Origin of the sequence: Arcicella rosea (assembly GCF_040543805.1) — a bacterium.
In the GTDB taxonomy this organism is placed as follows: domain Bacteria; phylum Bacteroidota; class Bacteroidia; order Cytophagales; family Spirosomataceae; genus Arcicella; species Arcicella rosea.
The window spans coordinates 57,672-110,900 of sequence record NZ_JBEUMS010000020.1 but is presented as its reverse complement, the minus strand read 5'-3'; the positions used below and the strand labels follow the sequence as shown (position 1 = coordinate 110,900).

The 53,229-nt window shown below is 35.0% G+C and carries 40 protein-coding genes and 1 other RNA gene (1 of these 41 cut by a window edge); 19 read left to right on the top strand and 22 right to left on the bottom strand.

All coding sequences use genetic code 11. The features are described from left to right. Nucleotides 1–935: 935 nt before the first annotated feature. The 8 genes from ABID42_RS21800 to ABID42_RS21765 all read right to left on the bottom strand — a co-directional run bounded on the left by ABID42_RS21800 (nucleotide 936) and on the right by ABID42_RS21765 (nucleotide 11,969). Nucleotides 936–3,209, bottom strand: a complete 2,274-nt coding sequence (locus ABID42_RS21800; protein WP_367285463.1) for an NADP-dependent malic enzyme — start codon at nucleotides 3,207–3,209, stop codon at nucleotides 936–938. 164 nt (nucleotides 3,210–3,373) lie between these two features. Beyond that, a complete protein-coding gene (locus ABID42_RS21795; RefSeq protein WP_367285462.1) occupies nucleotides 3,374–4,240 on the bottom strand; it encodes an aldose 1-epimerase family protein in 867 nt (288 codons plus the stop codon). A 179-nt stretch (nucleotides 4,241–4,419) separates the two neighbouring features. Continuing rightward, nucleotides 4,420–5,682 (bottom strand): cation:dicarboxylate symporter family transporter, encoded by a 1,263-nt coding sequence (locus ABID42_RS21790; RefSeq protein WP_367285461.1) that lies wholly within the window; start codon nucleotides 5,680–5,682, stop codon nucleotides 4,420–4,422. A gap of 163 nt (nucleotides 5,683–5,845) precedes the next feature. After that, the gene (locus ABID42_RS21785; RefSeq protein ID WP_367285460.1) at nucleotides 5,846–6,757 is read right to left on the bottom strand and encodes an AEC family transporter; all 912 of its coding nucleotides are present in this window, start codon (nucleotides 6,755–6,757) and stop codon (nucleotides 5,846–5,848) included. A 90-nt stretch (nucleotides 6,758–6,847) separates the two neighbouring features. Then, nucleotides 6,848–9,886 carry a TonB-dependent receptor gene (locus ABID42_RS21780; RefSeq protein WP_367285459.1) on the bottom strand — a complete coding sequence of 1,013 codons (3,039 nt, stop codon included), beginning with the start codon at nucleotides 9,884–9,886 and terminating at the stop codon, nucleotides 6,848–6,850. 108 nt (nucleotides 9,887–9,994) lie between these two features. Next, the gene (locus ABID42_RS21775) at nucleotides 9,995–10,972 is read right to left on the bottom strand and encodes a FecR family protein (RefSeq protein WP_367285458.1); all 978 of its coding nucleotides are present in this window, start codon (nucleotides 10,970–10,972) and stop codon (nucleotides 9,995–9,997) included. A gap of 12 nt (nucleotides 10,973–10,984) precedes the next feature. Beyond that, nucleotides 10,985–11,308: a hypothetical protein gene (locus tag ABID42_RS21770; RefSeq protein WP_367285457.1), complete on the bottom strand. Its 324-nt coding sequence runs from the start codon at nucleotides 11,306–11,308 to the stop codon at nucleotides 10,985–10,987. 82 nt (nucleotides 11,309–11,390) lie between these two features. After that, a complete protein-coding gene (locus tag ABID42_RS21765) occupies nucleotides 11,391–11,969 on the bottom strand; it encodes an RNA polymerase sigma-70 factor (RefSeq protein ID WP_367285456.1) in 579 nt (192 codons plus the stop codon). A 196-nt stretch (nucleotides 11,970–12,165) separates the two neighbouring features. Here ABID42_RS21765 and ABID42_RS21760 point away from each other — a divergent pair, with 196 nt between their 5' ends. From ABID42_RS21760 to bshB1, 4 genes are all read left to right on the top strand, one after another. Further along, nucleotides 12,166–13,125, top strand: a complete 960-nt coding sequence (locus ABID42_RS21760; protein WP_367285455.1) for a purple acid phosphatase family protein — start codon at nucleotides 12,166–12,168, stop codon at nucleotides 13,123–13,125. A 296-nt stretch (nucleotides 13,126–13,421) separates the two neighbouring features. Then, nucleotides 13,422–14,360: a thioredoxin-disulfide reductase gene (gene trxB / locus ABID42_RS21755; protein WP_323689573.1), complete on the top strand. Its 939-nt coding sequence runs from the start codon at nucleotides 13,422–13,424 to the stop codon at nucleotides 14,358–14,360. A 46-nt stretch (nucleotides 14,361–14,406) separates the two neighbouring features. After that, nucleotides 14,407–15,525 (top strand): peptidoglycan DD-metalloendopeptidase family protein, encoded by a 1,119-nt coding sequence (locus ABID42_RS21750; RefSeq protein ID WP_367285454.1) that lies wholly within the window; start codon nucleotides 14,407–14,409, stop codon nucleotides 15,523–15,525. 124 nt (nucleotides 15,526–15,649) lie between these two features. Beyond that, the gene (bshB1, locus tag ABID42_RS21745; protein WP_323689575.1) at nucleotides 15,650–16,369 is read left to right on the top strand and encodes a bacillithiol biosynthesis deacetylase BshB1; all 720 of its coding nucleotides are present in this window, start codon (nucleotides 15,650–15,652) and stop codon (nucleotides 16,367–16,369) included. A 47-nt stretch (nucleotides 16,370–16,416) separates the two neighbouring features. Here the strand turns inward: bshB1 and pdxH are convergent, their stop codons facing one another. The 4 genes from pdxH to ABID42_RS21725 all read right to left on the bottom strand — a co-directional run bounded on the left by pdxH (nucleotide 16,417) and on the right by ABID42_RS21725 (nucleotide 19,466). Beyond that, the gene (gene pdxH / locus ABID42_RS21740; protein ID WP_323689576.1) at nucleotides 16,417–17,061 is read right to left on the bottom strand and encodes a pyridoxamine 5'-phosphate oxidase; all 645 of its coding nucleotides are present in this window, start codon (nucleotides 17,059–17,061) and stop codon (nucleotides 16,417–16,419) included. Nucleotides 17,062–17,280: 219 nt separating this feature from the next. Next, nucleotides 17,281–17,592 (bottom strand): LytR/AlgR family response regulator transcription factor, encoded by a 312-nt coding sequence (locus ABID42_RS21735; protein ID WP_323689577.1) that lies wholly within the window; start codon nucleotides 17,590–17,592, stop codon nucleotides 17,281–17,283. A gap of 699 nt (nucleotides 17,593–18,291) precedes the next feature. Continuing rightward, nucleotides 18,292–18,756, bottom strand: coding sequence for a hypothetical protein (locus ABID42_RS21730; RefSeq protein WP_367285453.1), 465 nt, complete (start codon nucleotides 18,754–18,756; stop codon nucleotides 18,292–18,294). Nucleotides 18,757–18,959: 203 nt separating this feature from the next. Beyond that, on the bottom strand, nucleotides 18,960–19,466 hold the full coding sequence (locus tag ABID42_RS21725; protein ID WP_367285452.1) for a metallophosphoesterase family protein: 507 nt from the start codon (nucleotides 19,464–19,466) through the stop codon (nucleotides 18,960–18,962). Between the two features lie 358 nt (nucleotides 19,467–19,824). Here ABID42_RS21725 and ABID42_RS21720 point away from each other — a divergent pair, with 358 nt between their 5' ends. From ABID42_RS21720 to ABID42_RS21705, 4 genes are all read left to right on the top strand, one after another. Beyond that, nucleotides 19,825–20,466 carry a hypothetical protein gene (locus ABID42_RS21720; RefSeq protein ID WP_367285451.1) on the top strand — a complete coding sequence of 214 codons (642 nt, stop codon included), beginning with the start codon at nucleotides 19,825–19,827 and terminating at the stop codon, nucleotides 20,464–20,466. Between the two features lie 53 nt (nucleotides 20,467–20,519). Further along, on the top strand, nucleotides 20,520–24,599 hold the full coding sequence (locus ABID42_RS21715; RefSeq protein ID WP_323689581.1) for a two-component regulator propeller domain-containing protein: 4,080 nt from the start codon (nucleotides 20,520–20,522) through the stop codon (nucleotides 24,597–24,599). Between the two features lie 101 nt (nucleotides 24,600–24,700). Continuing rightward, nucleotides 24,701–25,444, top strand: a complete 744-nt coding sequence (locus tag ABID42_RS21710; protein WP_367285450.1) for a phosphatase PAP2 family protein — start codon at nucleotides 24,701–24,703, stop codon at nucleotides 25,442–25,444. Between the two features lie 55 nt (nucleotides 25,445–25,499). Further along, nucleotides 25,500–26,372, top strand: coding sequence for a glycosyl hydrolase (locus tag ABID42_RS21705; RefSeq protein WP_367285449.1), 873 nt, complete (start codon nucleotides 25,500–25,502; stop codon nucleotides 26,370–26,372). A gap of 61 nt (nucleotides 26,373–26,433) precedes the next feature. On the opposite strand, the gene ABID42_RS21700 is transcribed toward ABID42_RS21705, so the two are convergent. Together ABID42_RS21700 and ABID42_RS21695 are read right to left on the bottom strand one after the other, a co-directional pair. Continuing rightward, complete coding sequence (locus ABID42_RS21700) at nucleotides 26,434–27,432, bottom strand: zinc dependent phospholipase C family protein (RefSeq protein ID WP_367285448.1); 999 nt, start codon at nucleotides 27,430–27,432, stop codon at nucleotides 26,434–26,436. Nucleotides 27,433–27,618: 186 nt separating this feature from the next. Further along, nucleotides 27,619–28,083 (bottom strand): GNAT family N-acetyltransferase, encoded by a 465-nt coding sequence (locus ABID42_RS21695; RefSeq protein ID WP_367285447.1) that lies wholly within the window; start codon nucleotides 28,081–28,083, stop codon nucleotides 27,619–27,621. 70 nt (nucleotides 28,084–28,153) lie between these two features. Between ABID42_RS21695 and ABID42_RS21690 the strand changes: the two genes are divergently transcribed. Next, complete coding sequence (locus ABID42_RS21690) at nucleotides 28,154–28,771, top strand: hypothetical protein (protein ID WP_367285446.1); 618 nt, start codon at nucleotides 28,154–28,156, stop codon at nucleotides 28,769–28,771. Between the two features lie 78 nt (nucleotides 28,772–28,849). On the opposite strand, the gene ABID42_RS21685 is transcribed toward ABID42_RS21690, so the two are convergent. After that, on the bottom strand, nucleotides 28,850–29,665 hold the full coding sequence (locus ABID42_RS21685; protein ID WP_323689586.1) for a substrate-binding domain-containing protein: 816 nt from the start codon (nucleotides 29,663–29,665) through the stop codon (nucleotides 28,850–28,852). Nucleotides 29,666–30,033: 368 nt separating this feature from the next. On the opposite strand from ABID42_RS21685, the gene ABID42_RS21680 reads away from it, so the two are divergent. From ABID42_RS21680 to ABID42_RS21670, 3 genes are all read left to right on the top strand, one after another. Further along, entirely contained in the window at nucleotides 30,034–31,062 is a 1,029-nt protein-coding gene (locus tag ABID42_RS21680; RefSeq protein ID WP_323689587.1) for a GntR family transcriptional regulator, read from the top strand. 198 nt (nucleotides 31,063–31,260) lie between these two features. Next, nucleotides 31,261–34,068, top strand: coding sequence for a leucine--tRNA ligase (gene leuS / locus ABID42_RS21675; RefSeq protein ID WP_367285445.1), 2,808 nt, complete (start codon nucleotides 31,261–31,263; stop codon nucleotides 34,066–34,068). A gap of 163 nt (nucleotides 34,069–34,231) precedes the next feature. Next, complete coding sequence (locus tag ABID42_RS21670; RefSeq protein WP_367285444.1) at nucleotides 34,232–34,765, top strand: YfiT family bacillithiol transferase; 534 nt, start codon at nucleotides 34,232–34,234, stop codon at nucleotides 34,763–34,765. 338 nt (nucleotides 34,766–35,103) lie between these two features. Here the strand turns inward: ABID42_RS21670 and ABID42_RS21665 are convergent, their stop codons facing one another. After that, nucleotides 35,104–36,456: an MATE family efflux transporter gene (locus tag ABID42_RS21665; protein WP_367285443.1), complete on the bottom strand. Its 1,353-nt coding sequence runs from the start codon at nucleotides 36,454–36,456 to the stop codon at nucleotides 35,104–35,106. A gap of 225 nt (nucleotides 36,457–36,681) precedes the next feature. On the opposite strand from ABID42_RS21665, the gene ABID42_RS21660 reads away from it, so the two are divergent. Then, entirely contained in the window at nucleotides 36,682–37,134 is a 453-nt protein-coding gene (locus ABID42_RS21660) for a methylglyoxal synthase (RefSeq protein ID WP_323689593.1), read from the top strand. A 96-nt stretch (nucleotides 37,135–37,230) separates the two neighbouring features. Here the strand turns inward: ABID42_RS21660 and ABID42_RS21655 are convergent, their stop codons facing one another. From ABID42_RS21655 to ABID42_RS21640, 4 genes are all read right to left on the bottom strand, one after another. After that, nucleotides 37,231–38,169 (bottom strand): NAD(P)-dependent oxidoreductase, encoded by a 939-nt coding sequence (locus ABID42_RS21655; RefSeq protein WP_367285442.1) that lies wholly within the window; start codon nucleotides 38,167–38,169, stop codon nucleotides 37,231–37,233. A gap of 133 nt (nucleotides 38,170–38,302) precedes the next feature. Then, nucleotides 38,303–39,181, bottom strand: coding sequence for a sugar phosphate isomerase/epimerase family protein (locus tag ABID42_RS21650; protein ID WP_367285441.1), 879 nt, complete (start codon nucleotides 39,179–39,181; stop codon nucleotides 38,303–38,305). An 83-nt stretch (nucleotides 39,182–39,264) separates the two neighbouring features. After that, a complete protein-coding gene (pdxA, locus tag ABID42_RS21645; protein WP_367285440.1) occupies nucleotides 39,265–40,284 on the bottom strand; it encodes a 4-hydroxythreonine-4-phosphate dehydrogenase PdxA in 1,020 nt (339 codons plus the stop codon). A gap of 150 nt (nucleotides 40,285–40,434) precedes the next feature. Next, nucleotides 40,435–41,640 carry a DUF418 domain-containing protein gene (locus ABID42_RS21640; protein WP_367285439.1) on the bottom strand — a complete coding sequence of 402 codons (1,206 nt, stop codon included), beginning with the start codon at nucleotides 41,638–41,640 and terminating at the stop codon, nucleotides 40,435–40,437. 381 nt (nucleotides 41,641–42,021) lie between these two features. Here ABID42_RS21640 and ABID42_RS21635 point away from each other — a divergent pair, with 381 nt between their 5' ends. The 6 genes from ABID42_RS21635 to ssrA all read left to right on the top strand — a co-directional run bounded on the left by ABID42_RS21635 (nucleotide 42,022) and on the right by ssrA (nucleotide 50,965). Beyond that, on the top strand, nucleotides 42,022–45,879 hold the full coding sequence (locus ABID42_RS21635; RefSeq protein WP_367285438.1) for a pyruvate carboxylase: 3,858 nt from the start codon (nucleotides 42,022–42,024) through the stop codon (nucleotides 45,877–45,879). Between the two features lie 152 nt (nucleotides 45,880–46,031). Next, nucleotides 46,032–47,042, top strand: a complete 1,011-nt coding sequence (locus ABID42_RS21630; RefSeq protein ID WP_367285437.1) for a threonine aldolase family protein — start codon at nucleotides 46,032–46,034, stop codon at nucleotides 47,040–47,042. A gap of 89 nt (nucleotides 47,043–47,131) precedes the next feature. Further along, complete coding sequence (locus ABID42_RS21625; protein ID WP_367285436.1) at nucleotides 47,132–47,587, top strand: DUF1801 domain-containing protein; 456 nt, start codon at nucleotides 47,132–47,134, stop codon at nucleotides 47,585–47,587. A gap of 144 nt (nucleotides 47,588–47,731) precedes the next feature. Then, entirely contained in the window at nucleotides 47,732–49,696 is a 1,965-nt protein-coding gene (locus ABID42_RS21620; RefSeq protein WP_367285435.1) for a TonB-dependent receptor family protein, read from the top strand. Nucleotides 49,697–49,830: 134 nt separating this feature from the next. Then, the gene (locus tag ABID42_RS21615; protein ID WP_367285434.1) at nucleotides 49,831–50,412 is read left to right on the top strand and encodes a hypothetical protein; all 582 of its coding nucleotides are present in this window, start codon (nucleotides 49,831–49,833) and stop codon (nucleotides 50,410–50,412) included. Between the two features lie 155 nt (nucleotides 50,413–50,567). Then, nucleotides 50,568–50,965: a transfer-messenger RNA gene (gene ssrA / locus ABID42_RS21610) on the top strand. 512 nt (nucleotides 50,966–51,477) lie between these two features. Here the strand turns inward: ssrA and ABID42_RS21605 are convergent. Together ABID42_RS21605 and ABID42_RS21600 are read right to left on the bottom strand one after the other, a co-directional pair. After that, nucleotides 51,478–53,157 (bottom strand): PHP domain-containing protein, encoded by a 1,680-nt coding sequence (locus tag ABID42_RS21605; protein WP_367285433.1) that lies wholly within the window; start codon nucleotides 53,155–53,157, stop codon nucleotides 51,478–51,480. Between the two features lie 12 nt (nucleotides 53,158–53,169). Then, a protein-coding gene (locus tag ABID42_RS21600; protein WP_323689674.1) for a DUF4494 domain-containing protein crosses the window boundary here: on the bottom strand, nucleotides 53,170–53,229 show its end. Its footprint extends 456 nt past the window's final position; only the last 60 of its 516 coding nucleotides appear in the window; its start codon lies beyond the right edge, outside the window; its stop codon occupies nucleotides 53,170–53,172.

The window sequence follows — 53,229 nt, the reverse complement described above, 5'->3', positions numbered from 1 at the left end:
ACTGAGGGATTTTGCTTCCCGACTGAGGGATTTTGCTTCCCGACTGAGGGATTTTGCTTCCCGACTGAGGGATTTTGCTTCCCGACTGAGGGATTAAGTAACCAATCAGAGAAGTGTTACTCATGGCATGACTTAGAGTCATGCCATGAGTTGTTTTTTATCATAAACTCTTTTAATACAAAGACATGAATTTAAAGTAGCTAAGAGATAAACAGATAAATACTATTATCAAACTAAAAGCTGTGTCATAACTAAAATATAAGCGTATGGATAGAAAATTAGTGGGCTTTTTGTCTGAGAAAGAATAATTTCAAAGGCAATCTTTTATATTTGAAAGAGTTACGAAAATCAAGATATTTGACTCTTCACACAAGAAAATAACACTAAACTAATTACCTATGAAAAGAGACTATAAAATTCCGACAATCATTTTTTCGCTACTGTTAATAATTCCTGGAGATAAATTATCATTCCCTGTTTTTTTGATAATTCTATTAAGTTTTACAGATGGTCTTTTGCAAATACTATTTAGTCTCTTTTCAATTACTTCAATAATTTATTTATTAAACTCTAAATATTCAAAATTTAACAATAAAGCAGATGATATTGTTACAATTACAATTATTGTTATCTCCTTTTTATTGCTACTCACACAATATAATACTATTTATTATAATGGGGATATAGTGGTTTTCATTTCAATATTTTTGTTTCTAGCCTTCTCCATTTTAACGCTTTATTATTCAATTAACAAGCTAATTAATCGAGGGAAATAGCCATTCATAAATTTAGATATATCCCTTTGTTGTTTTACTCATGGCATGACTCTAAGTCCTGCCATGAGTTGAATTTTGAGTTGGCTCTTTATAGAAAAAGGTCGGAATTAATCCCGACCTTTTTCTATTTTAATGATTATTTTCCTTGAAAACTGATACTTATTTCCCTTGTGCTTCTACCACGGCAATGGCTACCATGTTTACAATCTCACGAACTGATGAACCTAATTGTAATACGTGTACAGGTTTACGTAATCCTAAAAGGATTGGTCCGATGTACTCAATATCACTGGTTTCTTTCAATAAGTTATAAGCAATGTTAGCCGCAGAAAGGTTAGGGAAAATTAAAGTGTTTGCTCCTTCTTCGGCTAATTTAGAGAAAGGATAATTCTCTTTAATCAACTCATTATCAAAAGCCAAATGTGCTTGCATTTCACCTTCTACAATCATTTCTGGATGCTTTTTCTGTAAAATAGCCGTTGCTTCACGCATTTTTACGGCATCTTCTCCGTTGGCAGTACCAAAGTTGGAATAGGTCAACAAAGCAATTCTTGGTTTCAAGTTGAAACGTTCTACGGCTTTAGCAGTGAGTTCTGTAATTTCAACAATATCTTCAACGCTTGGGTTGAAATTCACGGTTGTATCTGAGAAAAATACAGGACCTTTTTTCGTCAATAAAATGTACATACCCGCTACTTTCTTCACGCCATCTTCACGACCAATAATCTGCAAAGCTGGACGAATAGCATCTGGATAATTACGAGTAAGACCTGAAATCACACAGTCAGCATCACCCGTTTCTACCATCATCGAAGCGAAGTAACTTCTTACTTGCATCTGTTTATGGGCTTCGTATTGATTGTAACCTTTACGTTTTCTTTTATTGAAGAAAATATCACCGTATTCTCTCAATCGTTCAAGGGTTTCTGGCGCACGAGTATCAATGATTTGTACTTCATTCAAATCCAGATTATTCTCTTGAATAATTCGCTTGATTTTATTTTTATCTCCCAACAAAATCGGAATACAAATTCCTTCATCTTTCGATTGCTGAACAGATTTTAATACTTTCAGATTTTCAGCGTCAGCAAATACCACACGCTTAGGCGAACGTTTTGCACGGTTGAAAATATACTTCATCAATTGGTTATCCAAGCCCAAACGTTTGCTTAATTCTTGTTCGTAGGCATCCCAATCTAAAATCGGTTGTCGAGCCAAACCAGCTTCCATTGCCGCACGAGCAACCGCTGGCGAAACTGTAGTAATTAAACGTGGGTCAACGGGTTTTGGAATAATATAATTTCTTCCGAAAGAAAGATTCTTTTCGTTATAAGCCAAGTTTACAATGTCTGGCACTGGTTTCTTCGCTAATTCAGCTAAAGCTTTTGCTGCCGCCAATTTCATGGTTTCATCAATTTCAGTAGCACGAACATCCAATGCTCCTCTGAAAATGTATGGGAAACCCAATACATTGTTTACTTGGTTAGGATAATCCGAACGACCAGTCGCCATGATAATATCTTCACGAGCGGCTACGGCATCTTCATACGAAATCTCAGGCGTTGGGTTTGCCATTGCAAAAACAATAGCATCTTTCGCCATCGATTTTATCATTTGTTGAGAAACAATATTACCGACAGATAAACCTAGAAATACATCTGCCCCAACCATTGCTTCGGTTAGGTTATGAATATCAGTACGTTCTGTAGCAAATGGCTGAACATATTTATTAAGGTCTGTGCGTTGTTTAGAAACCAGACCGTCTTTATCGAACATCAAAATATTCTCTACTTTCGCCCCTAATCCTAAGTACAATTTTGCACAAGAAAGAGCAGCAGCACCAGCACCCGAAATGGTAAATTTACATTCTTCAATACGTTTGCCTACAATTTCCAAAGCATTCAACAAAGCCGCTGCCGAAATGATGGCAGTACCATGTTGGTCATCGTGCATGATAGGAATATTAAGGTCTTTTCTTAATCTTTCCTCAATTTCAAAACACTCTGGCGATTTAATATCTTCAAGATTTACGCCCCCAAAAGTTGGTTCTAAAATCTTAACAGTACGAATAATTTCTTCGGGGTCTTCGGTATTTAATTCAATATCAAAAACATCAATATCAGCGAATATTTTAAACAAAACGCCTTTCCCTTCCATTACTGGTTTTGAGGCTTCTGCACCGATATTCCCAAGTCCTAAAACAGCAGTTCCATTTGAAATTACAGCTACTAAATTACCTTTTGCAGTATATTTATAAACGTCTTCACGGTTGGCAGCAATTGCCAAACATGGCTCTGCTACGCCTGGAGAATAAGCTAAAGAAAGGTCTCTCTGAGTTTCGGTTTCTTTGGTTGGGATTACTGCAATTTTGCCTGGGCGACCTTTAGAGTGGTAGTCTAACGCATCTTGTTTCCTAATTGAGATTTGGCTCATAATGAAGTGTCACTAAAGTGAATTTGTTTAAAAAACTGTCGCAAAAGTACGCTAAGGGTTTTTGATAAACTAAGAAAATCGTGTTGTATTAAAACAGCAGGAAAAACGACGAAGGTTTTTAGTTGAGGAAAAACATCGTCTAAATATTTCAACATAAAATTTTATTAAAGCGATACCGACCAAGTACGCAAGAATATTTGGTCTGAAGCTAAAACTTCAATACCTTCTTTTTCTGTTAATTCTTGTTCATGGTTTTCACTATCTGCAATGCCACACCAAGGCTCTATGCAAACGAAATTGGCATCTTTTGCTGCCCAAATTCCTAAAAATGGAAAATTTTCAAAAGTAAATTTCAATTGCTTTGATACATTGTCACTTTTTAAAATTACTTCGGTTGATTTTTGATGTTTGAAGACAAGCGCATCTTGATAAAACAATTCTTTCGTTAATGCTAAACGATTGGTGTTTTCTAAAAACCTTGTGGCTTCTTTTTTTATTAAGCCGCCATCTGCCAATTCCCATCTTGGAAAATCTTCGGTTTGATTAAATTCCAAGTAATAATCTTCATAAACTGTATCCTCCGAAAGTGGTACAGCAAAAGCTGGATGCCCGCCTACTGAAAAATACATTTCTTCGTTTCCTGTGTTTGTCACAGAATAAGTCACAGAAAGTGTTTTCTCCACTAAAGTATAAATCAAACGAAATTCGAAAGGAAAAGGAAATACTTTCAAACTTTCTTCATCTTCTTTCAATAAAAAAGTAATGCTGTCTTCTTTTTGTACTTCTACTGAAAATACTCTTTCACGAGCAAAACCATGTCGAGGAAGCGTGTAGGTTTTTCCTTGGTAGAAATACTGATTATTCTTTAAAGCACCCACAATCGGAAAAAGTACAGGCGAACTCTTTCCCCAAAAAGTTGGGTCGGCATTCCACATATATTCTGTATCGTTTTCTTTGTTGAAAAGACTAACTAACTCTGCCCCAAGCGGATTAATATTTACTTTTAATAATTGATTTTCAATAGTTTGCATAATTTAAAAATATATTTTGTGTCAGTTTATAGTTTTATTTTCTTGAAATAAATATTGCGTAGCGGCAATCCTTTACGGTTGCCGTTCTGTAATTTGATTGTTCTCTGAATCGGCAACCGCAAGGGATTGCCACTACGTTTTTTCAAAAGACTCTTCATTCTAAACTCCAAACTCTTCACTCAAAGCACTCTTTCCATTTGTTCACGGTCAAACTCGCCTTCATTGTTCGCTAACCAAATTGTTGCCACGCCATTTCCGATAAAATTGGTAATTGCTCTTGCTTCCGACATAAATCTATCAACACCCAACAACAAAGCCAAACCCTCTACTGGAATTACTTTAATCGCCGTCAGTGTAGAAGCCAATACAATAAAACCACTTCCTGTTACGCCTGCTGCACCTTTTGAAGTAACCATTAAAATACCAATTATCGTCAAGATTTGTTGCAAATCTAAATGAACATTAAATACTTGTGCCAAGAAAAGTACTGCCATCGACAAGTAAATCGTAGTGCCATCTAAATTAAAAGAATAGCCAGCAGGAACAACCAAACCAACTACCGATTTGGAACAACCCATTTTCTCTAGTTTTTCCATCAATGATGGTAAAGCAGCTTCTGAAGAAGATGTTCCTAAAACAATCAGTAACTCTTCACGAATGTACTTTAAAAATTTCCAAAGATTGATTTTATACATTCTTAGAATAAAATATAACACGACAAAAATAAAAATTGCCATCGTACAATACACTGTTGCCATTAGTTTCCCCAAAGGCAAAAGCGTGTGAACACCGTATTTGGCAATCGTAAAAGCCATTCCGCCAAAAGCACCTACAGGCGCAAAAAGCATTACTTTGTGCAAGGCCCAAAATATTTTTTTGGAAACAGGTTGAAGGAAAGCTACGATTTCGTTTCGTCTAGCGTAATTACTCAATGCTACTCCTAAAATAATCGCCAAAATAAGTACTTGAAGTGTGGCATTATCCATTAAAAACTTCAACCAACTAAAAGCCTCCGCCGATTTGGTATATTTAGAAATATCACCTCCTTTTATTTCAGAAGTAACCACACCATCGCCCGGACGGATGATATTTGCCATGATGACTCCAATAAAAAGTGCGAGCGTAGTAACGATTTCAAAATATACTAAAGCCTTTGCGCCAACTTTACCTACTTTTTTCAAATCTCCCATCGAAATAATGCCCAACATAATCGTAATAAAAATGATTGGACAAATAAATATTTTTACGATACTGATAAAAATACTGCTCAGGAATTCGCTAAAACTAGTTTTAATCTCAAACTCAGAAAGGTATAAACTGAATTTTATAGGTTTTTCTAAAATTGGTTGTAAAGCAATCTCTGGTGCGAAGTGACCTAACAATACACCCGCAGTAATGGCAGTAAGCACCCAGAAAGTTAAATTTTTAAATAGTTTTTTCATGGAAATTATCAATTGTTTAGCAATGATTCTTAAAGTAAGTAATTGAGCGATTTATTTAATGAATGAGGGCGTCGAAATTTCCCTCATTAGTTAAAACATTTTTCAAACCACAAGAAGCATTTTTGTATTTTTCAAAATGAAAATCTGTTAATGAATTTAATGGTTAAAAATAGAGCATTAATCCATACCAAATAGCAACATTCAATAAAGATAAAGGAATGCTAATGCTGACCATTTGGGTCGCTAAGTTTGGATTAAGCTTATAAGTAATAGCAATAATTGTGGCGGTATTCATCGAACCCAATGTTGCCCCGATTACGCAAAGTTTTCCTAAAGGCGAATATTCGCCTAAAATGAGTATATAAATGGTGAAAATTAAAAGTGGCGCAAGCAATAATTTGTAAAATAAGCCATAAAAAAGTGCTTTTAAATCTAATTGACTTCTCTGAAAATTAATTTGTAAGCCAATAGAAAGTAAAGCTAAAAAACTAAAAGGACTACCGATTTTATCTAAAACTTGCTGACTCCATAAAGGGAAATGCCAATTTGAAATATTTAGGCTTAATGCTACACAAAAAGCTAAAAAGGGAGGAAACTTAAAAATATTCAAGGCTACGTTTTTCATTGAAAAATCAGCCGAAGAGTAATAAGATGCCGTAAAAATTCCCAGTGTTCCGCATACTACAAACGAACCTGCTTGGCTCATTAATATTCCATTTTGTAGCCCTTCTTTACCAAAAATTACTTCAAAAATTGGGAATCCTACAAACGAAACGCTACTAATACCTGCCGTTAATATCAAAGCTCCTTTGGTATTCGAATCAATGTTTATCAATGGAGCTACCAAATTGAAAAATATAAAAGAACCTACATAAATGATATAAGGCATTAAAATGGGCAACAATAAATTACTACTAAAATGTATTTCGGTAGTATTTAGCAATGTGATGGCAGGCAAACAAACATAAATAATAATAGTGTTTAATACTGTTGAAGCATCCTCAGAAAAACCTTTCAGTCTTCTGAGGAATACACCAATGGCTAGGCAGATAAAAAGTAATAATAGATTAATCAAATTTTAAAAATTTATTAGTTGTACTCAGTAATTAAATAATGGCTGTGAGTTATGAGCTGTGAGCCTTGAGCTTAAAATATTGATAAACTTTTACAGTCTAATTGTTAGACTGCCATAATAATATGCGCCATTGAAACCGAATTGATTCGCATTACGGGTATAAGGCACTTGTCCATTTGAATAGGAAGCATAATTACTAAATACTTTATCTGGGTACACATTAGTAAAATTATTTCCACCAACTGTAATACTCAACGATTTATTGATGCTATAAACTACTGAAGCATCAAATAGATTTTTTCCTCCAAATGTTTGACTACGATGATTTTGTCCTGATGGTTTCTCCCAAGCCGTAACTTCACCAAAATAAGAACTTCTAAAATTGACACTAAACTTACCTACTTGATACCCTAAAGATACCAAAACTTTAGTATGTGGCTGACTGGTTTCAATCAGGGCTCTACTTACTGTATCAATCAAAACAACTGGTGCTTTGGTATCTTGTTGTAAAGCAGTAGGCGTTGCTTTAATCTTAGTAATTTCTGTTTTATTAATCGTCAGAGCGATACTAGCTGTAAATTTACTTTTAGGACTAATTGAATTTTTATAAGATGCCACTATGTCTATCCCTTTTGTACCTGTATTAATAGCATTGGTAAAAAAGGTAATTTCTTGAAAATTAGGAAACAAGTTTTTTAAAGCGGCTATGTTATTAACATTCAGGTTTTCAGTAATAATAATTCTATCGGTAATGTCAATCTGATAAGCATCAACTGTTAGTAAAAGGTTGTTTCCTACTTTTGCGGTCACGCCTAAATTATAATTCCAAGAGGTTTCTGGTTTTGGGTCTTCTATACCGATTTGTTTCAACCTTGGTTCGTCAGAAGGTAATTGTTTGGTACTTCTGATAATACCATTTTGTACTGTGGAGGTAGTTGCGGCATTGGCAATTTGTTGAAGTAATGGCGCTCTAAAACCTTTATTGATTGAACCTCTGATAGAGAAATCTTCTGTGATTTTTATTCTAGAAGCCAATTTCCCAGAGATATTGCTACCAAAATCACTATAGTTTTCATAACGTAAGGCTGCTGCTACCAATAATCTATTTGTAATATCGCTTTCTACATCTGCATAAACACCAATGTTAGAGCGATTAACACTTTTCGCATCGGCTTTATCAATACCAACCCTTCCTTGCGAACCAGGCGTTTTGTTTCTTGAAGCGGCCAAAGGACCAACAAGATACGAAGCTTCGTCACCAGCACTTAGTGCAAAATTATCTACACGATATTGTGTTCCAAAAGCAAAGTTTACCGACTTTGTATTCCATAAACCGAGAACTGTTTTAGAAGCATTGATTTCAGTTAAACTCTGTCCAAATGAAATTCTACCAATGTAAAAATCTTTTGGAGACGATGCCCCCATCGAAGCATTAGAAGAGTTTTTAGCAGATTGGTCAAGGTAATTTCTACCATAGCCAGTACTAAAATCCCAGTTCCAACCTGTAAAAGTTTTACGTTTAATACCAACAAACGATGAATAATCGACTGAAGTACCTGGTAATTCTGGCACATAGCCATCTGGATATAAATCTACATTTGACGTAGCACTTGTTGGTAAAGCTGTACGAAGGAAAGCACGTGCAAACACATCTTTTTGAGAAAAGCCTCCGAAAGAATATAAAGTCCAGTCAATTTTTAGTGGAACATCAAGGTTATAAAATACTTGTCCTGATTTCATAGCATTACTTCCATAAGCCGTAGGGCGGAATGAACCATAAGTACCATTTCCCCAATATCCTCGTGATTTTAAAGCTGCTTCATCAGTTGCTTTTACGTTGGTATAAATTCCCGTATAAGCTCCGCCAGCTACTGGTTGTGGATTATAAGGATCTGAACGGTCTGTACCTTTTACATCTTGATAACTTCCTGTAATATTCAATGAAGCCTTTTTACCTAATGAAAATCCGTAATTAACCGCCGCAGTATAACCTCCACCATCTCCTTCGGAAGTAACACCATATTGAATTTGAGCAGTGCCGCTATTGACAGATTTTTTCAACACCAAATTGGCAATCCCTGCAATAGCATCAGAGCCATATTGCGCTGCCGCTCCATCTCGTAAAATCTCCATTCTTTCTAAAGCGATTGAAGGTACAGCATTTAAATCTGTAACTACAGTTCCCTTTCCAACAGTTACATTGTTGTTCAAAGCTGCAAACTGATGATGCCTTTTTCCATCAATAAGTACTAACATTTGGTCGGGCGATAGCCCTTTTAATGAAGCTGGGTCAGCATAATTGGCGACACCGTTGATACCATTTTTGGCAGAATTGAACGAAGGCGACATAAATTGTACTTGTTGCGATAATTCCGTTTGTCCTGTCGATTGCAGTTCTTTTGCACTGATTACATCTACAGGTACTGGTCTTTCTACATTGGTACGAGCCACCGTCGAACGTGAACCAATTACTACTACTTCACCCAATTGTTCATTATCTTCTTTTAAAGTAACCTGTATTGTTTCCTTAGATATCACATTGACTTCTTGTTTCTTGAAACCAATAAATGAAAACACCAGTACTTCACCTTCTTTAGCAGCAATACTAAATTTCCCTTCTGCATCGCTGACAGTTCCTCTTGAAGTTCCTTTTACCAGAATACTTACGCCAATTAATGATTCACCTTTTTCACTACTGACTTTTCCCGATACTTTCTCTTCTTCAATAGCACCTTCTTTTTCACTGGGAAAAGCGATTGTTTGCTCCTTATTTTTTTTCAGAATAATTTGTTCCTCCACTACTTCATAACGAATTTGATAAGGGAAAAGCAACTTGGGTAACACAACACTAAGAGCTTCCCTATTTACTTCGAGACTTACTTCTTTATCAAGATGAATTGAGTTGTTACTGTACACAAAACGCACTCCCGACTGTTTTTCAATTTCTAATAAAATCACTTTTAAACTCACATTATTGAGTTTCATAGATACTTCTCTATTCAGAATTTGTTGTGCTTTACTCGGAGAGCCTAAAGCCATCACCGAAAAAATAGCAAATAAAAGACATTGATTAATCGTAATTTTCATAATGGTAAGCATTAGATGCTTTGAAGCTAGAAGTTTTTTCATCGGTTAATTAAATTTAGTATTGTTTTTAATTTATTTGAGACATATTTTTCCATCTCTCTCAAATTGACTTGAGAGCAGTAGGAGTTTTACAGAAATGTTTTTGCTAGATTAAGGACATCCGTTTCCTTTCAATGAAATATTTTGCCCATCAATTACGTACTCGGCTTCGATGGATCGACAAATTATTTCGAGGATTGTGGAGAGGTGTACATTTTCAAAATTACCGCTCAAACGGCAGTTTCGTAATTTTGGAGATAAATCGATACTTACATTAAATTTTTGTTCAATTCTTTGAATAACATCTTCCATATTATTATCATCAAATTGTAGAGATGATAATTCCCAATAAAATGTTTTGTCGACTGGCAGGGCATTTACTTGCATTTCATCGGTTTTTGTTTCTAATATCACTTGTTGTTTAGGGAGTAGAATTACTTCTTTTTCGGTTTCATTTTTTACCGATACCTTACCAGTAACAACCGAAACCTCAAAAGTTTCCATGGCTGGATATGCTTTTACATTGAAGCTTGTTCCTAAAACGGTGGTTGTCATTTTGCCAGAGTAAATCAGAAATGGGCGACTTTCATCTCTTTTTACATCAAAAAAAGCTTCTCCTTTTAGGTTTACTTGTCTATAAATTCGGTCAGATTGATTATAACTCAATTGAGTTTTAGGTTGCAATAAAACTACACTTCCATCTGGTAAAACAACTTTTAGAATTTTGGCAGATGAGTTTTCATATTTTGCCCAATCTGAAATTGGAATATCAGATTTGATTTTACTTATTTTCTCATTATTGTTCGGAAGGAAATAAAATGAAAGTCCAGCAACAATTACTAGCATAGCCGCCATACTAGCCACTGCCCAAACCCAGCGAGGAGGAGTATATCTTTCCTGACGCTTGATTTCTTCACGAACAGATTTTTTAATTTTATTTTCAAGTTCAATACGTTCCAGTTGGGTTAATTCACTTAGTCCGTCTGGATTATTTTCAAATGAAGCGTACCATCTTTCAACAAAGAATATCTCCCCTTCCGAGGCTTCATTGTTTAGATAACGTTCAATAATTTCTTGATTTATTCTCATTTTATTTCGCTTTCAAATACTAAGTGAAACAAGTAGTATTTTTCCCCTATGCTGATATAAATTATTTTTTAAAAATAATTTATATCCCACGAACGAAATAGAAAGTATGCTTTCCCCGAAAAACAAAAAACAAGCCTTTTGAGCTTGTTTGGGTATATTTTGAAAAGGAATATTTTTTATTTTAAAGTGTTTTCTATTTTCCTGACAATTTCTTCTACTATTTTGAATAGAGATGCCAAAGGATTTTGAAATAATCTCTGGAGTAATACCATTTTGAAGCAAGCCTTTTATATGATTGAAAGTAATTTCTTCTCTAATTTCATCTGCAATAGTCATGGCAATATTGTTTACATTTTGTGAAACCTGTGTAAATATAGGCGATAATTTGCTCTTTATCAAGCCAATACCTTCTTCGATATTAATGCAGTACAGGTATTAATATAATAGATAAAGCTGTATAATCACTCAATACTTCTCTTAAAATTTTTAACGCTTTGGTCATCTGGTTTTCAACCGTTTTTTCTGAAATGTCTAGGCGTTCAGAAATTTCTCTTTGTGATAAACCAGTTCTTTTCAGTAAAAATACTTCTCTACATCTTTCTGGTAAAGATTGTAATGCCTTTTGATAAGCTTCATTTAACTCATCAAACGCAACCTTTTGTTCTGTAAAATTATAGTCTTCGGCTGGGGATAAACTATTTGAGTATTTTTCAAACAAATTGTTTTTCTTGTATTGAGCAATCACTAAATACTTCACAGAAGTAAATAAATATGCTTCAATCGTAGTGTTAATGACTAATTGTTTACGCCGCTCCCACAAGGAAATAAATAATTCTTGTATTACTTCTTCAGTCAATTCTCTATTTTGAAGGCGTTTATAAGCAGCAGCATACAATTTTGGAAAAAACTTTTGATACAAAAAATCAAAAGCCCTTGCATCACTTTCAGCAAGCGATGTAAGTATTTCCTGATCAGTATCAAAAGTTTTTGTTTGCATAGTTTAGCACAAAGTAAATATATATTTGGACGAAACACCCAAAGTAAAAATATTTTTAATCTAATTCCCATGAATTAACATTTGTATAATAGAGATTACTGACAAAGACCATTAGTTTTGACGGTTCAATGTCTTTATATTCCAAAATATCAATTCATAAATTGTCAAACAAAATCATAAGTTTAATTTTTACGTAATGAAATCAACGAACATCTTCAAGAATTTTTGTTTTATATGCTTGCTCTTTATCTGTAGCTTGGCTGATGCTCAAACCTCTGAGCTAGACAGTCATCCAAATGCCTTAAACTTTTTGGTCATGGGCGATTGGGGTAGAAACGGTGCCGACCACCAAAAACCTGTAGCCGCACAAATGGGAAAAGTAGCGACAAAAATCAAATCAGAATTTGTAATTGCTACGGGCGATAATTTTTATCCAAGTGGCGTTATCAGCGAATTTGACCCACTTTTTAAATACTCTTTTGAAGATATTTATACTGATTTCTCTTTGCAGTGGGACTGGTATCCAGTACTTGGAAACCATGACTATAAATCAAATCCAGATGCACAAGTAGCTTATTCAAAAATTAGCCGTCGTTGGAAAATGCCAGCTCGCTATTATTCTAAAACATTTTCTATCAATGGTGATGCTAATCAGCAAGTATTAATTGCTTTCATAGATACCAATCCTTTGATTCCTGAATTTTATAAAGGCGAGTATAGTAAAGCAGTAATTGGTCAAGATAGTACTGCGCAAAAAGAATGGTTGAATAAAACGCTTTCCAATAATTCGCCTTCTATTAAATGGAAAATTGTTGTGGGGCATCATCCATTATACACAGCTACTGAAAAGCGAAGAGAAAGTTACGATACTCGTGCTACTAGAAATTCATTAAAATCAGTTCTGGATAAACACCAAGTAGATGCTTACTTGTGCGGACACGACCACGATTTACAACATTTAAAACCAGAAGGCAAAACGCATTATTTTGTTTCTGGTTCAGCTTCTGAAAAAACACCCATTGGTACTTTACCAATCAGCAAATTAGCCCTTTCAGACTATGGGTTTATGGTTTTTTCGGCAACTGCCAACAAATTATATGTACAAGTAGTAACAGAAGATGGCAAAGTAGTTTACAATACTGAACTAAGTAAATAAGCGAAAGTTTATCGTATAAAATCATTCTTGCGAATTTGGTATTAGTCATTTGATAAAGATGCCCAGCACTAAATTCGCTTTTTTATGAATGATTTTAAAAGACAAGAAACTACTTGATTTTCGCATACATTTCTGTAATTCAACTGGTTAACTATTAACTAATTATTAGTCCTAGAATAAATTCTTGTCATTCTGGATTTAATCTGCAATTTTTACGTATAAATTTTTGTTCTGGTCATACTAACAAACAAGAAAAGACATTACAAAAATTAAGTAAAAAAGTATTAAATTTAACAATGGCAGAGCATACCAAATGCCTTATTATAGGCTCAGGACCAGCGGGTTACACCGCAGCAATTTACGCTTCACGTGCAGGATTGACACCAATAATGTATCAAGGCCCACAACCGGGAGGGCAATTAACAATAACCAATGATGTAGAGAACTTCCCTGGTTACCCAGACGGCATCCAAGGACCAGAAATGATGCAAGACCTTGAAAAACAGGCTCGCAGATTTGGGGCAGATGTTCGTTATGGAATGGTAACTTCGGTTGACTTTTCTGTAAGTCCTAAAAAAGTTTTAGTTGACGATACACACGAAATTTTGGCTGATGCCGTTATCATTTCTACAGGTGCTTCAGCAAAATGGTTAGGATTACCTTCAGAACAAGCTTTCAATGGTCGTGGAGTATCGGCTTGTGCAGTTTGTGATGGTTTCTTTTTCCGTAATCAAGAAGTAGCAATCGTTGGTGGTGGCGATACAGCAGCCGAAGAAGCTACTTATTTAGCCAATCTTTGTTCAAAAGTACACATGATTGTACGCCGTGATGAATTACGTGCTTCGCAAATCATGCAAAAAAGAGTTACTTCAAATCCAAAAATTCAAATGCACTGGAATTCATCAACTGATGAAGTTTTAGGCGATGATGGCGGAGTAACGGGTGTAAGAATTAAAAACAATGTTTCTGGTGAAACTACGGAATTGCCAGTAACAGGTTTCTTTGTAGCGATTGGTCATAAACCAAATACAGACATTTTCAAGGGTTTCTTGGATATGGATGAGGCAGGATATATCTTAACAGAAAAAGGCTCAAGTCGTACTAATATTGCTGGAGTATTTGCTTCTGGTGATGCGCAAGACAATATTTATCGTCAAGCTATCACTGCTGCAGGAACTGGTTGTATGGCAGCTTTAGATGCAGAAAGATGGTTAGCAGAAAATGAATTGCACTAACAGAATTTTGTGATTGCCCTTCTATCTTTCATTAATTTTTTTACAGATGAATACAGTTAAAAATTTATTAGTCTTAGTATTTTGTTCGGTATCATTTATTTCTTTTTCACAAGAATCTGGAAGTTTTAAGAAAAACCCAAAGATGAATGTGAAATCAAATTCAAAAGATAAAAGCAATAAAAGTTTAGACGAAGCATTAGATGAATTGCCAAAACTGCAATTCAGGACTGATTATGTTCCTGAACCTGTTTCTACTTCATCGGCTATTACAGCTTCATCGAAATTTGAACCTGCTAAAGAACTCAATGGCTCGATAAGTATTTTTGATACCACTTCTGTAGATGAAAGAGAACCATTAATTGTAGAAATTGAAGAGGAAAATAGAACAGAAGGAAGTGATGATTTTGTATCAGTAGCAACCTATTTTTCTATTTGGGATGCTACTAATATCGATCCTTACGGCATCAATCCAAAAGATTTTGATGATGTAGTGGATATTGAATTATACAATAAAGAACAAGGGAAATACTGGTCTGTGCCAAATAATGCGCCAAAATTGACTTCAGTTTTTGGGCCTCGTTGGGGCAGAATGCACTCAGGTGTTGATTTAGATTTAGAAACTGGCGACCCTGTTTATGCTGCTTTTGATGGTATTGTCAGAGTATCAGGCTATGATGGTGGCGGATACGGAAAGTTTTTAGTCGTTCGTCATTACAATGGCTTAGAAACACTTTATGGTCACCTTTCGGCTAAAAACTTTGAGTCTGGTGCTTATGTAAAAGCTGGAGACCAAATAGGTTTAGGCGGAAGTACTGGTAGAAGTACTGGTTCACATTTGCACTTTGAAACTCGTTATGAAGGAAATCCATTCAATCCGGCAATTTATGTGTTTAATTTTGCAGGAGAAAGAACTGAACCTGTTTCAGACCACGTGTTGATTTCAGCAAGAGTATTTGATACTTATGGACTTACTTTAGATAACGAATATGGTTCAAGTGCTAGAAAAGTTCAGACTCGTCGTACCGCTTGGACAACCGTTCGTTCTGGCGATTCATTATATTCAATTGCAAACAGAGCAGGAATTTCTGTAGAAAGATTAGCCAGAATGAATGGAATGAGAATTTCAGCTAATTTAAGAATCGGTAGAAGATTAAGAATTCATTAATATTTTTTTAGATAGATAAAAGCGCCAATAGAACCAAAATCTGTTGGCGCTTTTGTTTTTTAGCTCAAATTCCTTCTTAAATTGCAAAGGTTTTCAACTCAGTAATAAGAATTTAGATTTTACGATGAAGTTAGATATTTTGGTAATGGCGGCACATCCTGACGATGCCGAACTAGGTTGCGCTGGAACAATTTGCATGCAAATAGCTCAAGGGAAAAAAGTTGGTATTGTAGATTTTACCCGTGGTGAATTAGGAACCAGAGGTACTCCTGAAATTCGTTTGGCAGAATCTGCCGAAGCTACAAGAATTTTAGGCGTTCATGCCCGTGAAAATCTAGGTTTCAGAGATGGATTCTTTGTCAATGATGAAGAACATTTGATGAAACTAATCAGAGTAATCAGACGCTACCAACCTGAAATTGTATTAGCCAATGCTATCAACGACCGTCACCCAGACCACATCAAAGGTTGTGAATTAGCTGTAGATTCATGTTTTAAATCAGGTTTGAGAATGGTTGAAACATTTGAAGACGACGGAACTGTACAACAAGCTTGGCGACCAAAAAATGTTTACCATTATATTCAAGACCGTTATATAAATCCAGATTTTGTCGTTGATATTTCTGCTTACTGGCAACAAAAAGAAGATTCTATCAGGGCTTTTAGAAGTCAGTTCTATGACCCAAATTCAAAAGACCCAGATTCTTATCTTAGTTCGCCTGCTTTTTTAAAGTTCGTCGAAGCACGTAATCGTGAAATGGGACATAGTATCGGTGCAGAATTTGGAGAAGGTTATACTTCTTACAAAAAAATTGGCGTAACGGATTTATTCCATTTGAAATAAAAAATCAAGAGGGTGATTTTGGCTAAAATCACCCTCTTAAATCAAAACTATGGAGATAGTCTTTCTATCTTCCAAGTATGTTCTTCTAGTTTGGTATAAGCAATTCTATCGTGTAATCTCGACGGGCGACCTTGCCAAAATTCTACATAATTAGGAATCAACCGATAACCTCCCCAATGTGGCGGACGAGGAATTGGATTATCTCCAAATTTATCTTTTAAATGCTGCTCTCTTTCTTCTAGTACTTCACGGTTATCAATTACCATACTTTGGTTTGAAACCCACGCACCAATCTGACTTCCAATTGGTCGGCTTTGGAAATAAGCATCAGATTCCTCCGCCGTTACTTTTTCAATAATGCCTTCAATTCTTACTTGTCGCTCTAATTCCACCCAAAAAAAAGTAATACAAGCATTAGGATTTTCAGCCAATTCCGTTCCTTTTCGACTTAAATAATTCGTAAAGAAAGTAAAACCAGTATCAAAACCTTTCAGCAATACGACTCTTGCCGAGGGTTTACCATCATTCGAAACCGTTGAAATCACCATAGCATTTGGCTCTGGCAATTTACTTTCGATGGCTTCATGAAACCATTTGTGAAATTGTTCTATCGGAGAAACATGTACGTCTTGAACGTCTAAACTGCCTTTACTATAATTTTCTCGAAGTGCAGCAATATCGATTTGTGCCATGGTTGGGTCGGCTAAGTACTTGCTAGCCAAATTTTAGTTTATGCTCTTGATATTTTCGGGATACTTCATTCCTTTTGTTCACAATGATATTTTCAAATCATCATTTTAGCAAAACGAATAAAAGTAAGCGAATTCCTAAGGCACAATTTCGGGAAAATAAACCAAAGCCACAATGAGGAAAGTTATTGTGATAAAGCAAATTTGTTTAAATATTATCAATTAGGCCAAAACAAAGCGTTTTCTTCTTGAAATAGGAAGAATTCTTCCATCCAAAAGCACAATAGATTTCCTTCCGATTTTACTGATAAATTTTTGATTGACTAAATACTTTCGATTGATTCTAAGGAAGCAATTCGCATTTACTCTTTCTTCAACATTCGACAACGTTTTGGAGATAAGCCTTGTTTTACCCATCGCAAAATGGATGCGAGTATAATTAATCTCACCTTCAAAAAAGATAATATCATTGGCAAAAAAGGTAGCCCTTTTACCCAATTTGAATTGGACTTGGAAGATGTGTTGCGGTATCATGGCATTGTTCTATTAGGAGGATTTCACGCAACAATATTCCTACTAAATAACAATTTGAACAATGTGCTAAATACGGTAAAAGGCACCGTATTTAACCCGTATTTAACACAAAATCTAATACATACTCCTTCCTTGACGACAAGAGATTTACCGAAAAAAACGCCTCTTATATCTTGATTAATAATGGTTTCACAATTAAATGAGTTTATTGTAAGCATAAAACCATGACTAATCTGCCCACAAAAAATCACTACTTTTTTACGAAACATAAGCACAAAAAAGATAAAATTTTCCTCTTTTCACCCCAATTTTCCATATAAAAGAGGAAAATTTGTGTCTTTTTAATGGAAAATTGCTTCTTCAAGTACCAAAATTCTATCTTTTTTACGGATAATTGCGGTTTTAGGTAGAAACTTTGCTATTTCAAGTACCAAAATTCTATCTCAGAGAAGGAGCACTCCTTCTTTTTTGCGGGAAATTGCGGTTTTTACTTCGATTGGTCTTTTGCTGTTAATAAACAGTCTAAAACAGAAAATCGCCATCCTTTTTTTGAGAATGGCGATTGACTGTTTGCTAATAGAGAATTGGTTTTATACGAAATGTTTTAAGTAGTGATTAATACCTCCTTAAATGCAGGAAACAAAAAAGCTTTGGCAAGCCATCATTGCTCACCAAAGCTTAACTATGCTACCGACATGTTTATTTAGCTTTTTTCTTTGATTTTCGTTCAAAGCGTTTGGCTAAATCGTCATAGATTTCCTTCGCTCTGGGTTGCTTTGCATCTGCATGAAACTTTACACTGCGATAATAAACCAGTGCAGCAGTATAAGCTTCAGAGCCTGAAAGGATAGAAACGTCATCAATCATTCTAAAGATTTGCTCTGCGTTTGTAACATACTTTCGGGTTTCTTTGTAAGCATCCAAATCGATTTCTGCATCGGCAGTAAGCAAGAAATCTGGTTTGAATTGTGGGTCTGATGCCATATAACCGATAGCTTTTTCGGCAAATGGCAAACCACCATCGCCTAGTTTAGCCAAATTTTTTCGGTCTTTGGCACTCAAAACAACTGATTTTGGAGTAAGGATTTCTAAAATCCCATTTAGATAAAGGTTTAGCTGGTTTTCTTCAGCTTCGGTCAAGGAGAAAGCAATACGATTTTCCATGAGAGTCTTTTGTTTTTTTTGTGAGAATACTATTACGATGTTAATAGCACTACTCATCATCAATATCGTAAACAGTGGTAGATTGATTACGATTTGACTTTGTGTAGAAACTATTTAACGTCTTAAAAATAATAGTGTTAGCTCATAAAGGCAAAAATATTTTTGAAAACTTATTAAACGGTAAATACTCCTGCTAATACTTCCTAGCCCTTCACCCTTCTATTCATTTCAATTACTGCTACTTCAAAAATTCTTTTCCCATCAATTTTTAATTTAATAGCTGTTTGAACACCATGAAAACCATGTGTTCCTGCCGCTCCAGGATTGATAAATAGCATGCCATTTCTGGATAAATCTCTTTTTACTTGTAAAATATGCGAATGTCCGCAGACAAAAACATCAGGCGTTTTAATGGCAAAACACTCAAGGGCATCGGGTTTGTATTTGGATGGAGCGCCCGCAATGTGGGTCATTCCGATACTGAGTTCTTCGCAAGTAAAATGATTAATTTTTGGGTAAATTTGTCTGAGTGTAGCATTATCAATATTGCCATAAACACCCTGAATGGGCTTCATGGCTTCTAAAGTATCCGAAAGTTCAACCGAACCCCAGTCGCCTGCATGCCAAATGTGGTCGCACCAATCAAGATGAGGTAAAAGACGTTCATCAAGAAAACTATGAGTATCTGAAATAATTAAAATTTTTTGCATAATTTTCACTAAGTCAAGTAAAACTTCCGTTTTGAATATAATAGAGCGATTTAATCGCCTGCTAATAGAAAAAATGATTTTAAACGCTTATTCAGACGAATAAACTTGATAATTGAAATAGATTTGAACACTTTCAACAGGAACATTCCTTGCTAAATAATGTTAATTATAAAATTTATTGAGACTTTTTATTTATCTCTTATTTTTACAGGGATATCATTCACAAATAAATGAACAAAAATAGTTGAATAAACATCAAACATATTGTACAAAGAGTTTTAAAAAATAAGAACTCAAACTCAATACTTCAACATTTACTTGATTACAATTCAATACAAAATCACAAAATTGTTGCTTTATGCCAGTGAAACCATTTGAAACCACTCTTTATGAAAAACTAGAACCGTTTTTCAGTAGTCATAATTTTGTGTTATTGGCAGATAAAAAACAATTTCGCAAAGTGACTCCAACGGGCTTTCAGAACGTAATTTTTACGGCAACGCCCTTTCAGAATGAAACTTGGTTAGAAGTAAATATTGGTTGTAGAAACAACCAAGTAGAACAAATTGCCCAACAGTTTATCGGAAACACTCGTGATTATTGGCCAGACTCAAATACTTTGGTGATTTCAATCGGGAAATTCAATGATGCTAAATACTTTAAGTATAAAATTTTCAACGAAAACGATTTGGATGATACTTGTGAAATCGTAAAAGAGTTTTTGGAACAAAGAGGTTTTCCGTTCATGAATGATTCGGATAGTTTGGTAGCATTGAATAATATTTTCAATCTACATCTTTCAAAACCTTGTAAGTATTTATACAATCAATTACATCGCAGTTATAAAGGAATCATCACGGCGAGACTAACGCATGATAAACATTTTTTAGATTTATCGAACAAGCACAGAGATACGCTAAGAAACATCGGTGCTAGTCCCGACGAACTACTTACTTACGAACGTTTGCTGAGTTTTCTGTTGTACCATTCTGTTAATTAAAAACAAGCTTTTATTGAAATTTTCCTAAATTGCATGAGGAAGATTATTTTTTGATGAAATTACGCATTGTACTCATATTGTTAATCTGTTGCAGTTGGTTCACTCCTTTGGTGGCACAACTGAAATTTAGCCGTATTAGTACACAAAGAGGTTTATCACAAAGTACAGTTGGTAAAATCTTTCAAGACAAACGGGGCTTCATTTGGTTTGCGACCAAAGATGGGTTAAACAAGTACGACGGCTACCAATTTACTGTTTACAGACATATCTCAAACGACCCAAACTCCATCAGTAGCAGTACGATTTCATGTATTACAGAAGACCAAGAGGGAAATCTTTGGGTAGGTACTTTTGATGGAGGTATCAATAAGCTAGACAAAACCACAGGAAATTTTATACATTTTAAACAAGCCGATGATAAAACCAGTATCGGCGGACTGAGTATTTCTTCTATCATCGCCACGCCCGATAACAAAATTTGGGTTTCTACTTATGGCTATGGTTTGCTTTGTTTTGATAATCAACAGAAAACCATCAAATGGCGTTTGGTAGAATCTGAATTACTGACGACCAACGATATTTCTTTGGTTTATCAAGACAAGAAAAATACCCTTTGGCTAGGCGGACATTATGGTGTAATTACTCATATTGATAAAAACAATCACGCCAATACGGTTAGACTCCAAAGTAATTTACCTCCTCGCAAAAATCAAATTACTTGTTTTGTAGAAGACCCACAAGGAAATATTTTGGTAGGTACTCGTGGTAATGGTTTGTATCGTTTAGACCCACGCACCAATCAGTTTACGCAAATCATGTACAGTCCCAATCAAATTAATAGAGCCAATTTGATTACGGATTTGGTTTATGATAAAGACGGTGTGCTATGGGTTGGAACAGACAATGGCGTATTTTTAGTGAGAAATAATAACTTCTCGCAACTTACTTATATAGAATCAAATCCTGATTCTGAAACAGGTTTGAGTTCTCATGCTATCCAAAGTATTTTCGTAGATCGTGACAACAATGTGTGGATAAGTACTTGGGAAGCAGGATTGAATGTACATTACAGACATCGTAATAACTTCAAATTATATCGTCATAAAGTAAATTCTACCCAAAATTTATTAAGAGATAAAGTAACGGCAATTGCTTGTGAAAGCGACCCGAATCGTGTGTGGATTGGTAGCAATAATGGACTAACACTTTTTGATAGAGCTAAAAATACTTTCTCGCATTATTTTATTAATCCTTCTTTCTTGACAACCAGTACCAACGACATCAATAATTTATATTATGACCGTGATGGCGACCTTTTGGTACTTACTTGGGAAATTGGATTGAGAATCATGAAAAAAGGAAGTAATTCCTTTGCCCTTTATCCTTACGACGACGGTAGTAATACTACTCACCTTACTTGTTTGAGTCCTTCTATCAAACCAAAAAAAGTTTGGGTTGGTACACAGGAAGAAGGCATTTTACTCTTCGATAAACAAACTGGAGAATTTAATCCCGTGCCAGATCTAAATCGTAAAGGAATTCTATTGGGAATGCACATCAATTCTATTTTAGAAGAAGAAAATGGAACACTTTGGATTGGTACTTATAACAATGGAATTTTCTGTTATGACCCTATCAAAAGAAGAATTGTACACATCAAAAAGTCTAATCGTTCGGATGGATTAAGTGCGAACCAAATCAATAAAATATTCCAAGATTCTCGCAAACAAATCTGGATTGGCACAAATGGTGGGGGCTTAAATTTGTATCAACCTGCCACAAGAACTTTTAAAGTGTGGAGAACAGAAGATGGTTTACCCAATAATACCATCAAAGGCATTGTAGAAGACAGCCATCATCACTTATGGTTATCAACCAATCAAGGCATTTCTCAGTTTATTAATTATAGCAATTCCTTCAAGAATTATACAAAAGCAGATGGACTTCAAGGTTCTGAGTTTTTACTGAATGCTTATGCACAAAATAACCGTGGAGAAATATTTTTTGGTGGTACAGAAGGACTTAATATTTTCCATCCAGATAGTCTTGTAGAAAGTAACAAAGTACCGAATGTATATCTTACTGGGTTAAAACTATTTAATAAACCAGTTGTAGTTGGTCAGAAAAACTCTCCATTACAACAAGATATTTCACAAACTGAAGAATTGATTTTGGAGTCTGACCAAAATGTATTTTCGATAGATTTTACTGCTTTGGATTTCCAACAATTCAAGAACAACCAATACGCTTATGTACTTCAAGGTTTCGATAAAGAATGGAATTATATAGGCACACAAAGAACAGCCAATTATACCAACTTAAATCCGGGCGATTATTTGTTTAGGGTAAAAGCAACCAATAATGATGGCGTTTGGACACAAAGAGAAGCCCTTTTACGCATAACCATTTTGCCACCTTGGTATAATACTTGGTGGGCTTATTTCTTTTATGTTGTTATTATTGGTGTTGGACTTTACTCTTTAAGAAGAACCGTGCTGGTTCGTGAACGTTTGAAATTAGACATAGAATTACAAGAAAGAGAAAAAGAACAAATTCAGGAATTAGATACGCTCAAAACAAATTTCTTTACTAATATTTCTCATGAATTTAGAACACCGTTGACATTAATTATCAGTCCTTTAGAGAAGTATTTATCCGAAAACAAAGATATTCCTGATGCGCAACGCAAAAGAACAGAATCTATTTACAGAAATGCCAAGCAATTACAAAAGCTGATTAATCAATTATTAGATTTATCGAAATTAGAAGCAGGGAAACTTTCGCCAGAGATTACTCAAAGCGATGTGGTTGATTTTGTGCAACAAATCACAGAATCTTTTAGAGGTTTGGCGGAACAGAAAAATATCAAACTAAACTTTCAACCTTCAAGTCCTTATATTTTAGCTTATTTTGATACTGATATTTTAGAGAAAATCGTCACCAATTTATTGTCAAATGCTTTTAAATTTTCGGATAGTCATGGCGAAATCACGGTAAAAGTAGCTTTAAATCCTGCGGATAATCAGCGAATCATCATTGCCGTAAGCGATACAGGCATTGGAATAGACAGTAAAAATCTGCAAAATGTATTCAATCGTTTTTATCAAATACATGGCAAAGACCCACAAAAACAAGTAGTGGGTACTGGCGTAGGTTTGGCTTTGTGTAAAGAATTGATAGAATTACACCGTGGCGAAATTTTAGTAAGCAGTCGTTTGGGTAAAGGAAGTACTTTCACAGTTCATTTACCGATTGATAAAAACGCTTATGACAGTAGTTGGATTCGTGAAAATGCGAATACTCCAGAAATGGTACAAATCAATATTCATGATAATGCTACTGAAAATCAACAGCATGGAACATCCAAAAAGAATGCGCCACTTTTATTAATTGCAGAAGATAACGACGATTTACGCAATTATATCAAAGAGATTTTCGTTGACAATTTCAATGTGATTGAAGCAAACAATGGTAAAAAAGCCCTTGATATTGCGATTGAACAAGTACCTGATTTGATTATTTCTGACTGGATTATGCCTGAAATGACAGGTGGAGAATTGTGCGAGCATATCAAATTAAAAGAAAGTACGAGTCATATTCCTGTGATTATTCTTACTTCAAGAGGAAGTAATGATAGTAAGTTGGCAGGTTTGGAAATCGGTGCGGATGATTATATCACCAAGCCTTTTAATGCCAATTTATTAGAAGCAAGAGTAAAAAACTTGCTTGAAAGCAGGAAGAAATTAAGAGAGCGATTCAGCAAAGAAATCAAAGTAAATCCAAAAGAAATTACTTTAAATTCTTCTGATGAACACTTCTTAGAAAAAGCAGTAAGAATCGTTGAAGAAAACATGATGAATACTTCCTTGGATATTGCTTTCTTGGAAAGAGAACTCAACATGAGTACAATGCAATTATACCGTAAGCTAAAAAGTTTAACCAACTTTTCTGGGAACGAATTTATCAAGAATGTACGTTTAAAAAAAGCGGTACAATTACTTGAAACAGAAAGCTTTACGATTGCCGAAATTGCTTACAAAGTTGGATTCAACGACCCATCTTATTTTACTCGTATCTTTAAAAAAGAGTTTGGCAAATCACCATCAGAGTATCTTGAAAAATCGACTTTATAATGATTAGTTATCATCAATTTACTTCATTCTATCAAGTCTTTTGTATCACCCTAATTAGATTATTCGCTATAATCGTGCTTAGCACCAAACATTTCCGTCTAATGATGAATTTCAAAAAGAACATTATTCTTTACTTTTTTGTATGTTTTAGCTTTTGTCCAGCTGCTTTATCACAACAAAGAGATTCTACCTTCCGTAAACTTACTGTCAAACAATTAATTGTTCCTGCGGCATTACTTTCTGGAGGCTACTTGCTTAAAAGTTTTAGTTTAAAGCAAGAACAACTAGAATGGCATGATAAATATTATAAGGATTTCGAAACCAATGTTGATGATATTATTCAATATGCTCCTTATGCTGCTTATGTCGGTTTAGACCTCGTAGGTGTAAAGGCAAAACACAGTTTTGGCGACCGCATGGGTGTTTTATTCATCGGGGCAGCAGTAATGTCTGGTACTGTATTTAGTTTAAAACACACAACTAAAGTACTTCGTCCTGATAATTCCGCACAAGATTCATTTCCTTCAGGTCATACTGCAAATGCTTTTTTTGGGGCAACAATAGTCGCTCAAGAATATAATGATGAAAGTATTTGGTATGGAATTGGAGCATATTCTGTAGCAACCGCCACAGGTGCATTAAGAATCATGAACAATCGCCACTGGTTTTCAGATGTAGTTGTTGGTGCAGGGATTGGTATTCTTTCAGGCAAAGCTGCTTATGTGATTTATCCTTGGTTGAAAGAAAAATTAGGGAAAAAGCAAAGTAATAATCCATCTAAAATTGCCTTTACTCCAATGTACGATGGCAGAACAGTTGGTGGAAATTTGGTGATTGGCTTTTAACTAAACTCCTAAGCAGATTATAGAAGCGTAAATCTAATAATGAAAAAATATTTGTATGAAAATTATCATCACCACTATCGAACTGTTTTTTCTCATTATTATTTTAGTTTCGTGTAAAGCTCAAGACATGACTATTTTAACGCCAGTCGTGACAAACGATACACTTTCAACCAAGAAAGGAATTGCAGCTTATAATTTTACAAGCAAAGAAAATATCATTAAACTGAATGATTTAAACACTGGTTGGTTGTATAGTTGGAGTGTATTTTTACCAATGACGGGCACAGCAAGTTATTATGAAGGGAAAGAAGAATTTGTACCAATGATTTGGGCAAAAAATGATACAACACTCGCAAAAATTAATTATCTAAAAAAAGGGAAAGAGACTGGTAAATTAAAACATTTACTTGGCTTTAACGAACCGGATAGAGCTGACCAAGCCAATATGACGGTAAAAGAATGCCTTGATATTTGGCCTGAATTAATGAGTACTGGTCTTCGTTTGGGTAGTCCTGCACCTGCCAACTCACCTTGGTTGCAAGAATTTATGGCAGGAGTAGAAGCCAGAGGTTACCGGGTTGACTTTATCGCAGTTCATACTTATCAAGATTTTACTAACCCGAATGCTCCTACTGAATTAAAAAATTGGCTAACAGATATTTATAACAAGTACAAACGTCCTATCTGGTTAACTGAGTTTGGTGCCGCTGATTATGCACAATGGAAATTAAGCCGATATGGAACACCTACTGTTTACCAAGCACAGATTTACATGAATCAAGCGATTGAAGTACTCAAGAGTCTTCCATTTGTTGAACGTTACGCTTGGTTTGCTGACCGTTGTACTGATGAATACATATATGGAACTATCTATGATAATAATGGACAGCTTACAAATCTTGGAGCAGCCTTTCGTGAAAAAGAATAAGTTTTGAATTTGTTATATTACAAAAAAGCTCTTGGCTGAAATTAGCCAAGAGCTTTTTTATTTACTCTTCTCTCTTCCCTTTTCGGGCTTGCAACAAGCCTTGTTTGATGAGTTCGTTATTTTTCCAAGCTTTAATGGCTGTTTTAAATTTAGCTTTATCTTCTTTGGAAACTGTTTCTAAATCTGATAAATCTGGTTTCCCAGCATTTACCCAAGCAGTGTACCAAAAATCTGCAACGCTTTCACTTGATAATATCATCTGATTGTTGATGGTATTGCCTAAACGTTCACCGTAAGCCTTCGCAAATTCGCCTGTATAATTCTTCCTCATTTGTCCGAAACGCTCTGAACGTTTAAATTTTCTTTCCTCAGTAAAACCAACACTAGCATTAATTTCTTCTTTGAAAACGCCATCTAATAATTTGTTGGTTGCTGCGATTTTTTTCCAAATCTCAGCCAAAGGGTCTTTAATGTATTTGGCTTTATGTTTAGTATGAAGATTATAACTTTCAATATTCATCTCTGGTACAGCAGTTTCCCAAAGTGAGTGAAGTCCCTTTTGGTTAGTCAATTGTCCATCGTAATTATAACTTGTGTGTAAAGGCACGTGAGCATCCGAAACATAATGTCCTAAATCTGCTGCATAAAATAAAATACTGTCTTTCATTTTACTTCGGAAAGCATTCGTCAATTTCTCTTGCATATCTACTACTACCCACGGTAAAGTACCATATTCTTTCAGAGTGTCAACAGAGTATTTCTTTACAGCCGAATCCCAATCTTGCGGAATGGCATTTAAAGGATCTTTACCATAAACTGGGGCATCTAAATCAATAAAGTGTTTTGGCGCTTCTGTTTTATCGGTATTTCTACGAACATCTGGACGGACAGAATTATAAACCATGTAGTCTTCATTCTTCATAAAAAAGGTTGACAATTTTTTCGGCAAGGCGTAAGCCGTAATTTGATGAATGGTTTTGTGACCTAAAAAGCCCCAAGAACAACAGACTAACAGTATTAAAAGAGCAAGGATTGCATTAAGTTTTGGTAGTTGTTTCATGAATTTAGTTTTGCTGATGAAAAATTAGTGAATTGATTATAAATTAGAATTTGTTAATTAGCAACGAACTTGATTCCCAATTAAATTAATTGGTATCAAAACAAAGATAGAATGAAAGAGATTATATTATCAACTTGATGATTTAAGTAATAATTAATTCTTTAGATTTTAGTAATAAATTACTCCTTAAAAGTTTAATTCAAAGTATAATACTTCATCCAAAGGATTATAAACATAAGCTGATGTTTCTTTAAAACCAAAAGAACGATACAAAGCGATAGCTTCAGTCAAACTAGTTAAAGTATCCAATTTCATGGTTTGATAATTGGCATTTTTAGCGAAAGTGATTAATTCTTCAACCAATTTTCTACCAACTTTCAGCCCTCTAGCTGTTGGTTTTACGTAAAGGCGTTTCATTTCACAAACGCCATCAGCAATGGGTTTTAGCGCAACACAACCTACAATTTCCTGATTGATTTTGGCAAGAATAATACAGCCTTTAGGTGCTGCATATACTTTTGATAAAGATTGTAATTCCTCTTCAAAATGCTGAAAACAAAGGTCAATCTTCAAATATTCAGCATATTCTATAAAGATTTTTCTTACTTCATCTAATTCCTCAGGTGAGTAATTCACATAATAGAATTGCATATTTTTAATTTTGTGAGTAAATAATTAAGGATAAAAAAAATTGAATGAAAATCACTTACTAATTTTGGGTATGAAATTACAAGAAATATTCCGAAACATCATTGCTAACGATTCTCTTCACGCTCGATTCTTGAATACTCTTTCATTAATGGAGAATACAGGTGCAAGAAAAATATCGGCTTCAGAAGATAAAACTAAGGTTTCTTATATCGTTTTGAAGCACGCAGCCGAAGAAGCACGTCATGCTTTTTACTTAAAAAAGCAAATTCAGAAGGTCGGAAAAATAGCAGATTTCCCAACCTACGAAAACCCATATCTCATCGCTCCTTTTGCGAGTTATACTTATTTACATACGCTGGATATTCAGGTTTGTAGATATTTAAAAAGTAGCTTGAAACTTTCAGGAAGTGATTTGAGATATGCCGCTTATTTATTGGTTACTTATGCCATTGAAGTTAGAGCCGACGAATTGTATCCTGCCTATCAAGAATTACTTGATGAAGTATCGTCTAAAGTAAACATGAAATCAATCATTGTTGAAGAAGAAGGACATTTGGCAGAGATGATTAGTCAATTAAAAGAGTTTTCTCCTGAATGGGAAACGCACGCTAAAATCGCTTGTGATATTGAAAAGACTTTGTTCGACCAATGGATTGTTTCGATTGGGAAAGAATTAGGAGTTAATTAATAGCTATGAGCAGTGAGCTATGAGCTATGAGCTTTTTTTTATTTAAAGGCTCAAGGCTGACAGCTCATAGCTCACTGCTTACAAAGAATTTCTTCTAATAAACACAAAAGGATTTCTGATGTGTTCTTTTTTGCCACTCAAAATTAAGTCGGCAGCGTTTTTTCCTAATTGAAAATGATCGGTAGCAACTACCGTAATTCCTCCAGAAAGTATTTCCTTAATCGGTGTTTCGTTATAGGAAACGATGCCAATATCTTCTCCTACTTTCATCTTTTTATGTTGGCAACACATCAGCGTTTCTGCCAAATATCTTTCCGAAAGAATCAAATATGCTTCTTTACTTCTGATAGTATTTTCTTCTACTTCTGAATAAATGTTGTACTGCAATTGATGTTCTTTAGCAAACTTCTTCAGTCCTTCAATCACAAAATAAGCGTTGGCATAATGCTCCTGAATAATACAATTGATTGTACTATATTTCATGATAGCTTCCTTCGCTTTGAACAAAGCTTCGTAAATATCTTGCTCGAAATCTTGATAAACGCAAGCGTAATTTCCCCGAATAAATTCATTTCTTTTTTCTAAAAGAATCAATTTTCCAGTTGGAATACTGTTGACGGTTTTAAGAAAATCTTCGTTCGGGCAATTGGCATGAAGCATAAAAGCGAAGTAATCATACTGATTGATTTTCTCTTTTATGACCTTTTCAAAATGAAAAGCGTTCTGGGTACTGAACTGATGAATGTATAAATCTACCGTAGCTTTCCCTTCAATTTCATTCATAAAACCATCGTAGATTTCATGTTTAAAATCGTTCAGCCTACTAAAAACCATCAGGATTTTTAGCTCTTTTTTTTGAAGGCTTCTGTGCGAATTGGCTATTTGTGCTGTCAATGAGAGTGTCTTTTTTGTCTTATTGTGTCCAAGTAACATATTTCCGAAGAACTAAATATCCTGTTTTACACCGAGCGTAAAAGACAGGTCATATCAGGACACAAAATACTCATTTTCACAGTTTTGCAAAATATATACCAGCATTTGCAAGAAATGTCCTAACCATCAGAAGCATTTAGCAACTAATTTTACGAAACAATTACTGCACTATTTCAATAATTTATTTGACTTATTAAATCATTCAAAGCACTCGTTTTATTTAAAGTCAAAAATTACAGTTGAAGCAAAATGTAATTGTATTATTTATCACTTGCGTATTACCTGCTATTACCAATATATAAATAACCCAATTTTATCCAACCAATAAAATGATAAAGACATTCAGAGAGTTTTCTCAAAACAAGCAAGATTCAAAAACACCAAAATATCAACAACTAGTAAATACTTTGTTGATTGATATTGAAAGCGGAAACTTACAAACGGGTGAACGCCTTCCTTCCATCAACGAAGCTAGTGAAGAGTGCTACTTGTCTCGTGATACTGTTGAACGTGCTTATTCAGAACTTCATCGTTTGGGCGTTATTACTTCTATTTTCAGAAAAGGATATTTTATTTCTGGGAAGTCAGCCAAAACCAAAACGAAAGTATTTTTCCTAGTTGGGAAAATTACAGAAAACAACAAAGCTATTTTTAATGCTTTTGTGAATGCCTCTAACAAAGATGTAACTGTTGATATTTTCACTTACAATTACAAGAGTGATAATTTCAGAGAAATCATCAATAGTCATCTTGGGAATTATCACTACTATGTTATCATGCCTCACTTAATTGAGGAAAGCGAAGAAAACATTAAATGTTTAAAGAAGATTTCTGGCGAACGCCTTATCTTTTTAGAACAATCGTTAGCATCACTTCATGGATTGAATTCAAGTATTTTGAGTAATTCGGGCGATGAGATTGCACAAGTAATGCAACAAAATTTAAAGCATTTCAAGAAATACAAAACCTTGAATTTGGTATTGACAGAAGACGAGTACTTCGATTCTGAATTGATTACAGGTTTTAGAGATTTCTGTGAGACAAATCATTTCGATTTCCAAGTGTTGGATGGCTTTCAAGATGAAGAAGTAATGCAAGGAAATGCTTACTTGACGATGGATGACATTGATTTAGTTGCAGTAATCAAATCAGCAGAACAACAAAACTTTACATTGGGCAAAGAAATTGGTTTAATCTCTTTGAATGATAATTGTTATAAAGAAATATTAGCCGGTGGCATCACGATAATATCCTCAAAGCCTACTGAGATTGGAAAAATGGCCGCCAACATTATCCAAGCCGGTAAACGCCAACAGGTACAAGTACCGATGGAAATGGTTTTAAGGAAATCACTTTAAAAGCACTTTTTTAATTGAAAAATAGGCTAAGATGATAAAAATCTTATCCCTTGTTTACAACCTTGACTATCTTTAGTCAAGGTTGTTTTGTTTTCATGGCTCTTTTTCTGTTAAAATCCTGTAATTTTGCAACTCTAAAAAAATTATCTTGTAGCCAATCACACTTATTGTTAATGACTACAACAAAAACCACAAGCAATGGAATACAATTTCAAAGAAACAGAACAGAAATGGAGAAAGTTTTGGGAAGAAAACCAAACCTATAAAACAGAGATTAATCACGATAAACCAAAGTACTATGTTTTGGATATGTTCCCGTATCCATCTGGTGCTGGTTTGCACGTTGGTCATCCGCTAGGCTACATTGCTTCTGACATCATCGCTCGTTACAAACGTTTGAAAGGTTTTAATGTATTGCATCCAATGGGTTTTGATTCTTTCGGTTTACCTGCCGAACAATATGCCATTCAAACGGGTCAACATCCTGCAATTACTACCGAAGAAAATATTACTACTTATATTCGACAGCTAAAACAAATTGGGTTTAGTTATGACTGGTCTCGTGAAGTACGTACTTCTGATGCCAAATATTACAAATGGACGCAGTGGATTTTCATGCAATTGTTTAAGCATTATTATGATAAAGATGCTAACAAGGCTTTACCGATTGCTTCTTTAGTAGAACGTTTTACTGTTTCTGGTAACAAAGGCATTAATGCCGTTTGTGATGAAGATACACCAAACTTTACTGCGGAAGAATGGAATGGCATGAACGAACAAGAGCAACAAACTTTGTTATTGAAATTCCGTTTGACTTTCCCTGATGATTCTGTGGTAAACTGGTGTCCAGCTTTGGGAACAGTTTTGGCGAATGATGAAATCAAAGACGGTGTTTCTGAACGTGGCGGGTATCCTGTAGAGCAGAAAAAAATGAAGCAGTGGGCAATGCGTATTACTGCTTATGCCGATAGATTAATTGATGGATTGAACGAAGTAGATTGGTCAGACGCTTTGAAAGAACAACAACGCAACTGGATTGGTAGAAGTACTGGTGCAAGTGTGAAATTTAAAGTTGACGCTTCGACTGTTCAAGAAAATGCACCTGAATTTATTGAAGTATTTACCACTCGTGTTGATACAATTTATGGCGTTTCATTTATGGTAATTGCTCCTGAACATGAGTACGTTCCATTCTTGACAACACCAGAACAAAAAGCCACAGTTGATGAGTATGTAAAATGGGTAGCTTCAAGAACGGAATTAGACCGTATGTCGGAAGTGAAAAAAGTAACGGGTGCATTTACAGGTAGCTATGTAATCAATCCATTTAACGACGAGAAAATTCCTATTTTCTTGGCGGATTATGTTTTAGCGGGCTACGGAACAGGTGCAGTTATGGGTGTTCCTTCAGGCGACCAACGTGACTGGAATTTTGCGAAACATTTCGATTTACCAATTGTGCCAATTTTAGATGCACAAAAAGATATTGAAGAACAAGCCGATAATACCAAAGAAGGAAAATACATCAATTCAGGAATTATCGACGGCATGGGATACAAAGAAGCTACGGCAACTTTGACAAAATGGTTAGAAGAAAGAGGCATTGGTAAAGGTAAAATTCAATATCGTTTGCGTAATGCAGTATTTAGCCGCCAACGTTATTGGGGCGAGCCAGTGCCAGCGTACTTCAAAGACGGTTTACCATATTTGATTGAAGAAAGCGAATTACCTTTAGAATTACCAGTAATCGACAAATACTTACCAACCGAAACAGGCGAGCCACCATTAGGACGTGCAGAAGGTTGGAAGTACAAAGGCGAATACGAATATGAATTGTCAACAATGCCGGGTTGGGCAGGTTCGTCATGGTATTGGTATCGTTATATGGATGCCCAAAATGAGCAAGAATTTGCTTCGTCAGAAGCCATCAATTATTGGAAAGCTGTTGATTTATACTTAGGCGGTTCAGAACATGCTACTGGACACTTATTGTACAGCCGTTTTTGGAATAAATTCTTGAAAGATTTAGGATTAGTACCCGAAGAAGAATTTGCTAAGAAATTGATTAATCAAGGCATGATTCAAGGGCGTTCTAATTTTGTGTATCGTGTGAAATCTTCTGTGGGCGAAGGCAAAAATCCAGTCTTTGTTTCATTCGGTTTGAAAGAACAATATGAAACTACGCCAATCCACGTGGATGTAAACATTGTTTCAAACGAAGTATTGGATGTAACAGCTTTCAAAAACTGGCGTTCAGATTTTGAAAAGGCTGAATTTATTTTAGAAGATGGCAAATATATCTGCGGAGTAGAAGTAGAGAAAATGTCGAAATCTAAATACAACGTAGTAAATCCAGATGTATTAGTTGATAAAGTTGGTGCAGATACTTTGCGTTTGTACGAAATGTTCTTAGGGCCATTAGAACAAGCCAAGCCTTGGAATACTAATGGTATCGACGGTTCATTTCGTTTTATCAAAAAAGTATGGCGTTTGTTCTATGACGATTTGGGTAATTTCAAAGTAAAAGACGAAGCCCCATCACCAGCAGAATTAAAGGTTTTACATACTTGTATCAAGAAAGTAGAAGAAGATTTAGAGCGTTATTCATTCAATACAGTAGTTTCTACTTTGATGATTTGCGTAAATGATTTAGGTACTTTGAAATGTAATAAGAAAGCAATCTTGCAAGAATTAGTCATTTTGATGTCATCATACACGCCACACATTGCCGAAGAACTTTGGGTATTGTTAGGCAACGAAGCAGGAACAATTTCTTATGCTACTTTCCCTAAATTCAATGCTTCTTTATTGGTAGAAGCTAATTTCGATTATCCGATTTCAATCAATGGAAAAGTAAGAGCCAATATCTCTTTCCCAACCGATGCTATTCCAGCAGATATTGAAGCAGGCGTATTAGCTAATGAAGTAGTACAAAAATGGTTAGACGGCAAAGCTCCTAAAAAAGTAATTGTCGTTCCAAAACGTATTGTGAATGTAGTGTTGTAAAGTAATTTATCGACGAAGATTTAATTCTATTCAATCCTATGAGGTTTTTGAAACCTCATAGGATTTTTTTGTTTTCTAAAAATAACAATCTCTTCAAGTGCTTTTAGTTTTTTATCCTTAACTTCAAAAACTAAAATATACCTTTCATCAAATTATCTTTTTTATGGAATTACAAGCCTTACAATATCCCATTGGAAAATGGGTTCCTCAAGAAACGCATACTTGGGAAGAGATTCAAGAAAAAATAGCTTTGTTAAAAACGATTCCTGCAAAATATAAGGAAGTAAGTGCTGATTTAAGCGAGGAGGATTTATTGAAACAATATCGTGAAGGTAGTTGGTCGGTCAGACAAATCATTCACCATGTTGCCGATATGCACGTTTTGTATTTTGTTCGTTTTAAACATGCCCTTACTGAAGTGAATTCGGAAGCTGTGGTAGGAAAAGTAGATGCTTGGGCAAATTTAGAGGAAGCAAAAACGGCTCCTATTGATTTCTCTTTGACTTTATTAGCAGGTGTTCATCAGCGTTGGACGTATCTTTTAGAACAAATGACGGAAGAAGATTTTCAAAAAGGATTTTATCATCCAACACGTAAGATGTACATGACCTTGAAAGATGCCGTTGATATTGGCGTTTGGCATAGTCAACATCATTTGGCACATATTAAAATTGCACTGGGAATTGCCCAATCATAGAAATTATCTAATACAAAAAGTTTTAAAGTCTTCTATAGAAAATCCCTTCAAAAAGGATAAAATTTTATCCTTTTTGAAGGGATTTTCCTACTAAAAGAGGAAAAATTTCCTCTTTTAGTAGGAAAATTGGTACTCCAAGTATCAACACTTCTACTTTTTTGCGGAATATTGCGGTTTTTAACAGCAAAATCCTATCAAAACTTCGGATTGTTGCGGTTTTAGATAGCAATTTTGCTATTTCAAATAAGGAAATTTCTTCTCTGGATATAAAAATCCTTTCTTTTTTGCGGAAAATTACGGTTTTTAGTATCAATATACTTATTACTTCAATCCCAATTTTATAATTTCATTTTACCGACTTTATTATAAAATCGCCAGCTTAATAAACTGGCAGAAGCGAAAAGACTAAGGGTTAGCCCAATCCAAATACCAATATGTTTTAAATCATAAATAAATCCTAAAACATAACACAAAGGCAAGCCAACGCCCCAATAAGCAAAAATGGTAATTAAAGTAGGAACATTTACATCTTGTACTCCTCGTAAAATACCCAAACTCACCGCCTGAACGCCATCGAATAATTGAAAAATTCCTCCCCAAATGATTAATTGGGCTGCCAATAATATTACGCCTTCGTCTTTTACATAACTCGCAAAAAAGTCATTGAAAGTCAACATCAATACGCCACAAACACCCATAAAACTTACGCCCATGAGTAATGCAGCGGTTCCAGCTCTAAAGATGGCAGTACGGTTTTTTTCTCCTACACCTGCCCCAACTCTGATGCCCCCAGCGGTAGCAATTCCGGTGGCAGCCATATAAGTAAGTGACACAAAACCAATTGCTACTTGGTGCGCCGCTTTGTGTTCAATACTTATCCAACCCATCATTACAACCGCACCGTAGAAAGCCGCAATTTCGAAAAAGCCCTGAAAACCACTTGGCACGCCTACTTTCAGGATGTTTTTAATCAGTTTAGACATTTCATTTTCATGAATTTTTGCCTCTAAATATTCTTTAAACTTACCTGAACGAAAAACATAATAAGTGATGGCAAGAAACATATAAAGCCTAGCAATACAAGTAGCATAACCAGCACCTTTTAATCCCAATTCTGGGAAAATCCAAATACCATTAATCAAAAAATAGTTCAGAATAACGTTCATCAAAAGGGCTGTCCAAGTAATATTCATGGCTACTTTGGTATGTGAAAGTCCATCAGTAAAACTTTTCATCGCCGAGAAAAGAAAAGCTGGAATGGTAGAGGCTGTCATTATCCAAAGATACTCTTGTGTAAGTGTTCTAATCTGTGGAGGCTGTTGCAGTATTTCCATATTCAGTCCAAATGCCACTACTAATACCGAACAAATAATTGCCATCAACAAGGCTACCCACAAACTTGCTCTTAATAATAAATTACATTTGGCGAAATCGTTTTCAGCTTTGGCTTTGGCAACCATTGGCGAAACAATTTGTAAACAGATATAACCAATAATAGAAATATTAATCAAAATTCCATTGGCATCAGCCGCCGCTGCCAAGGATTCTACCGCACCTTTATCGATGCGTCCTACTTGTATGGTATCTACCAAACCCATAATCATAATGCCTAACTGCCCCGCAATGATGGGAAGCGACAAACGATAAGTAGCAATAAGGTCGGGCTGATAATTTTTAAATAAATTTTTCAAGGGTATATTTTTTAAGAGATTGTTGATACAAACAAAAGAAATGATTGAGAAAAGAAAGTTTTTGTAGATTCTTCTACAAAGTTAAAACCTAAATAATTGATATACTTAATTGGCTTTTGATTTAAAACATCAAATGAAATAAATTAACATTAAAGACTAAAAACTGTACTTTTGTTGCTAGAAATCCTAAACACTTAACTTACCTAAAAACAATCCAACGATACTATGTCGAATATTAGAACATTAAAGCCTCGTAAAAGAATTGCCATTATTGCACACGATAATAAAAAAGCCGAATTAATTGATTGGGTTTATTACAACAGAGGCGTACTTTCAAGACATGAATTATTTGCAACAGGAACTACAGGCAGATTAGTTGAAGAATCTATCGACCGACCAGTAACAAAATTATTAAGTGGTCCGTTGGGTGGCGACCAGCAAATTGGTGCTTTAGTAGCCGAAGGTGCTGTTGACATGATTATTTTTTTCTGGGACCCAATGGCATCACAACCGCATGACCCTGATATTAAAGCTTTGTTGCGTTTGGGTGTAGTTTGGAATATCCCAATGGCTTGTAACCGTGCTACGGCTGATTTTATGTTGACTTCGCCATTAATGAATGATGAATACGAATCTCGTCTGACAGATTATTCTGTTTATTTGGGAAGAAAAGTATAGTTTTTAATTTGAAGATTTGAAAATGGTAAGAAATAAACAAGCAGGTTTTATTCATCAATCACATTTTCAAATCTTCAAATCACCAAATTTTCAAATTCATAAACCATACATCTTCTTAATTTTCTCAAAAAGTACTTCGTTAATTTTTCGGTAGCTTTCAACCGTCCAACCCGCAATGTGTGGCGTTAATATTACATTTTTCATTTGAAACAATTGTTCATAAACCTCTTCTTGTTCAGCCGTTAATTGTTTCATTTTCTCATTTTCTAATACATCCAAGCAAGCCCCTCTTAATTTACCTGATTGTAAGTTTTTCAGAATATCCGTAACAGAAGCCACTTCTCCACGAGAAGTATTTATTAGAAAAATATTCTTTTTGAATTTCGATAAATACGCATCGTTCACCAGCATTTTCGATGACTCATTTAAAGGAATATGCAGAGAAAGTACATCCGTTTTCTCAAAGATTTCTTCCATCGTTACTTCTTTTACCAAGTTGGATGAATAATCTGTTTTGAAACAATCGTAAGCCAATACTGCTACACCAAAGCCCGCTAGTCGCTCAGAAAGAGCTTTCCCCATATTACCATAACCGATAATACCGACCGTCATGCCTTTTAATTCTATGCCACGATTGGCTTCACGCAACCAAATTTTCTGACGTACTTCTGCATCAGCCCAATTGATTTTGTTGAAAAGTGACAGCAACATTCCTAAAGTATGCTCCGCAACAGCATCAGAATTTCCTTCATTTGCTGCAAATAATTGAATATTTAATTGCTCTACGGCTTCAATATCAATCAAATCTAAACCTGCGCCAGCTCTACCAATAAATTCTAATTTTTGTTGATGCGTTAAAAACTCTTTATCAATTTTAGTTTTACTTCTAATCAATAATCCTTCGTAATCTTTTATGATATTCAATAATTCAGGACGTTGAATATTGGGTTGGTAATCTGGAGAAAAACCTATTTCACTCAGCATCGTCAGGATGCTTGGGTGCATATCATCAGCAATTAAAACTTTCTTCATCATATTTGTTGTTCGTACCGATTAATTAATTCCGCTTCGGTATGAATAAGTACTAAAAAAACCTGCCACTGAGGTGACAGGTTCATTTTCTGTTTACAAATTTAACAGATTAAATATTTTTCAGAAAAATTAGCGACTAAAACTTTAATTTTTTCAAGTTGTTTAAGCCAATTTCGATGCCTTCCATTGGAGTACGTTTGTAGTTTTCTAATTCAACTACAAAGTATTTTGTACCTGCAATTTTAGCAGCATTAAAAATCTCTTGGAAATTAATATCGCCTTCTCCTACTTCTACTGTTACATTTTTAACTGGATCGTGGTCTTTTACGTGGAAATGCGTAAATCTTCCCGGATGGTTTTTGAACCATTCAATCGGTTGTTCTTTACCCACAACTACCCAGTATAAATCCATTTCGAATGTTACTAAATTCTTATCAGTATTATTCAAAAGGGTTGTATAAAGTTGTTCGCCATTGTACTTTTTGAATTCAAAATCATGGTTATGGTAGCCAAATTTCACACCAGAAGCCTTGCAATATTCACCTGCTTTGTTGAAAGTTTCTGCCATTTGCTTACCAATCAGACGGTCTGGGTCAGACATGTATGGAGCAATCACATATTTTTGACCAACTTTGATAGCATCTTCTACCAATTTCTTGAAATCATCAGAAAGCTGTCCGTTAACATAGTCTTTTGAAGTAACCATAGCATGAGCAGATGGCATTTTCAAACCGTTATCAGCCAAAGTTTTTGCATAATCAGCAGGCGTTAACCCAAAGAATTTTCCGTTTGAATAACCAAAACCTTCTACTTCTTTGTAACCCATTTTAGCAATTTTAGCCAAAGTATCTTTAGCATCTACTTTGATGGCATCACGCACAGAATATAACTGTACCCCAATATGGCGAGCCTCTTTTTTAGCAGCCCATAAATCATTCGCAAGAAGCGTTGCACCAGCAGTAGCAATTAAGCTATTTTTCAAAAAGTCACGACGTGATTGTTGTTCGATTGACATTGTTAATTAAGGTTGAATTTAGATTGAATAATATTTTTAGAAAATATTTTACCCTTACAAATTAAGGCTTTTTTGAATTTTCCTTATACTGGACTAACTATTTCTTTTCTATTTCTTACTACATCAATGGCTGTAAAAATAGCTTCAAGCATGGATGTTTCTTTGGCTATATTTTTTCCAGCAATATCATAAGCCGTTCCGTGGTCTGGCGAAGTACGTACTATCGAAAGTCCCGCTGTAAAATTGACACCATTTTCAAAAGAAATGTATTTAAAAGGAATTAACCCTTGGTCGTGATACATTGCTAAAACAGCGTCATAATGTTTAAATTGAGCATTTCCGAAAAATCCATCCGCCGGAAAAGGTCCAAAAACAAGATTACCTTTCTTTCTGAATTGTTCCAAAACTGGCGAGATTACTTCTTTCTCTTCGTTTCCCAATAAGCCATCTTCTCCAGCGTGAGGATTCAAGCCCAATACAGCAATTTTTGGTTTTTGAATACCAAAATCTTCTACCAAAGAAGTAAACATCAAATTCAGTTTCTGCGTAATTTTTTCTTGAGTAATCGCTCCACGTACTCTTCCTAAAGGAATATGTCCTGTTACTACGCCAACTCTCAACACATCAGAAACCAAGAACATCAAAGATTCTTTCGAATCAAACGCTTCAGTGAAGTATTCAGTATGCCCAGGGAATTTAAATTCTTCAGATTGAATATTATTTTTATTGATGGGAGCCGTCACGATAGCATGAATATGCCCAGCTTTTAAATCTTCCGTTGCTTTTTGTAAACAAGCTAAAGCCGCAGCACCCGCTTCAGGCGTTACTTTACCCGGTGTTACTTCGGTTTGTTTATCATCCCAACAAGTAATGACATTGGTGAACTTTGGATTGATTTGATCGATTCCGTGGATTCCGTGCAAAGTCCAATCTTTTAATTCAAGTGCTTTTCTGTAATAAGTAAATACTCTTTGCGAACCATAAATTACAGGCGTACAAAGTTTTAAAATACGGTTACTTGTTAATGCCTTTAAAATTACTTCAGGCCCTACACCATTATAATCGCCTAAAGTTATTCCTATGATTGGTTTTTGTTGTTCCATTGTTTTTGTAATCAGTGAATGGTTGTTTTCTTGAAATAACGAAGCATTCCCCATTCTGTAAATTTGAGTTGCAAGTTATCTTAAAAGTAGGGGAAATAAAAAAGGTTCAACGAATTGCTTCGCTGAACCCAAGATTGAATTGCCCTAAAACTACTTTTTGATAGCTTGCCATTTCAAATAAGTTGCTGAACGCCAAAGCCATTCCATTGGTCCATAAATAAATTTACTTAGCCACCATTTACTAAAAATGATTTGAAAAATAAAAATTCCGATACCAATTACATAACACCAAGCGGGACTAATATCGCCAGCCAAGCCAAAACCAACGCTGTAAAACAACATTACTCCAATAGCACTTTGTAATAAGTAATTGCTAAGCGCCATTTTTCCAATGGCTGAAAAGTTGATTAATACTTTCTCCATGTACGTTTTACTTAACCACAATGACAATCCAGTGATGTAAAAAATAGTCATAAGTAAAGAATGTAACGAAAATAGAAAATTACCTACCATGCCAAACCACTTGGGCATTTTATCCCAAAGCTGAGCAATATCAATTGTTAAAAAGAAAGCAATGATGAAAAAATTTACTCCGATAGACCACCACATCATCTTTTTTATCAACTTCTTATTTTCATTCAAATGCTCAAAGATTTTACGTTTACCGACCAATAATCCCAGTAAGAAAAACCCAAAAGTGACGAAAATCCTTCCAGAATTCCATTGAAAATCAGCCTTAAATTTTAGGTCTTTAAAATTCTGAACAACGATTTCAGTATAACTCCCTTTCTTTAAAGTATAATAACTTTTAGCATTTTCTCGCTCTGATTTTTCATTTTCCGCCTTTTGTTCTTTTTCTGTTTTAGGTTTCTCGGGTGCTTGGTTATAGGCAATTACTTCTCGAATAAAACTAGGAACATTCAAGGTGAAAAATAAAATAGCAATCAGTAATATCTTATCGCTGGCATTTCTAAAAAGTAGCATAAAAAAGCCCAAAAAGGCATAAATCCCTAAAATATCGCCTTTCCAATGAATATGATGAACGAAACCAATGATAAAAAGTATTACTAATCGCCACATAAATCTAGGGATAAAAGCTTTGTCTGATTCTTTCTTTTGAAGTAATTGTAAAGCGAAACTCACCCCAAATAAAAAGGAGAAAAATGTATAGAATTTACCTGTGATAAAAATGGCATCAAAATAATTGACAATCGTACTGCCAATATCATTTTGGTATTTTTGCCAAACCTCGCTAGGCATAGCACCTGCAATAAACCAGCCACCAATATGAGCTAAAATAATTCCGAATAAAGCAAAGCCTCTGAGGGCATCTACAAGTAAAATTCTTTGTTTCATCGTATTTTCATAGTTTTTTTAACTGTTAGAGATTATTTTTACTTTGTTTATGATGCTTTTATTCTTAGAAAGGTTGCATACAGAATGTACGATTGTAAAGATTGGGAAAGCATATTTTTATTGATTTATGTGTTCAAACGTCAACTAGATTTACAAAAATAGCATCTAACCAGAACTAAATTGCATCTTTCTAATATCTACCAAATTTTCTTGTGTAGAAGTAACCAAATACCCAATTTATTTTTGATTTTTGTATGATTTAATATGTTTTTGTTTTGTAGATTATAATTTCTTAATAGTTAGCCTTAGTAAGAGATTTTCAAAACACAAGACCCTTTCAAATAAAGCATTTACCAATAATCGACAACCAATTTCTGAAATATGGCTCAGCCTTACGTCCAAAAAATCAACAGTCTCTTGGTAGCCAATCGTGGTGAGATTGCTATCCGAATCATGCGTGCTGCCTCTGAATTAGGTATTCGCACCGTTGCCGTTTATACGTTTGAAGACCGTTATTCTCTTCACCGATACAAAGCCGATGAAGCTTACCAAATCGGGAAAGATGATGAGCCTTTAAAACCTTATTTGGATATTGAAGGAATTATTAAACTCTGTAAAGAGAAAAAAATTGATGCGATTCATCCAGGATATGGCTTTCTTTCTGAAAACGTAACGTTGGCTCGCCGTTGCCGTGAAGAAGGAATCAAATTTATTGGTCCTTCACCAGAAGCAATGGATGCACTTGGCGATAAAGTAGCTGCGAAAGTAGCTGCCAGGATTGCAAAAGTACCAATGATTGAAGATTCTAAAGAAGATTTAACCAGCTTTGATATTGCCCTTTCGGAAGCACGTAAAATCGGATTCCCAGTAATGGTAAAAGCTGCTGCGGGTGGTGGCGGACGAGGAATGCGTGTAGTTCGTGAAGAAGAAGCTTTAGAAAAAGCTTTCAGTGAAGCGAAAAACGAAGCAAAAAATGCTTTTGGTGATGATACTATTTTCATTGAAAAATTTATCGACCAACCAAAACATATTGAAGTACAATTATTGGGCGATCAACACGGAAATTTAGTTCACCTTTATGAACGTGATTGTTCAGTACAAAGACGTTTCCAAAAAGTAGTTGAAGTAGCGCCTTCTTTTGGGTTAAAAGAAGAAACTCGTCAAAAATTATATCAATATGCTTTATCAATCGGTAAGGCTGTAAATTATTATAATGCTGGTACGGTAGAATTCTTGGTGGATAAAGATGAAAACATTTTCTTTATCGAAGTAAACCCACGTATTCAAGTAGAGCATACCATTACCGAAGAAGTAACAGGAATTGACATCGTTAGAACACAAATTCTAATTGCCCAAAACTATAAACTTTCAGACAGTAATATCTTTATTTTAAAACAAGAAGATATTCCATTGAATGGTTATGCAATTCAGTGTCGTATCACTACTGAAGACCCAGCCAATGGCTTCAAACCAGATTTCGGAACAATTATCGCTTACCGAAATGCAGCAGGTTTTGGCATTCGTTTAGATGAAGGTTCATCATATCCAGGTGTAAAAATTTCTCCATACTTTGATTCAATGTTGGTGAAAGTATCTGCTCGTGGTAGAACCTTGAAAGGAGCTTCTGAACGTCTTTCTCGTGCTTTAACAGAATTCCGTATTCGTGGTGTAAAAACGAATATTCCTTTCCTTAAAAATGTAATTACGCACCCAGTTTTCCAAAAAGGAAAATGTGTGGTACAATTCATTGATTCACATCCTGAATTATTCGATTTTAAAACTTCAAGAGACCGCTCAACAAAAGTACTTCGTTATTTGGGAGACGTTGTAGTAAATGGTAATCCAGATGTAAAAGTTAAAAACGAGCGTACTTTCCGTACACCAGTTGTACCTGCTTTTGATGCTTTCGCAGCATATCCAGCAGGAAACAAACAATTGTTAGATTCGATGGGTGCTGATAAATTCAGTCAGTACATCAAAGAACAAAAGCAAATTTTATATACTGATACTACTTTCAGAGACGGTCACCAATCTTTATTAGCAACACGTGTCCGTACTAAAGATATGGTAGCGGTTGCTGAAAGCTATGCTAAAAACTTCCCTCAATTATTTTCAATGGAAGTTTGGGGCGGTGCTACTTTCGACGTAGCGATGCGTTTCTTGAACGAATCTCCTTGGAAACGTTTAGAAGCATTCCGTGAAGCAATGCCAAATATGCTTTTACAAATGCTTTTCCGTGGTTCAAATGCGGTAGGTTATTCAGCATATCCAGATAATTTAATTGAGAAATTCGTAGAAAAATCTGCCGAAACAGGTATTGATGTCTTCCGTATTTTCGACTCACTAAACTGGGTTGAAGCTATGAAAGTATCTATCAAAGCTGTTCGTGAACGTACAAACGCTATCGCAGAAGCTTCTATTTGTTATACAGGTGATGTCTTTACGAATGAAAAATATTCGTTACAATATTACTTAGATATGGCTCGTCAGTTAGAAGACGAAGGAGCGCACATCTTGGCAATTAAAGACATGGCTGGTTTACTTAGACCTTACCAAGCACAATTGTTAGTAACAGAGTTGAAAAAAGCTCTTTCAATTCCTGTACACTTACATACACACGATACTGCTTCGATTCAAGCGGCTACTTATTTAAAAGCCATTGAAGCTGGTGTTGATATTGTGGATTGTTCTTTAGGTTCAATGTCTGGCTTAACGGCTCAACCGAACTTCAATTCTGTAGTGGCAATGATGCAAGGAAACGAGCGTGAATGCCCAATCAATTTACCATTATTGAATCAATACTCTACTTATTGGGAAGATATTCGTCAATTGTATTATCCGTTTGAATCTGAATTAAAAGCAGGAACTGCCGAGGTTTACGATAACGAAATTCCTGGCGGACAATATACTAACTTACGTGGACAAGCCATTGCTTTGGGTGTAGGCGATAAGTTTGAATTGATGAAGAGCAATTATGTTGAAGCTAACAAATTGTTTGGCGACATCGTAAAAGTAACACCGTCTTCAAAAGTGGTTGGTGATATGGCTATCTTTATGACTGCCAACTCTTTAACTGCGGAGGATGTATATGCGAAAGGGGCAACGCTTTCTTTCCCTGAGTCTGTAAAAGATTTCTTCAAAGGTGGTTTAGGTCAGCCTTATGGCGGTTTCCCGAAACAATTACAAGAAATTATCTTGAAAGGTGAAATACCATTGACTACTCGTCCGAACGATACAATTCCTCCAATTGATTTTGGAAAGGATTTTGAAGATTTCAAAACGAAATTCCCAGAAAACGAGCAAGGAGAATTAGATTATCTTTCATACAAAATGTATCCGAAAGTATATGAAGATTACTACAAAGCGCAACAAACTTATGGTGAAGTTTCATTAATTCCGACGCCTGCATTCTTGTATGGTTTAAAACCAGACGAAGAAATCTTGATTACAATTGATGAAGGAAAAACAATTATTGTAAAATATTTGTATAAATCTGAACCTGACGAATCTGGACTTCGTACTGTTACTTTTGAATTGAACGGACAAGCTAGAAGAATTAAAGTATTAGATAAAAACATCAAAATTGAACGTGCTCAACATGCTAAAGCTTCGGCTAAAGGCGATATTGGCGCACCTTTACAAGGTCGTTTGAGTAGAATCTTGGTGAAACCAGGCGATGAAGTAAAGAAAAATGCTCCTTTGTATATCATTGAAGCTATGAAAATGGAATCAATCGTTTCTTCACCATTCGAAGGTATCGTTTCAAGAGTTGTTCTGAATGAAGGAACAGTTGTTGAACAAGAAGATTTAGTGTTAGCCGTTGAAGAAGCCACTTTACCTGAGCCAGACAAAGAAGAATACTTATTCGTTTATGGTACGCTTAGAAAAGACTTCGGAAATGAATTACATAAACTAATTACTCGTAATTCTGAATTTATCGGAATAGCTGATTATCAAGGAAAAATGTACAATATCGGTGAATATCCGGGTATTGTAGCTTCTGATGATGCTAATAGCAAAGTAATTGGTGAATTGTATAAACTTTCAAATTCTTTAAGATTAATCAGAATTTTAGATGAGTATGAAGAATTCTATCCAGAAAATATTGCTGAAAGTGTTTTTGTAAGAAATGCCGTTTCAGTGAGTATTGATGGAACAACTTATGAAGCATACGCATATCTGTACAATCATCCGACAGACGGTTTACCAGAAATAACAAGCGGTGATTTTTTAGCCTAAATAATCATTGACTTGAAAATTCATGAAGAGCCTTGGAGAAATTCAAGGCTCTTCTGGTTTTATTCCATTCAAAAAAGAGAATGTCATAAAGCGCAAAGCAAATCACTTCTTTATCTTTGTAAGAATTTATTTCATCAAAAACTATCAACAATATGACCATTGAATTAAGAAGCGATACTTTTACAAAACCTACACCTGTAATGTTAGAAGCAATGTTTTCGGCGGAAGTTGGAGATGATGTTTTTGAAGACGACCCAACCGTCATTGCCCTCGAACAAAAAACAGCTAGCATGTTTGGCTACGAAGCAGGATTATTCTGTACTTCTGGCACAATGACCAATCAAATTGCCATCAACGTCCACGTAAAACAAGGTGACGAAGTAATTTGCGATGCTCTCTCTCACATTTATTTGTACGAAGGCGGAGGTATTTCAGCCAATTCTATGGCTTCTGTTAATTTATTGCAAGGCGATAGAGGAAGATTAACGGCTTCTCAAATCAAAGAAGTAATTCAGCCTGATAATATCCATCATCCTATTTCAGCTTTGGTTTCACTGGAAAATACTGTCAATAAAGGTGGCGGTGCTTATTATCAATTAGCTGATATTCAGGACATCAAAAAGCTTTGTATCGAAAACAACATTCCTTTGCATTTGGACGGAGCAAGAATTTTCAATGCTTTGGTAGAAACACAGGAAAGTCCTTTGGAATATGGCAAATTATTTGATTCCATTTCAGTTTGTCTTTCAAAAGGTTTAGGAACGCCCATTGGCTCTGTATTATTAGGCACAAAAGACTTTATCAAAAAAGCAAGAAGAGTAAGAAAACGTTTGGGCGGAGGTTGGCGACAAGCAGGATATTTAGCAGCAGCAGGTATTTATGCACTTGATAATAACATCAATCGTTTAAAAGAAGACCACGCTCGTGCTAGAATTATTGGCGAAACGATGGCAAAACTACCAGAAGTAGAAGAGATTTTACCAGTGGATACCAACATCGTCATTTTTAGATTAAATGATAAAATACTTTCATCTGATTATGTTCAGCAATTACACGAAAAAGGTATTAGAGCCGCTACTTTTGGTAAACACTTAGTTAGATTTGTAACGCATTTAGATTTTACGGATGAACATTTAGAGGAGTTTCAGAAGAGAGTTTTATAAATGATATTAGGCACAGTATTTATTTACTGTGCCTTTTTTAATGTCATCTGTATTGTGTAAATTTATCCTAACACTAAACAACTTTATTGATGCAAAGTAATGCCCAAACTCCCGACCAATACATTGAAGAATTGCCTGAGGACAGAAAAATCGCCATTAGCAATTTAAGAAAAGTAATTCAGGAAAACTTACCTGAAGGTTTTCAAGAAACTATGGGCTATGGTATGATTGGCTATGTAGTTCCTCATTCTCTTTACCCAAATGGTTATCATTGTGCCCCGAATCTTCCTTTGCCCTTTTTGAGTATCGCATCACAGAAAAACTTTATTGCAGTTTATCACATGTTGGTATATTTTGACCCAACCCTCAATGAATGGTTTGTAAACGAATTTCCCAAGCATTCAAAAGCTAAATTGGATATGGGAAAAAGCTGTATCAGATTCAAGAAATTAGACCAAATTCCATTTGAATTAATTGGAGAATTAGCCTCTAAAGTAACAGTTGATGAATGGATTAAGATTTATGAAGCACAATTGAAACGGTAAATGAGATTACTCTTCTCCTACCAATTACAGCTAAATCATTCCACTTTTTGAATTATCTTTCAGAAAAATTCAAAAATGAAAATACTTTTATCCTTACTCTGCTTTATAAATTCCTTTGTTTTAGTGGCTCAAACAGACTCAAGTTTGAAAGTCACTGAACTTCAACCTGTTATTATTAGCTCTTCTCGTTTTGTTGGAAAGGATATTCAAACGCCTTTGGCTGTTACGGTTATCGACCAAACTCGTTTACAAACTGGACAATCCAAACTTTCTATGTTCGATGCGTTGGGTGCTGTACCGGGTGTTTTTGCGATGAATTCTGAAAATTTTGCCCAAGATTTACGCATTTCTATTCGTGGTTTTGGCGCAAGAGCTTCTTTTGGTATTCGTGGCTTGAAGGTTGTAATGGATGGCATTCCAGAATCTATTCCTGATGGAACAGCTAAAGTTGGCAATTTAGACATGGGTTTAATGGAACGCATGGAAGTAATCAAAGGGCCAACTGCAGGTTTGTATGGCAATGCTTCGGGTGGAGTAATCAGTCTTTTTTCAGAAACGCCTAAAACTTTTTTTGCCGAAGCACAAGCTACTTTCGGCTCTTTTGGGTTTCAAAGATTACAATTTAAAACGGGCCAAGAAATTGGGAAAGTCACTTATTTTTTGAATGCTTCTCGTTTGACAAGTACTGGTTATCGTAATCACAGTGCTTTAGAACGTAATTTTTTCAATGGAAAAGTAATTTATAAGTTTTCGGACAAAAGTAATTTGAGTGTTTTGATGAGTTATGTGGATAGCCCAAAAGCAGAAGACCCAGGTGGATTGACGCAAGCTGATATTGACAAAGATAGACGACAAGCCAGACAAGTAAACATAGACTATAATGCTTACGAAACTTTTAAACAAAGTAAATTAGCCTTGATTTACGACCAAAAAATTGGCGAAAAACATCAAATCAATGCTCGTGCTTTTTACTTAAATCGTGATTTTAATAGTCAACAAGCTACCAAAGATAATGGACAAATTGCTTTCAAAAGAGATTTTTCTGGCGGAGGTTTTAATTATCAATTCACTGAAAAAAAATATAGGCTAAAAGCAGGATTAGACATTGAAAATCAACAAGATAATCGCCAAAGATATGATAATTTATTGGGTGAAAGAGGGATTTTAAAACTCGACCAAATTGAATCTTTCAGCAATATCGGTACATTTATCTTGCAAGAATATACTTTCAATCCCCAATTCAGACTTTCATTAAATACTCGTTTTGATGATATTCAATTAAAAATTTCGGATAAATTCTTGACTGATGGCGACCAATCTGCTACGCAATCTTTTCAGCGTTTTAGTCCGATGTTAGGATTTTCGTTTGCTCCAACAGTCAATCAATCTATTTATACCAATATTTCAAGCAGTTTTGAAACGCCATCTTTGAATGAATTATCCAATAATCCATTGAATACTGGCGGTTTTAATCCTGATTTAAGTCCACAGAAATCAAGAAATTTTGAATTGGGTTATAAAGGTATTCTTAGTAAAAAATTAAGATTTGACCTAGCTCTTTTCACGATTGAAGTACAAGATGAGATTGTTCCTTACCAAATTGCAGGACAAGCAGGAAGAACATTCTTTAGAAATGCAGGTTTATCGAACCGAAAAGGTATTGAAGCTGGTTTAACCTACAAAATACTGACAGGTTTAACTACTTATTTGAATTATACTCTCTCCGATTTTGCTTACAAAGAATACCAAACAACCGCTGGAAAATTTGATGGAAATACTTTGCCTGGCATTCCGAAACATAATATTTATTCGGAGTTTAGATATTTTGATAAATCTGGTTTATTTGGCATTGTTCAGTTAAGAAGTATCAGCAAGATTTATGCGGATGATGCCAATACTGTAACTAATGATGGATATTTTACAGCAAATGTACGACTGGGCTATCGTAAGCAAATTGGAGCTTTAACTTTAGAACCTTTTATCGGTATTAACAACTTAACGAATACCGTTTACAATGCCAATGTTCAAATCAACGCTACAGCCAATCGTTACTTTGAACCTGCTTCTGGAAGCTTTTTGTTTGGAGGAATTAGTGTGAGAGCGTTTTAGATATGGGATTTTGGATTTCTGTCGTCGGATTAATTAAACCTATAAGGATTTATATAATTGACTAATAATAAGAACTTTAACCTCAAATCCTTATAGGTTTATATTCTCAATTAATTTATTCTAAATACTTATCTATGAAAAATTATGAAAAAATTAAAAATACATTGGTAAATGAAGATGAGGAAAAAGCATTTAAGTTATTAAAGAGTATTGAACTGGATATAGCAATGTATTCATCTTCTTTAATTGATTCATTTGTATTATTAAAACCATGTCAGGTAAAAAATGATATTGCTCTTTTACTTTCTGAAATGAGTAATGAAGATTTTGTTCCAATTGTTATTAATGATATTAAAAAATATCTTAATGGTGAAGACATTGGGTCATTAATATATTTCCTACTTGATAAAAATATAGGAGATTATATTGTTGATATAATTGACATTTTATGTAACCTTAATCCTAAAAATGACAATTTTGAAGCCTTTGAAATGATTCATTTAATCTTGAAGGAATATGAAGGAAAAGTTTCAAAAAAAGATATAAACACATCTATTCTGTTAATTAATAATACATTAAAATCAACAGCCCAAAATGAGCAACGATATAATTATATAAATTGGTGTTTGAATTGGCTACTACAAAAAAAAGCCATTATTGAGTTTATCGATAAAATGGAACAAAATCCTGAAATTTCACTGGGTGATTCACACTGATTATTTCCCTGCATTTCTCTAAGAGAATCTACAATTATTATCTCTGAAAATCTGCGGGTAAAATATTTTTTTCCAAACTCTTCAAAAATTATATTATCTTCGCCATCCCAAAGAATGAAATAATTACATTTCATTTGATGTTCTTTTAATCATTTGGGGGCGACCGGTATTGACAGCTTGTGCAGGTCGGTGGTAAGCACGTCGGGAGTTGGTCTAATCTCCTGTTAAAAATTAGTCCGAAAAACAATCGGCAATACTCAGTATGCCATGGCAGCTTAATCCTTAAAGGATTTCGTTTTGGATAGTTATCAACGGAGTTGGAGCTATTCGCCACACCCCACTCGGCTAAACTCTGCCGCTGGGATACGGGGTGTCGAAACGCAGAGTCGAATGTTGTGATTTCTCTAAGCAAACATTTAGTACAAAGAGGATAAGGATAGTTTAAGGTCCGGCTTGAACCCTGCCTATCTCGAAAAAATAATCAAGACTAAACGTGAAGAAAGCTATCGAGTTCCTTGTCTGGACGAGAGTTCGAATCTCTCCGTCTCCACTCCTTAAACCGCTTATACAATGTGTATGAGCGGTTTTTGTTTTATTTGCCTTTCCGTATTCTTCCTAAAACATTCTATTTATTATACCCATTAGTACAATTGTCTTCCTGAGAATTTTTCTAAAAAGAACTCTTATTTTTCTAGTTTACTCTAAACATTTTCTAGTAAGTGATGGAGTTTTTCTTATCTACTTTGCAATTTTTCTGACAAGAAAAAGTCTATCGTTAATCTTCTTTAAAGTTTTTCTGACAAGAAAAAGTCTATCGTTAACCTTCTTTAAAGTTTTTCTGACAAGAAAAAGTCTATCATTAATCTACAATGGGATATTGTAGATTAACAATGCTTGGGATATAACTCAAAAAATTTGAATAGTGTCAAAGGATAAAATGAATAAAAAGAGGCTAGGCTTATTGAAAATAGAGTCTCTGCTTTAATGAATTGTTTGCAGCTTTAAAACACAAATGGCACAACCGAAGGTTATGCCATTTGTGTTTTTATCAATTATCTTAAAGATTTACTTTTTTAAATACGTTTCAATTTCTTGCAGATTCAAGGCATTGAATGTCATTTCTTTGGTTAAACCTCCTTTGCGAGCCACTGCAACACCATAGTGCATATCAAAATATCCATCTTTTTCGTGTGCATCTGGATTGATAGAAAGTTTTACATCTTTTTCTAAAGCGTATTGTATCCATCGCCAATCTAAATCTAATCGATATGGACTGGCATTGATTTCAATGATTACATTATTGGCAGCGCAAGCATCTATCATCTTTTTATAATCGACGGGATAACCTGCTCTTGATAATAATAATCTTCCAGTTGGATGTCCAAGTATAGTTGTATAAGGATTTTCAATCGCTCCAATAATTCTTGACATCGCTTTTTCTTCTGTCATTTTAAGATTTTGATGAATTGAAGCAACGATATAATCAAAGCTTTTTAGTACATCATCTGGATAATCCAGAGAACCGTCTCCTAAAATATCAGATTCTATGCCTTTTAGTATTTTAAAAGGTCTGTCTGTCATCAACGAATAAGCTTGATTCAATTTATCAATTTCAGCATGTTGCTCATACACTCTTTCTTCCGAAAGTCCTTTGGCATAAGAAGCAGTTTTTGAATGGTCTGCAATTCCCAAATATTCAAAGCCTAATTCTCTACAATAATCAGCCATTTCTTTTAAAGAATGTTTACCATCTGAATAAGTAGAGTGATTATGCAAAATACCTTTGAGACCATCCCAAGTAATTAATTCATCATTCTGATGTTTTTGTACCCAATCAAATTCAAAATTACCTTCTCTCATTTCTGGAATGATATAAGGAATATTTACACTTGAATAAATGGCTTCTTCCGAATCAAAAACTTGTTTTTGAACAGTCTTTAAAATGTTTTGACTTGCCAAATGCTTTGGAGAAGCTGAGTAAATAAATACTTGGTTTACAAACTGAGCAGGCGAGCAAATAAGCACTTCAATATCAATAGCTTTCCCTTCAAAATGTCCTCTCCATGCAAAAGGAGAAGAAACCTTTTCATCTTGTTGTAAAGTAGGCAATGAATTGATTAACTTTTGAACTTCCCAAGGTTTATCATGCCCTACCACCAATTGAATGGTTTCTACAATTTCATTTTTACGTCTGACATCGCCAACGATAGATACTTGTTCAAAATGTTTTTCCAGCTCATCGAATAATACTTGCGCCAACTCCTCTCCTTTCTCCATGCGAAGCTTTCCTGTATTCGACTGCGCATATAAAATAGATTCTTTGATGGTATTTTGAATTTTATCTCCAAAACCTTTCAATTTTGCTACTTCGCCATTTTCACAAGCTAAAAGCAATTCACGAGTATCAGTAATATTGAGTTCCTGCCAAATTGTGCGTACTTTTTTGGGACCGATGCCTTTGATATTGAGCATATCCAATACTCCTTCGGGCGTGCGAGCAAGTAATTCTGTTAATTCTTGTGTCGTTCCCGTTTGTCGGATTTCATCAATTTTTCCAGCAATACTTTTCCCAACACTTGGCAAAGTAGCTAATTGAGCTACCGACTTATTCAATAAATCTTCGGTAGTTTTATCCAAAGCACGAACAGCAAAACCAAGATTTTTGATTTTGAATTCGTTTTCGTCGTGTAATTCAAGCAGCTTTACCGAGAGTTCAAGTAAGGCGACAATGTCTTCGTTATTCATTGCTGATTCAATTTATTGATTCGCTTGTTCTGATAATTTTGTTTCTTGTTCAGCCAAAACCTCTGCTACTGG

Coding starts and splice junctions, on each gene's coding strand:
- ABID42_RS21800 (WP_367285463.1), bottom strand. CDS start 3,209: ATGAGCCAAATCTCAATTAGGAAACAAGATGCGTTAGACTACCACTCT.
- ABID42_RS21795 (WP_367285462.1), bottom strand. CDS start 4,240: ATGCAAACTATTGAAAATCAATTATTAAAAGTAAATATTAATCCGCTT.
- ABID42_RS21790 (WP_367285461.1), bottom strand. CDS start 5,682: ATGAAAAAACTATTTAAAAATTTAACTTTCTGGGTGCTTACTGCCATT.
- ABID42_RS21780 (WP_367285459.1), bottom strand. CDS start 9,886: ATGAAAAAACTTCTAGCTTCAAAGCATCTAATGCTTACCATTATGAAA.
- ABID42_RS21775 (WP_367285458.1), bottom strand. CDS start 10,972: ATGAGAATAAATCAAGAAATTATTGAACGTTATCTAAACAATGAAGCC.
- ABID42_RS21770 (WP_367285457.1), bottom strand. CDS start 11,308: ATGACTATTGCAGATGAAATTAGAGAAGAAATTACTTTCAATCATATA.
- ABID42_RS21765 (WP_367285456.1), bottom strand. CDS start 11,969: ATGCAAACAAAAACTTTTGATACTGATCAGGAAATACTTACATCGCTT.
- ABID42_RS21760 (WP_367285455.1), top strand. CDS start 12,166: ATGAAATCAACGAACATCTTCAAGAATTTTTGTTTTATATGCTTGCTC.
- trxB (WP_323689573.1), top strand. CDS start 13,422: ATGGCAGAGCATACCAAATGCCTTATTATAGGCTCAGGACCAGCGGGT.
- ABID42_RS21750 (WP_367285454.1), top strand. CDS start 14,407: ATGAATACAGTTAAAAATTTATTAGTCTTAGTATTTTGTTCGGTATCA.
- bshB1 (WP_323689575.1), top strand. CDS start 15,650: ATGAAGTTAGATATTTTGGTAATGGCGGCACATCCTGACGATGCCGAA.
- pdxH (WP_323689576.1), bottom strand. CDS start 17,061: ATGGCACAAATCGATATTGCTGCACTTCGAGAAAATTATAGTAAAGGC.
- ABID42_RS21735 (WP_323689577.1), bottom strand. CDS start 17,592: ATGATACCGCAACACATCTTCCAAGTCCAATTCAAATTGGGTAAAAGG.
- ABID42_RS21730 (WP_367285453.1), bottom strand. CDS start 18,756: ATGGAAAATCGTATTGCTTTCTCCTTGACCGAAGCTGAAGAAAACCAG.
- ABID42_RS21725 (WP_367285452.1), bottom strand. CDS start 19,466: ATGCAAAAAATTTTAATTATTTCAGATACTCATAGTTTTCTTGATGAA.
- ABID42_RS21720 (WP_367285451.1), top strand. CDS start 19,825: ATGCCAGTGAAACCATTTGAAACCACTCTTTATGAAAAACTAGAACCG.
- ABID42_RS21715 (WP_323689581.1), top strand. CDS start 20,520: ATGAAATTACGCATTGTACTCATATTGTTAATCTGTTGCAGTTGGTTC.
- ABID42_RS21710 (WP_367285450.1), top strand. CDS start 24,701: ATGATGAATTTCAAAAAGAACATTATTCTTTACTTTTTTGTATGTTTT.
- ABID42_RS21705 (WP_367285449.1), top strand. CDS start 25,500: ATGAAAATTATCATCACCACTATCGAACTGTTTTTTCTCATTATTATT.
- ABID42_RS21700 (WP_367285448.1), bottom strand. CDS start 27,432: ATGAAACAACTACCAAAACTTAATGCAATCCTTGCTCTTTTAATACTG.
- ABID42_RS21695 (WP_367285447.1), bottom strand. CDS start 28,083: ATGCAATTCTATTATGTGAATTACTCACCTGAGGAATTAGATGAAGTA.
- ABID42_RS21690 (WP_367285446.1), top strand. CDS start 28,154: ATGAAATTACAAGAAATATTCCGAAACATCATTGCTAACGATTCTCTT.
- ABID42_RS21680 (WP_323689587.1), top strand. CDS start 30,034: ATGATAAAGACATTCAGAGAGTTTTCTCAAAACAAGCAAGATTCAAAA.
- leuS (WP_367285445.1), top strand. CDS start 31,261: ATGGAATACAATTTCAAAGAAACAGAACAGAAATGGAGAAAGTTTTGG.
- ABID42_RS21670 (WP_367285444.1), top strand. CDS start 34,232: ATGGAATTACAAGCCTTACAATATCCCATTGGAAAATGGGTTCCTCAA.
- ABID42_RS21660 (WP_323689593.1), top strand. CDS start 36,682: ATGTCGAATATTAGAACATTAAAGCCTCGTAAAAGAATTGCCATTATT.
- ABID42_RS21655 (WP_367285442.1), bottom strand. CDS start 38,169: ATGATGAAGAAAGTTTTAATTGCTGATGATATGCACCCAAGCATCCTG.
- ABID42_RS21650 (WP_367285441.1), bottom strand. CDS start 39,181: ATGTCAATCGAACAACAATCACGTCGTGACTTTTTGAAAAATAGCTTA.
- pdxA (WP_367285440.1), bottom strand. CDS start 40,284: ATGGAACAACAAAAACCAATCATAGGAATAACTTTAGGCGATTATAAT.
- ABID42_RS21640 (WP_367285439.1), bottom strand. CDS start 41,640: ATGAAACAAAGAATTTTACTTGTAGATGCCCTCAGAGGCTTTGCTTTA.
- ABID42_RS21635 (WP_367285438.1), top strand. CDS start 42,022: ATGGCTCAGCCTTACGTCCAAAAAATCAACAGTCTCTTGGTAGCCAAT.
- ABID42_RS21630 (WP_367285437.1), top strand. CDS start 46,032: ATGACCATTGAATTAAGAAGCGATACTTTTACAAAACCTACACCTGTA.
- ABID42_RS21625 (WP_367285436.1), top strand. CDS start 47,132: ATGCAAAGTAATGCCCAAACTCCCGACCAATACATTGAAGAATTGCCT.
- ABID42_RS21615 (WP_367285434.1), top strand. CDS start 49,831: ATGAAAAATTATGAAAAAATTAAAAATACATTGGTAAATGAAGATGAG.
- ABID42_RS21605 (WP_367285433.1), bottom strand. CDS start 53,157: ATGAATAACGAAGACATTGTCGCCTTACTTGAACTCTCGGTAAAGCTG.